Source organism: Georgenia sp. TF02-10 (assembly GCF_022759505.1).
Classification (GTDB): domain Bacteria; phylum Actinomycetota; class Actinomycetes; order Actinomycetales; family Actinomycetaceae; genus TF02-10.
In genome coordinates, this window is record NZ_CP094289.1 from 1143456 (window position 1) to 1200423 (window position 56968).

Consider the following 56968-nt stretch of genomic DNA (forward strand, 5'->3'; position numbering starts at 1 on the left):
TCCTCGGCGGCGTCGACATCGTCGGGCACGAGGCACGTGATGACGTCAAGTCCTTCGCGCCTCAAGGCGGCTTCGGCCTTGGCGATGCGCGCTCGAAGTTTGTCCACGTCCTGACCTCGCCACGGCGAGAAGTCGATGACCGACGGGTCCATCCCGATCTGGAGAACGCGTGGCTTATCCATGCTGGCACGCTACTCCGCGGGCGGTCGGAGCTAGCCTGAGCAGGCCTCGGCTCCCTTCGTCCGCTGACAACCCGACCCCGGCCGTGGTCGATCTGTCGCGCGGCTTTGACGATCCGACAGGGAGGCAGGGTGTTTCCGTCCCGTGACCCGGCGGCGGTCGCAGCCGTGAATCTGCACGGAGAGTTCGCCACCGTTCTGACCGTCAGGGACGGGTCGTCCACGGCGTCGTCGTTTGGGGCACGCCTGCCTCAGCAACGTTGTAGCACGCGTGCGACAATCGGGACATGGGCATCATCGAGCCACAGATGGAGAGCCTGTCGCAGCGCGAACTGCGCAACGAGTCCGGTCGAGTGTTTCGTGCTGTCAGCGAGGGGCACTCGTTCGTCCTGACCAACGGTGGGGTGCCCGTGGGCAAGATCGTGCCGATGGATGCTCCCGCTCCTGGCCTGACCATCGCGCGCCCGGCGCGTCGTGAGGGGGGATGGAGTGCGCTCGCCATCGAGCGAAAGACCGGGGGGCAGAGTGTCGTCGGGATCGTCGACGATCTACGCGAGGACCGGGTGTGACCTCAACTCCGGTTATCTACGTCGACACGTCTGCACTCAGAGCTCTGCTGATTGACCAGCCTGAGAGTCCGGCGCTCATGGACTGGCTGGACCAGACGTCTGCAACCCTCGTCGCCAGCGATCTGTTTGAGACCGAGTTGCGCCGCGCAGCAGTCGGGGAAGGCCTCGACCAGTCCGACGCGGCTCGCGTCCTCGACGGTGTTGCGCTCGCGGCCCTCGACCGAGCTGTGTGCCTCAGTGCCGGGTTCTACCCCATGCCGCATCTGCACCTTGGACGCGCTGCACCTTCAGGCCGCCATGCGACTCGATGCCTCGGCCATCCTCACCTACGACCGTAGCCTCGGCGAGGCGGCAGAGTCTGCAGGAATTGATGTGGTCGCGCCCGGGGTGGCGATCCTGCCCTGAACCAGATGGCCCTATCCGCCGGAACGTGGTTGAGTTTCGCTTCAACGTCCGGATGGTCCGACCTCTGGTGATGGGAATGAGCGAAGTAGCGAACCTGCTCGGGCAACACCACTATGCCGTGCGCCTGGACTGGGGTCCTGCTGGCGCCCGAGCCACCGCGGCTGACGTCTCCGTTGTCGTGGATGTGCTGAGCTTCTCGACCTCGGTCTGCATCGCCGTCGAGCGAGGGATGCGGGTCTACCCCTACCCATGGGAGGGCGCACGAGCAGAGGCCTTCGCACGGGAGCACGACGCCGTCCTCGCTGTCGGCCGCCTCGAGGCGACCACGTCGCCCACGGTCCCCGCCCCTTCGCTGTCGCCCGCTTGTCTTCTCCAGTGTGCACCGGCCTCCCGCCTGGTCCTGCCCTCGCCCAATGGATCAACGATCGCGGCGGCGCTGGGCGAGTCCGGGTCCAGGGTGGCAGCCGGGTGCCTGCGCAACGCAGGTGCCGTAGCCGAGTGGCTAGCGGTACGGCTCGACCGCGGCGATTCCGTCTCGGTCATCGCGGCGGGCGAACGGTGGGACGACGACGACTCGTTGCGGCCCGCCCTCGAAGACCACCTCGGCGCCGGAGCCATTCTCGCTTCCCTGGCTCGTCGAGGGTACCGGCGGAGCATGAGCCCGGAGGCGTTGGCAGCCGTTGACCTATTCCAAGCGGTGCAGGGGAGCCTCGTCGAGCGCATGAGCGAGTGCGTCAGTGCGCGCGAGCTCGCCGGCAAGGACTTCCGGTCGGACGTCGAGGCAGCGGTTGCACTCAACGCGTCAAAAGCCGTGCCGGTGCTGATCGACGGATCCTTCGGCCCCGCTGGGCGTCACGGTGACGTCGCGACGCCGCACCGCAACGTCTGAGCTTGCGTTTAAACCTGTGAGGTCTGCTGGTCCTTGGCGTCGTTGAGGATGAGTGCGGTGGCCTTGGCGGCTACCTGGCGCATCTGGGCGACGATGTGGCGGAGCTGGCGGTCGTTGTCGATCCACTCCTGGTAGAGGCCCGCCTCGGTCGGGGTGAGCCGTCGGGTGACGGTCTTGCCGTCGACCTTGGCGGTCCACTGCCAGTAGGGCCCGTGCATCTGTGGCGGGTCGGCCCGGCAGCGGCAGCCCGGGGTGGCGCACCTGGTGTAGCGGCGGGTGATGCTGCCCGCGCTGATCAGGCCGAGGTCGGCGATGCGGGCGGCGAGCTCGCGGTAGCGGTCTTGGTGGGCAGCGAGCTCCTGGGCTGTCGATGAGTTCATCGTGGTTCCTCCGGCGTGTCGGACGAGGTCTCCATCCTCTGCCAGACAGTATGGCTACTGTCTGGCGAAGGAGGCAGCATGGTCCACGACGACAGATCGCTCAGCGTCCCGGGCGGGGCCGGGCTGGTCGGTTTCCGGGAGGGCTTCTACCAGGCCTGGACCGGCTGGGCGGACGCCGCCTTCGAGCTGACCGAGGCGGTGCTGTGCACGCCCGGCCCGGTGACCTCGGTGCCGGCGCTGTCCCTGGAGCCGGTGTTCCGCCGCTCGCACGGCAGCCTGTACAAGGCCCTGGCCCGGGGGCGGGTCGACGCCGGCGCGGTGCGTGACCTGCTCGCGGCCCACCGTCCCGGCGGCTGGCCGCTGGTCTTCGCGATGGACGCCACGACCTGGCCGCGGTGCGATGCCGAGACCAGCCCGGGGCGCGGGTTCTACTACTCCGCCTCCACCCACTCCGCCGGGCAGCCCATCGTGGCCGGCTGGTCCTACCAGCACCTGGTCCAGCTCAGCTGGGCCAAGGACTCCTGGACCGCGCCGGTGGACGTGGTCCGCCTGGACCCCACCGCCGATGCCACCACCGTCACCGCCGCCCAGGTCACCGGCCTGGTCGCCCGGCTGGGGGCCACCGAGCAGGTCCCGGTCGTGGCCTTCGACGCCGGCTACGACGCCCCCGGCCTGACCCACGCCCTGGCCGGGGTCCGCGCCGGGATCGTGGTCCGGATCCGGGACGACCGGGTGTTCTACGCCGACCCCGAGCCGGCCCCGGCCGGGCGGGCCGGGCGGCCCCGCCGGCACGGGGCCCGCCGCGCCCTGCGCGAGGTCGCCTCCTGGCCCACCCCCGACCACAGCATCACCGCCACCGACGACCGGTACGGCACCGTGCGGGTGGACGCCTGGCACGACCTGCACCCCAAGCTCGGCCGCCGCGGCCCCTGGAAGGACAGCGACGTCGTCCCGATCGTGCGCGGGACGATCATGCGGGTGGACGTCGAGCACCTGCCCAAGCCCACAAGCCGCACCAAGAAGGTCCTGTGGCTGTGGGTCACAGGCCCCCACGGCACCGACCTGGACGTCTGCTGGCGGGCCTACCTGCGCCGCTTCGACATCGAGCACACCTTCCGCTTCTACAAGAACACCCTGGGCTGGACCGCGCCCTCGCTGCGCACCCCCGAGCAGGCCGACCGGTGGACCTGGATCATCACCGCCGCCTACACCCAGCTCCGCCTGGCCCGCACCCTCGTCGAGGACTGCCGCCGCCCCTGGGAACGACCCCGACCACGCCCCAAGCTCTCCCCGGCCCGGGTCCGGCGAGGATTTCGCCAGCTCCAGCCCCACCTACCCCCCATGGCCAGGGCACCGAAATCCCGCACCCCCGGACCCGGACGACCCCCCGGCACCCGAACCGGCCCACGAACCCGACACCCAGCCATCAAGAAGGCCGCGTAGAGGTTAAAACGCAAGCTGAGGTGCGGAGGCTTCGCTACTGGTTCGCCGGGCGGCGGTTCCGCCGTCATCCGGCCGAGCTGGTCGAGCTGGAGCCGGACGCGGCGGCGGAGATGCTCGCCGCGACCGGGCAGTGCGAGTCGGGCCTGGACCAGCTAGCCCGGGTCGGCTTCCGCACCCTGGGGCTGCAGACCTTCCTCACCGCCGGGCCCAAGGAGGCCCGGGCGTGGACGATCCACCAGGGCTGGACCGCCCCGCAGGCGGCCGGGGTGATCCATACCGACTTCCAGCGTGGCTTCATCAAGGCCGAGGTGGTCTCCTTCGACGACCTCCTCGCGCTCGGTTCGATGCAGGAGGCCCGCGCGCACGGCAAGGTCCGCGTCGAGGGCAAGGACTACGTCATGCGCGACGGCGACGTGGTGGAGTTCAGGTTTAACGTCTAGCGTTAATGACGGTGCTCGTTATAGGCTGGTCTCGTGATCAGATCGTTCGGGAGCAAGGAGACCGAACGGCTGTGGCGTCGTGAACGGGTGCGCTCGATCGAGGGTCCAGCGTGTCGCGTTGCGCAAGCTTCGTCAGGCGGGATCCGCGGAGTCACTCGACGACCTCCGAGTCCCACCTGGGAAACCGGCTCGAAGCGCTCAAGGGCGACCGAGCCGGCCAGCACAGCATCAGGATCAACGACCAGTGGCGGATCTGCTCTGTGTGGACCGACGCAGGACCAGATGAGGTGGAAATCGTTGACTACCACTGACAAGATCGCTCCGATCCATCCCGGGGAGGTCCTGATGAAGGACTTCATCGAGGGCTTCGGCATCACGCAGAACAAGCTCGCAGTGTCGATCGGTGTGCCGCCCCGGCGGATCAACGAGATCGTGCTCGGCAAGCGAGGGATCACGGCGGACACCGCGCTGCGCCTCGCTCAGTACTTCGGCACCTCGGCTGAGTTCTGGATCAACCTGCAGAGTCGCTACGAGCTCGACCGCGCAGAGGACGCCGCGGGGGAGCAGATCGCGTCGATCACCCCGTTGACGGCCGCATGACCGTGACATGCGTGCTTGGATGCTGCGCCAGCCGTCTCCCGTTTTTCGGAGATTGGACACCGCATGGCGCTGCCTGATGCGGTGCCGCGTCTGCGCCACGGACCGGTCGTGCTCAGGGCCTTCGAGGAGCGAGATGCGGATCTCGTCATCTCGGCTGCTTCTGATGACTTGATCCCCTCGATCACCACAGTGCCCACAAGCGGGTCTCGACGCGACGCGGTGGAGTACATCGCGAGGCAGCACTCACGCCTTCGTTCAGGTGCCGGCTATTCCTTCGCCATCGCAAAATCTGAGACCGATGTGGCCGTCGGTCAGATCGGACTCTGGCTGCGTGATATCGACGAGGCTCGCGCGACCACTGGTTACTGGATCGGCCCCGGGCACCGACGGCGCGGCTACCTCACAGCTGCTCTACGAGCGTTGACGGACTGGGCGCTGGCATTGGACGAGGTCGAGCGACTTCAATTGTTCGTCGAGCCCTGGAACGAGGGGTCGTGGCGAGCTGCCGATAGATGCGGATATCAGCGAGAAGGGCTGTTGCGCGCGTGGCAGCAGGTGGGTCGGCAGCGAAAGGACATGTTCGTCTACAGCATTCTGTCCGGCACGCCTGTGCCAGGGGACTCGTGAGCTCGCTGGTCCGATCACCGTGATGGCTCTACGCGCCGGAACTCGGTCGAGTTCCGCTTCAACGTGTAGTCCCTGCGTCAGTACGACCTCAAACGTGGCCAACGTGGCCATGCTCGTGGTGCGAGAGCGGGCGGCTGGACCACCTGATGATATCGCGATATCCTCCGCATCGGAGGTGGTCGTCATGACGAACGTCCTCATCCGAGGGCTCAGTGACGCAGCGATCGAACGTATCGATGCAGAGGCGTCAGAGTTGGGTCTGTCACGCAATGAGTTCTTGCGCCGGAAGCTCGAAGGGGCGGCAGCTTTCGCGAACGCCGAAACCGCGCTGACGGCCGCGGACTGGGACCGCTCTGCTGCGGCGTTCGGCGACCTGGTGGACGACGATATGATGGACGCCGCGTGGCGGTGACAACCTGGCTAGTCGACAAGTCGGCGTACGCCCGGATGCAGTCAGGACAACCGCTCGGGTCTCCGAGCAAGTTGGACGGTAGGATCGCCGCGTGTGGGGCGACCCGCGTCCTGCAGGTGGCCCGGCCGGCCGGAATGCGCGGAGCGCGGATTAAATGTTGCTGCAGTTCCTGTTGGTGGTGCTAAGGATGGCCTAAGGATGGATCGATGCCTCAGTGGCTGAGTCTCCGCCATCTAACGGAGGCGGACGCAGGGGTCATGGCAGGAGTGCTGTCAGACGTCTCCCTATACCGCTTTACGGGCGGTGAACCTCCCAGTGAAGAAGAGCTTGTCCGGCGATACTCTTCCCAGGTCCGCGGGTTCTCCCCCGACGGCAGTGATGTGTGGATCAATTATATCGTGGTGCTCGATGCCGAGCCTATTGGCTATGTGCAGGCAGCCATCCCCGTCGGTGGAGATGTCGCAGAAGTTGCGTGGGTGATCGGGAGGCCCTGGCAAGGGAATGGCTATGCGCGCCGTGCCGCTCAGATTCTGGTCGAAGAGCTTGATCGCCGAGGCGTGCGCGTTGTAATGGCGCATATTCATCCGAACCATACGGCCTCACAGTGCATTGCCGAGGGTCTTGGTATGGCTCCGACTGGGGACATTGTCGACGGTGAGATGCGCTGGGTGGGTGACGTGCGGGCGCCGCGTTGAGGCTTGCCCAGACGGCGAAAGAAAGCACATCTGAGCGTGTCCGACCTGCAGCACGAGTAAGCCGCGCCGTCGTCCTGAGCCTGGTCGGTGCCTGAACGCGGTCCAATCTCGGCTCGAAGGTAAATGGAGTATGCTCGTTGATATGCTGCTGGGTATACTCAGCCTGGATCCGCCGAGGGGGTGGCGCGTCGTAACGGCCGGATGCCCCTGTGACCAGCGATGATGGGACTTGCAAGGGTTCCATGACGCTGAGAAACAGGGGCACCGGTAGTGCGAGTCTCCCACAACTTCCAGACGATGTTCGACGACGAGAACCTGGTCGCGGACGCGGGGTTGGTGCCGGTGATGGAGCTGGCCGAGTCGGCCGGGCTGCACGACCTGGTTCAGGAGCACGTGGCTGTGCCGGGCACGGCGGGGGCGAACGCGGCGGTGAAGGTCCCGGCCCTGGTGGCCGGGATGGTGGCCGGGGCGGACACCATCGAGGGCCTGGGCCTGCTGCGTCACGGCGGGATGGGCAAGGCCTTCACGGGCCCGCGGGCCCCGACGACGCTGGGCACGCACCTGCGGGCCTACACCCACGGGCACGTGCGCCAGCTCGACGCGGTGGCCTCCCGCCTGCTGGCGGCCCTGGCCCGCCGGGTCCCGGCCCTGCTGTCCGGGGCGCAGGAGGTGGCCTACCTGGACGTGGACGACACGATCCGGCGGACCTACGGCTACGCCAAGCAGGGCGCCGGGTACGGGTACTCGAAGGTGAAGGGCCTGAACGCGATCCTCGCCACCGTGTCGGCGCCGACGGCGGCGCCGGTGGTCGCCGGGATCCGGCTGCGCAAGGGAGCGGTGGCCTCGGCGCACGGGGCCGGGCGGTTCGTCGCCGAGGCCCTGGCCACCACCCGGCGGGCGGGGGTGAGCGGGCAGGTCACGGTGCGCGCGGACAGCGCCTACTACAACCACGACGTCGTCGCTGCTGTCCGGCGGGGCGGGGCCCGGTTCTCCATCACCGCCCGGATGGACCAGGCCGTCACCGCGGCGATCAGCCGGATCCCGGAGGAGGCGTGGGTGCCGATCGAGTACCCCCACGCCATCTACGACGAAGAAGAGCAGCGGTGGGTCTCCGACGCCGAGACCACCTACACCGCCTTCACCTCGAGGCGGAAGGACGAGCGCGTCGACGCCCGGCTCATCGTCCGCCGGGTCAAGCGCCTCAACCCCAGCACCGGTGACGGGGAGCAGGGTGGGTTGTTCACCGCCTACCGCCACCACGCCGTCTTCACCGACTCCCGTCAACCCATGCTGGAGGCGGAGGCCGCCCACCGCGACCACGCGATCGTCGAGCAGGTCATCGCCGACCTGAAGAACGGGCCGCTGGCGCACTGCCCGTCGGGGGTGTTCACGGCCAACAGCGCCTGGGCGGTGCTGACCGCGATGGCGTTCAACCTCACCCGGGCCGCCGGGGTGCTGGCCTCGAGGTTCCACGCCAGGGCCCGCCCGGCCACCATCCGGGCCCAGCTGATCAAGGTCCCGGCCCGGATCGCCAACCGCGCCCGGACCTGGGGCCTGCACCTGCCCCACGGCTGGCTCTGGGAGGACGCCTGGAACAGGCTCAACGCCGCCGTCCGCGGCCGCCCCCGTCCCGCCCCGGCCTGACGGCCGGATCCCTGTCCCGACGAGAAGGAACCCAGGTGGAAAGGCCGGGCAGACCGGCAGGTCCCGCACGCCCTTCACCCAAATGCCGGGCCCGCTTCCCCTCGAAAACCGCCGAGAGCCCGCCAGGGAACAGCGTCGGCGCTTCCAGGCTCAGGCCATGGCGACGACGATCAAGGTGAGCGTCGAACTGTGCGATCGGATCAACCGTGCCGCACAGGAGCGACGTCTCGCTGCGGCAGGTCTGATCGAGCGACTGCTCGATGCGCATGAGCGGCGTCAGCGCATGGAGGGGTTCGGGCGTGCGTTCAGGGGCGCAGACGCGGCGTACTGGGATGAGTTCCGGTCATGGGACGTGACGCTCGACGACGGCCTACCCGGTGAGTGAGCTCGTCGCGGAGACGTCGTCTGGGCGGACCTTGGTCCAGCTCGCGGACGTGAGCCGCCTCGTTGCTGGCCGGCGCATGTGGTCGCGAGCGATCTGTAGCTTGAGCAGGCGGACCCGCTCGCGATCGTCCTCCCCGCGACGACGGCCGGTCGTGTGGCTCAACCACGTACTCCTGCGTGGTCCGCGGCTCAGCCCGCCGAAGCCGACGTTCGCGATGACAGAACAACCGCGCACCGTTGGTCCGGGACCGCTTCATCGGCCACATCGGAACGGTCGACGCCGCAACGATGCGCGACGTGGACGGCTGGTTGCGGGACGTCCTCGCATTGCCCTGAAGCATGCGAGGACGGTCAGCGTCGGAAGCGGAACGGGATCGGGATGCCGCCGCAGCAGCACACTCCCTGCACGTCGGAGCTCGCGAGCATGATCGCCGCTTGGTAGCAGGCGACGAAGCGGACCACGGTCGGCACGACACTCCGGGCGAGGCCCCGATTGACGAGGACATGGCGCACGGCGGCGGAGCACGACTGGCCGCCGTGCGCGACGAGGTGCGCGCACGTCCACCGCTTCCGGGAGGACAGGTGCTCCTGGTACAGGCGGATCAGTGCGTCCGCAGAGCGGGTGACGGGGCCCATCAGGTCACGCTAGCGGCGGCTCCGCTCATCGGCGCGACGACGCGCAGGGCGTGCGCCGCCGTCGCCGGTGCGCGAAGCCGATACGCAGTTCGCCACGACACGGGACCTCAACGGCACGGTCCGCCCGACCTACCTGCCGCCGGCACCGCGGCAGCGGAGAGTCGGCGGGGTCCCGATGAACATGCGGACGATCGGCATGGAAGGAGCGGAGGCCGAGGGCCAGCTGCAGAGCAATCTCGACGACCCCGAGCTCATGCAGGCCCTCGTCGACGCCTACGCCTAGCTCAAGCCGGACCGGGACCCGTCGAGACGCCCATCCGTATGTGCGCGTGCAGCAGCTGGAGAACGGCGACGTCGTGGGCGAGCCCGAGCAGGTCGAACTTCGTGTCGGGGCGGCCGCGTCCTCACCTCTGGAGCTCGACGGGGTCCGTCACGAGCAGTCCCAGGTGCTCGGCGACGTCCTTCATCGTGGAGTCGTGCGTCGCTACCGTGACCGGCTCGCCGATCAGAAGCGCGGTCGCCAGGTGCAGGGCGTCGAGGGTCCTGACATGCCGTTCGATGGATTCGGCGATCGTGTGGGTCTCACGTCCGATCTCCAGCAGGCCGACGCGGTCGAGGAGCGGCGTTGCGTCCACGAGCGGCCGGCCGTCGCGCCGCAGGACGCGGATCACCTCCGTACGAAGGAGGCGGGAGGAGACGAAGGTCGTGCCCGCCGCCTGCATCCAGGACTGCAGACGTTCGCGTTCGGGGACGTCCAGGATCGTGCGGAGCGCCACCGAGGAGTCGAGATAGACGAGGTCTGCCACCACGGATCAGTGGTCCCCGCGCATCTCGTCGAGCAGCGCGTCGGCCTGGGTCCCGGTGTACGGCGGGCCGCCCGGGCGGCTGGGCCACGGCGCGGGCTCCGAGGCGGGCGGCGTGTACCGTCCCTCGCGCTCCAGCCGCACCAGCGCCGTATCCAGGTCCCGGACCGCGCTGACCCGCCAGCGCGGCTTCCCCCGCTCGGTCACGACGACGTCGTCCGTGTCGGTGACCTGGTCGAGCACCGCCGCGGTGCGCTGGTTGAGCTCGCGCTTGGTGACCGTCAGCATGGCTCCGATCGTACTACCTCTGTCAGACATTCCGTTGCTCGCCTCACTGGGGTTCAGATGAGGTCGACCGTGGCCGCCGGGACGACGCAGCGTGGTCTGTCCCGCTGTCGGTCCCGTGCCGGATCATGTTCAGGTGCGGGTGCGGTCACCCGTCCAGCAGAATGGGGACCTGCCACATCCGTGGAGCCCTCTCCACGGCGGCACGAGGAGGTGAGGTCCATGACGAGGGACCTGGAGCTTCGGCTCGTCGGCGCATCGGTGCCCGACGGCGAGATCGTGGTCAAGGACCTCGCCGCGCTCACTCTCGCCCTTCAAGAGCTCTCCACCCGAATCGGCAGGGATATCGTCAACACCCCCGGTCCGGGTCGCACCAAGCAGTTCATGGAGGAGTTCGTGCAGCTCCGCCTCTGCGCCCTGGAGCCGGGCAGCACCGTCCTCAAGTTCAGCAGAGGACCGATCGGCAAGCTCGATGTCGACCTGCCCCAGCAGAAAGCAGCCGATGACCGGTTTTGGGAGATCGTCGAGGCCATCCGAGAGGATCGGCGTCCGGATTGGGTCACCGATCGTGTTGCCGAGAGTGCCGCCAGGTTGGTGAGCGCCCTGCGCGAGACGGCTCCTCGTGCGACCCTGAGGGACTCTACCCACGCCGCAGTCCAGATCGACTCGAGCCGCATCCGTGTGGAGACCTGGACATCCAAGCGCGTGCAGACCGGCACCCAGATGGAAGCCCGCGGTCGCCTGGAGAAGATCGACCTTCACTCTCACGAGTTCCGAGTACGCGACGACATCGGCCAGGCCGTGGACCTCAAGCACGTCAAAGACGACAAGGATGCGGCGAAGCTTGTCGGTCGATGGGTGATCGCAACCGGTAGGGGTATCCGGGCCTCCGATCGGATCGTTGCTCTTGACAACGCCTCCATTTCGCCGGTCGATGATCCCGCCCTGGACTTTGAGAACCACGAGGTCCTCACGATCGACGAGATCCTTGCCTCGACCCCAGGCCCAGATCCGGCCGGCGGGATCGAGCTGACAGACGACGAGTTCGTCGCCTTCCTTGAGGCGGCTCGTGGGTGAGCGGGGTGTCCGGCTGCAAGCCACCGTGGTGGACACCGACGTGTTCAGCCACGTCTACGTCTGGGTCAGCTCAACCGACCGACGAGTGCCAGGTTGGCGCAAGCTTCTCACCGGCACGCGTGTGGTGATCTCCTTCCAGACCCGCACCGAGCTCCTCGCCGGTGCGCTCGCCAACAGCTGGGGCAGGCGCCGCTTGTCCGAGCTGCGCGCCGTCCTCGACCGGACGCCAACGATCCGAGCAGACGACGAGGTCATCGACGCCCACGCGACGCTTTTCGCCGAGTGCCGCCGCCGTGGGCATGCACTGCAGGACAAGCAGCACACCGCCGACCGGTGGATTGCAGCGTCCGCAATCGCCAAAGGGATCGCCCTGCTGGCCGGCGACGGTATCTACCAGGACGCACCCGGCCTGACCGTCCTCACCTGACCGGCTCCCCTGCCGCTGACCCGCCAGAGCCAGCGAGGTAGTCCGCAAATCTCTTGCCGCGTGAGTACTGGCCCTGGACCCTGGTGATCGTGCCGGATCCCACCAGCCTCCTCGCGGCCTACGACGAGCAGCTGCGTACCGACGCCGAGACCCCGAGCGCGGTCTCGGTCATCCGGTGGGGCCCGCTGCGCCTGGTGACCTTCCCGGGCGGACGGGGCTTCGTCACCTACCGGGACCTGGGCGGGGCCGACGCCGGCAGGCTCCGCCGGCTCGTCCCGCAGGTGCTCGCCCAGTACCGGGCGGACCCCGAGATCGACCGGGTGGAGTGGAAGACCCGTGGTCACGACCACGCGCCTGGCCTGCACGAGGCGCTGCTGGCCAACGGGTTCGTGCCGGGGGAGCCGGAGTCGATCATGATCGGCGAGGCGCGGGCGCTCGCCGTCGACGTCGCCCTGCCCGCGGGGGTGACGCTCCGCCGGGTCACCGCGGAGGCCGACGTCCGGGCGATGAGCGCGATGCAGGATGAGGTCTTCGGCGAGCCGGTCTCCGAGGAGATGGCCCAGGCGCTCCTGCGACGCCTCGCGCGGGCGGACGGGATGGAGCTGTGGGTCGCCGAGGCGGCGGGCCGGGTGGTCAGCGCCGGGCGGCTGGAGCCGGTGGAGGGCACCGACTTCGCGGGCATCTGGGGCGGTGCCACCCGGCCGGAGTGGCGCGGCCGCGGCATCTACCGGGCGCTGACCGCAGCCCGGGCCCGGTCTGCCCTGCGCCTGGGCAAGACGCTCATCACCAGCGACTCGACCGAGTACTCCCGCCCGACCCTCCAGCGCTCGGGCCTCGTCCGGGTCTCGACGACGACGCCGTACCTCTGGCGCCGGTAGCGCCGCGCCTGCCGGCGCGGACGAGAAGCGCGGTGCTGGCCGCGCGGCGCTGGTGGGCCGCCTCGCACCCGCCCGGTCCGTACCCTTGGCAGCATGAGGCCCGCTGATCCCCGCTCCACCGCCGACGGCGACACCACCGGCGACCGCGCCGACGGCGCCGCCAGTGCCGCAGCCCAGCAGGACTGGACCTGGGTGCTCGAGCGCCGGTGCCCCGACTGCGGCCTGGACGCCGGCACCGTGCCGGCCGACGAGCTCGGCAACCGCGTGCGGGAGGTGCTGCCGCGGTGGGCCCCCGTGCTCCAGCGCCCCGACGTCGCCCACCGCCCCGCTGCTGAGACATGGTCCGCGCTGGAGTACGCCTGCCACGTGCGGGACATGTTCCGCGTGATCGTCGGCCGGCTGCAGATGGTGCTCGCGGAGGAGGACCCCGTCTTCCCGAACTGGGACCAGGACGCCGCCGCAGCTGCGGGCCGCTACGCCGAGGCGGACCCGGAGCAGGTCACCACCGAGCTGACCCAGGCCGGCCTGGCGCTGGCGGCCGCCCTCGACGGGGTCGGCCCGGACGAGCGGGACCGGCCCGGCCGGCGCTCGGACGGTGCCGCGTTCACCGCCACCACCCTCGGCCAGTACGCCCTGCACGAGCTCGTCCACCACACCTGGGACGTACGGGGATGACCCGCGAGCCGGCCGGGACGACCCGCGCTGCGGCCGGGACGAACCCCACGGCCACGGCAACGACCCGCGCACCGTCCGGCACGACCCGCGCGGCGCTCGCCCAGCTCGCCGCCGGCCCGGACAAGGCCGCCAACCTCACCGCGGCCGCCGCGCTGGTGGCCGAGGCGGGCGCGGCCGGCGCCCGGCTGGTCGTGCTGCCCGAGTACGCGATGGCCCACCTGGAGCGGCCCGACGCCGCCGGGCTGGCCGCCGTCGCCGAGCCCCTCGACGGGCAGTTCGTCACTGCCCTGGCGGACCTCGCCCGCGCGCACCGCCTGACCCTCCTGGCCGGGATGGTCGAGGACCTCGCCGACGGCGGCCGGCCGGCCAACACCGTCGTCGCCGTCGGGCCGGACGGGGCGCTGCTCGGCGCCTACCGGAAGGTCCACCTCTACGACGCCTTCGGCGACCGGGAGTCCGACCGGCTCCGCGCCGGCCCGCCCGAGCCTCTCGTCCTGGCCGTGGACGGCCTCCGGGTGGGCGTGCTGACCTGCTACGACCTGCGGTTCCCGGAGATGGCCCGCCTCCTCCTCGACGCCGGCGCCGAGGTCCTCGCCGTCCCGGCGGCCTGGGTGGCCGGGCCGGGGAAGGCCGACCACTGGCTCACCCTGGCCAAGGCCCGGGCGATCGAGAACACCGCCTACGTGCTCGGCTGCGGGATGACCGGGCCGCGGTGCACCGGCCGCAGCGTGGTGGTGGACCCGGCCGGGGCGATCCTAGCCGACGCCGGGGAGGACCCGGGCGTCGTCGTGGCGGACCTGGACCCCGCGGTCCTGGCGGAGGTGCGCGCCGCCAACCCGAGCCTGCGCAACCGCAGGTTCACCGTCCGCCCACGCTGATCCCGGTGCCCGGTGCCCGGTGCCCGGTGCCCGCTGTGCGACGCCAGACGCCAGACCAGACGCGGCCGTCCCGACGCCCGGCGGCCGGCGCCCGGGTGCCGCGCCGTCCATCTCCGGGCGAGGGCCAACTCCCGCTCCGGACGCATCCTGGACCGGAATTCCTGGGCGGAAGGCTCAGCCTGCCGTCACGATCTCGTAACGATCCGTCCATCGGTTTCTTGCTTCCGCTGAGCGCGTCCTAAGGTTTCGGCAACCCGCGCCACACATGGGCGGCACGCCGGACCTCGGCCCTGCCGTCCCCGGGGCGGAAAGAGCAGGACTGCTCACCCACCAGGAGGAACATTGAAGACCAGGCGTATGGCTGGTGCGGCCGCGTCGATCCTCGCCGGATCGCTCGTGCTCGCCGCGTGCTCGAACGGGGGAGGTGGCGGCGGCGACGAGGCCGGTGCCACCGGCGAGGGCGAGGAGACGACCGGGGCAAGCACCGGCGTCGTGCTCGCCAACGGCAACGAGCCGCAGAACCCGCTCGTCCCGACCAACACCAACGAGGTGGGTGGCGGGAAGATCCTCGACCTCATCTTCGCCGGCCTCGTCTCCTACGACGCCGACGGCGCCATGCACAACGAGGTCGCCGAGTCCATCGAGACCGAGGACAGCCAGAACTACACGATCACCCTCAAGGACGGCTGGACCTTCTCCGACGGCTCGCCGGTCACGGCCAACAGCTTCGTCGACGCCTGGAACCAGGGTGCGCTGCTGAGCAACGGCCACCTCTCCAGCTACTTCTTCGAGCCGATCGAGGGCTTCTCCCTCGAGGAGGACTCCGAGCTCACCGGCCTGGAGGTGGTCGACGACCTCACCTTCACCGTCAAGCTGAAGCAGCCCGAGGCCGACTTCCCGATGCGGCTGGGCTACTCCGCGTTCTACCCGCTGCCGGAGTCGGCGTTCGAGGACCTGGAGGCCTTCGGGGAGAACCCGATCGGGAACGGCCCCTACAAGCTAGCCGGTGAGGGAGCCTGGGAGCACAACACGGGCATCGAGCTCGTCCCGAACGAGGAGTACGCCGGCGACCGCACGGCCCAGAACGGCGGCGTGAACATCAAGTTCTACGAGACGCAGGACGCCGCGTACAACGACCTGCTCGCCGGCAACCTGGACGTGCTCGACGCCGTCCCGGACTCGGCGTTCGGGACCTTCGAGGACGAGCTGGGCGAGCGCGCGGTCAACCAGCCCTCCGGGGTCTTCCAGTCCTTCACCATCCCCGAGTACCTCCCGCACTTCTCGGGGGAGGAGGGCAACCTGCGCCGCCAGGCCCTGTCCCACGCGATCAACCGCGAGGAGATCACGGAGACGATCTTCCAGGGCACCCGGACCCCCGCCCAGGACTTCACCTCCCCGGCTATCGAGGGCTGGGACCCGGAGAGCATCGAGGGCTCCGAGGTGCTCGAGTACGACCCGGACAAGGCCAAGGACCTGTGGGCCCAGGCGGACGCCATCGCGCCCTGGGAGGGCACGTTCACCATCGCCTACAACACCGACGGCGGGCACCAGGCGTGGGTCGACGCCACGGTCAACTCCATCCGGAACGTGCTCGGCATCGAGGCGGAGGGCAACCCCTACGCCATCTTCGCCGACCTGCGCGAGGACGTCACGGCCAACACCATGACCGGCGCCTTCCGCACCGGCTGGCAGCCGGACTACCCCGCCCTGGGCAACTACCTCGGCCCGCTCTATGGGACCGGTGCCGGGTCCAACGACGGGGAGTACTCCAACCCGGAGTTCGACGCGGCGATCGACAAGGCCGCGGCCGCGGCCACCCCGGAGGAGGCCAACGAGCTGTACAACCAGGCGCAGGCCATCCTGTTCCAGGACCTGCCGGCCATCCCGCTGTGGTACTCCAACACCACCGGCGGCTCCGCCGACACGGTGGACAACGTGACCTTCGCGGGCTGGAACGGCGTGCCGCTCTACTACGAGATCACCAAGTCGGAGTGACCTCCGAGGCACGTCGCTGACGGCGACCGACCACCGCTGACGGACCGGGGGCGGGACCATCAGGTCCCGCCCCCGGTCTGGTGGCGCGGCCGGCGTCGGCGGCTCCGGCCCCTGGCCTCACCGCCGGCGGCGGCTCCCGGGCCCCGACCCGCAGCGTCGGCGCCGGCCTCCGATCCGCGGCCTCCCGGCCCCGCCGCCCAAACCCCCGGCCGCCCGATCCCCGGCCGCCCGGCCCCGGCGTCCACCCGGACCCCCACCTCCGCGCGGCGTCCCCCGCGGCGTCGGCGTCAGCCCCGCCGTCGGTGGGAGATAATTCACCGACAGCAGGGTCCGGATTCATCGCGGCCCGTGTACGGCGTATCGTGCGTCCCGCGCCGGGCTCCCGGACCGGGACCGCCAGCACCCCCGACAGGACGAGGAGACGACCTGATGCTCTGGTACATCGGGCGCAGGATCCTGCAGGTGATCCCCGTGTTCCTCGGGGCCACCCTGCTCATCTACTTCATGGTCTTCGCCCTCCCCGGCGACCCGGTCGCCGCCCTCGGCGGGGACCGCGGGCTCCCGGAGGCCGTGCAGGAGCAGATCCGCGAGCGGTACAACCTCAACGAGCCCTTCCTCGTGCAGTACCTGCTCTACCTCCAGGGCATCTTCACCTTCGACTTCGGCATCACCTTCTCCGGCCGGGAGGTCATCGACGTCATCCAGGAGGCGCTGCCGGTCACCTTCAAGCTCGCCATCATGGCCCTGATCTTCGAGGGCGTCCTGGGCGTCGGCGCGGGCCTCCTCGCCGGGCTGCGCCGGGGCGGCATCTTCGACGCCACGGCCCTGGTGACCTCCCTCCTCGTCATCGCCGTGCCGACCTTCGTCATCGGCTTCGTCCTGCAGTTCGTCGTCGGCGTCCAGCTCGGCTGGCTACCGACGACCGTGGGCGGGGACACGACGATCCGCAGCCTCCTCATGCCGGCGATCGTGCTCGGCGCGGTGTCCTTCGCGTACGTGCTGCGGCTGACCCGCACCTCGGTCGCGGAGAACCTCACCGCCGACTACGTCCGGACCGCCACCGCCAAGGGCCTGCCCCGCGGCCGGGTGATCAGCGTGCACGTGCTGCGCAACTCCCTCATCCCGGTGGTGACCTTCCTCGGCGCCGACCTCGGCGCCCTGATGGGCGGGGCCATCGTCACCGAGGGCATCTTCAACATCAACGGCGTCGGCGGCACGCTGTACCGGGCGATCCTGCAGGGGGAGTCCGCCACCGTCGTCTCGCTGACCACCGTGCTCGTCCTCATCTACATCTTCGCCAACCTCCTGGTCGACCTGCTCTACGCGGCCCTGGACCCGAGGATCCGTTATGCCTGACATCACCCACAGCGGGCCGGGCGCTGCGCCCGAGCCGGTGACCGCACGGCGGCACCAGGAGCACTTCTTCGCCGAGCTCGACGAGACCGGCCTGGGCGCCGTCGACGCAGTGAAGGACACCGGCGCCCCGTCGAGCCTGTGGAGCGAGGCGTGGCAGAAGCTGCGCCGGCGTCCCATCTTCTGGATCTCGGCGGTCCTCATCGTCCTGGTCTGCGCCGTCGCCGCCGTGCCCCAGCTGTTCACCTCTCAGGACCCCCGGTTCTGCGAGCTGGGCAACTCCCTCGCGCTGCCGCAGGAGGGGCACCCGTTCGGGTTCGACCGGCAGGGCTGCGACATCTACGCGCGCACCGTCTACGGCGCCCGGGCGTCGGTGAGCGTGGGCGTGCTGACCACGATCGCCGTCGTCATCATCGGCACCGCGGTGGGCGCGATCGCCGGGTACTTCGGCGGCTGGTTCGACACCCTGCTGTCCCGGCTGACCGACATCTTCTTCGCCATCCCGCTGGTGCTGGCCGCCATCGTCGTCATGCAGGTCTTCAGCGACCGGCGCTCCACCACCACCGTCGTCGCCGTGCTCGCCGTCTTCGGCTGGACCCAGATCGCCCGGATCACCCGCGGGGCGGTGATGGGCGTGAAGAACAACGACTACGTCACCGCCGCGAAGTCCCTCGGGGTGGGCCGCGTCGCCGCCCTCCTCCGGCACATCCTGCCCAACGCGGCGGCGCCGATCATCGTCTACGCCACCGTGGCGCTGGGCACCTTCATCGTCGCCGAGGCCACCCTGAGCTTCCTCGGGATCGGCCTGCCGCCGTCGATCACGTCCTGGGGCGGGGACATCTCCAAGGCGCAGGCCTCGCTGCGGTCCAACGCCGCCGTCCTGTTCTACCCCGCCGGCGCCCTCGCCCTGACGGTGCTGGCCTTCATCATGATGGGCGACGCCGTCCGGGACGCCCTCGACCCGAAGGTGCGTGACCGATGAGCGCCACCGAGCTGACCGAGGTGACGGCGATCCCGGACACCGTCGACCCCACCGTGCCGCTGCTGGAGATCCGCGACCTGGAGGTCGCTTTCCGCTCCTCCACCGGGCTGGTGCCGGCCGTCCGCGGCGCCAACATCACCGTCTACCCCGGCCAGGCCGTGGCCATCGTGGGGGAGTCGGGCTCCGGGAAGTCCACGACGGCGCACGCGATCATCGACCTGCTGCCCGGCACCGGGCGGATCACCGGCGGGTCGATCAAGTTCGCCGGCAAGGAGCTGACCAAGGCCTCCCGCAAGGAGGTCGAGCACCTCCGCGGCCGGGAGATCGGCCTGGTGCCGCAGGACCCGATGACCAACCTCAACCCGGTGTGGAAGATCGGGTTCCAGGTCAAGGAAGCCCTGGAGGCCAACGGCGTCGCCAAGGGGGCCGCCGCCAAGGCCAAGGTGCCCGAGGTGCTCGCCCAGGCCGGGCTGCCCGACGCCGAGCGCCGCGCCAGGCAGTACCCGCACGAGTTCTCCGGCGGCATGCGCCAGCGCGCGCTGATCGGGATCGGGCTGGCCGGGGAGCCGAAGCTGCTGATCGCCGACGAGCTCACCTCGGCCCTGGACGTCACCGTGCAGAAGACGATCCTGGACCACCTCGAGCGGCTCACCCAGGAGCGGCACGTCGCCGTCCTGTTCATCACCCACGACCTGGGCCTGGCCGCCGAGCGGGCCGAGCACCTGGTGGTCATGCACCGCGGGCGGGTGGTGGAGGCCGGGCCGTCCCGGCAGATCCTCGCCGACCCGCAGCACCCCTACACCCAGCGGCTGGTGTCCTCCGCGCCGTCGCTGGCGTCCCGGCGCATCCAGAGCGCCAAGGAGCGCGGGGTGGAGAGCGCGGAACTCCTCGCCAAGGACGAGGAGACCGTCCAGGCCGCCCCGGACATCGTCGAGGTGCAGAACCTGACGAAGGTGTTCCACCTGCGCGGGGCCCGCCCCGGCTCCGGCGGGGAGTTCAAGGCCGTCGACGACGTCTCCTTCGCCATCCCCCGGGGCAGCACGACCGCGCTCGTGGGGGAGTCCGGCTCGGGCAAGTCCACCGTCGCCAACATCATGCTCAACCTCCTCGAGCCCACCGAGGGCCGGGTCATCTTCGAGGGCACCGAGGTCGGGTCCCTCGGCCGGCGCGAGCTCTTCGACTTCCGCCGCCAGGTCCAGCCGGTCTTCCAGAACCCGTACGGCTCGCTGGACCCGATGTACTCCATCTTCCGGACCATCGAGGAGCCGCTGCGGGTGCACGGGGTGGGCGACAAGAAGGCCCGGGCGGCGCGGGTCGCCGAGCTCCTCGAGCTGGTGGCCCTGCCCACCTCCACCATGCGGCGCTACCCCAACGAACTCTCCGGCGGGCAGCGCCAGCGGGTGGCGGTGGCCCGGGCGCTGGCCCTGCAGCCCAAGCTCGTGGTGTGCGACGAGGCCGTCTCCGCCCTCGACGTCCTCGTCCAGGCCCAGGTGCTCACCCTGCTCAACGACCTGCAGGCCGAGCTGGGCCTGACCTACCTGTTCATCACCCACGACCTGGCGGTCGTCCGGCAGATCGCCGACCAGGTGGCCGTGATGGAGAAGGGCCGGATCGTGGAGATGGCCAGCACCGACGAGGTCTTCGAGAACCCGCGCCAGCAGTACACCCGGGACCTGCTCGCCGCGATCCCGGGCTCCAGCCTGCAGCTCTGAGGCGGCCCGGGCGACGGCGCCCGGCCGCGCCGCCGTGCACGGCGCCGGTCCGGCTCCGGCCGGCGCCGCCGCGCCGGGTTGAGCATCAGCGCGCCGTCGCATTCCCAGACCCGGGCCGGCTGGTTACCGACACGCGCAAAACGCGCGGACGCCGTCGGAAACATTCCGGTCATCTGCACCGGGTAACCTGCGGGAAACGCCGACGACGCGGGCCACGCGCCAGCGGCAAGGCCCCACGGTGAGGGGGCCCGGGCGGGGCGACGGTGCTCCCGCCCGGACCGTCTCCTGACGCAGGAAGCCGGCAGATGCTCCTCTACCTGGCACGACGGCTGGCGAACTACGCCGTGCTGCTCGTCGTCGCCGTGTCCCTGGTGTACCTGCTGGCCGCGACCCAGCTCGACCCGCGGTCGCTGTACGAGGCCCGCAACCCGCCGATCGACCCCGCCGTCGTCGAGGCGTCGCTGAGCGCGTACAACCTCAGCGACCGGGTCCCGCTGCTGGAGCGGTACTGGACCTGGCTGACCGGGGTGGTGACCGACTGGGACTGGGGCCGGACCCCGTTCGGGGAGAGCATCAACGAGACGATCAGCACCCGGGTGTGGGTCTCGCTGCGGCTGGTGACGATCGGTTCCCTGCTCGGCATCACCCTCGGGGTGGCGCTGGGCGCGTGGACCGCGACCCGGCAGTACCGGGCCAGCGACCGGCTGATCACCCTGGCCTCGCTGGTGGTGCTCTCCACCCCCACCCTGGTCATCGCCGTCGTGCTGCAGATCCTCGCCGTGAAGGTCAACCAGGCCACCGGCACGCAGTTCTTCGAGTTCCTCGGGGAGACCGGCCGGCACGGCGACGGCGCCCTCGCCCCGGTGTGGGACCGGCTCCAGCACCTGCTCCTGCCCACCATCACGCTCACCGTGGGCGGGGTCGCGTCCTACAGCCGGATCCAGCGCAACCTCATGCTGGACACCCTCGGCGCCGACTACGTCCGCACCGCCCGGGCCAAGGGCCTGCGGGAGGGCACGGCGCTGCGCCGCCACGCGCTGCGCACCGCGCTCATCCCGACCGGCACCTACTTCGCGTTCACGATCGCCACCCTGGTGCTCGGGGCCACCTTCACCGAGCTGGTCTACGGCTGGCACGGCATGGGCATCTACGGCGTGCAGGCCATCAGCGCCCAGGACGTCAACGGGTCGGTGGCGGTGGCCGCGTTCGGCGGGGTGTGCGTGCTGGTCGGGGCGATGCTCTCCGACGTGCTCGTCGCCGCCCTCGACCCCCGGGTCCGGGTGAGCTGAGATGACCACGACCAGCAACCCGCCCGGCGACCGGGACGCCCAGGTCCCCGGCCGGGACGCGCAGGTCCCCGACCGGGACGCCCAGGTCCCGGACCGGGACGGCCAGGTCCCGCTGACGCACGAGATCGGGGAGGACCGCAACACCCCGCTGCTCGCCCAGTTGCCCGAGGTCGCCGTCGAGGAGGTGCCCGCCGGCTCCCGGCGGCTGTCCCGCCGGCGGATCGTCGGCCGGCGGTTCCTGCGCAACCGCACCGCCGTCGTCGGGCTCGTCGGGTACCTCCTGCTCGCGCTCTTCGCCGTCCTCGGGCCCCGGATCGGGGCGTGGAGCTACACCGAGGTCGACCAGGACGCCTTCCTCAAGCCGCCTTCCGGGGAGCACTGGCTCGGCACCACCCAGGCCGGGCGGGACGTCTTCGCGCTCACCGTCGAGGGCCTGCGCAAGTCGATGATCATCGGGCTCGGCGTGGCCGCCGTGCAGACCTTCATCGCCGCCGCCGTCGGCGCCTTCGCCGCCTACCACGGGCGGTGGTTCGACCGGGTCGCCCTGTGGGTCATCGACCTGCTGCTGGTGGTGCCCTCGTTCTTCATCATCGCGATCCTGTCGGTGCAGACCGGCGGCAGCCGCGGGTCGGTGCTGGTGCTGATCCTGCTGCTGGCCGGGCTGGGCTGGATGCTCTCCGCCCGGGTGGTGCGCTCGATGACCCTGGGCATCAAGAACCTGGAGTACGTCACCGCGGCGCGGTACATGTCCGTGCCGACCCCGCGGATCATCGTCCGGCACATCCTGCCCAACATCTCCTCGCTGCTGATCATCGACGCCACCCTGGCGGTGGCGTCGGCCGTGCTCGCGGAGACCTCGCTGTCCTTCTTCGGGTTCGGCGTCCAGGCCCCCGAGACCTCGCTCGGCACGCTCATCGCCGAGGGCCAGCGCACCGCCGCCACCTACCCGTGGATCTTCCTGGCCCCGGCCACCGCGCTGACCCTGATGCTGGTGTTCATCAACTTCATCGGGGACGGGCTGCGCGACGCCCTCGACCCCTCGTCCAGGTCCGGAGGACGCGCGTGAGGATCACCAGCCGCAGCCGGGCGACGGCGGCCGGGCCGGGGCGGCGGTCGTCCGGCGCCACGGCGGCCGCTACCGGGAGCGCCGGCGCGACGGCGGCCGGCACCGGCTCCGCCGTCGCCGCCACGGCCGCTACCACCGCTACCACCGCCGCCACCGGCGCGGCCAGCGCCCCTACCGACACCGTCACCGGCGCCGGCGGCGGCCCCGTCCTGCAGGTCGAGGACCTGAACGTCCGCTTCCCGTCCGAGGACGGCACCGTCCACGCCGTCCGCGGGGTGAGCTTCGCGGTCCACCCCGGCGAGGTGCTCGGCATCGTCGGGGAGTCCGGCTCCGGCAAGTCGGTCACGTCGATGGCGGTCATGGGGCTGCTGCCGGCGTCGGCCGCGGTGTCCGGGTCCGTCCGGCTGCACGGCGAGGAGCTCCTCGGCCGCTCCGACGCCTACCTCTCCGGCATCCGGGGCCGGCAGATGGGCATGGTCTTCCAGGACCCGCTCTCCGCGCTCACGCCCGTCTACACCGTCGGGGACCAGATCGTCGAGGCGCTGCAGACCCACCAGCGGATGGACGACCGCGCCGCCCGGGACCGTGCCGTCGAGCTCCTCGACCTCGTCGGGATCCCCAACGCCCGGGAGCGGGTGCGGTCCTTCCCGCACGAGTTCTCCGGCGGCATGCGCCAGCGGGCGATGATCGCCATGGCCATCGCCAACGACCCGGACCTGATCATCGCCGACGAGCCGACGACGGCGCTGGACGTGACTATCCAGGCCCAGATCCTCGAGGTGCTCCGCACCGCGCAGCGGGAGACGGGCGCCGCCGTCGTGATGATCACCCACGACCTGGGCGTCGTCGCCGGGATGGCGGACAGGGTCGCCGTCATGTACGCCGGGCGGGTGGTCGAGCACGGCGACGTCGACGACATCTTCTACCGCTCCACCATGCCCTACACGATCGGCCTGCTCGGCTCCCTGCCCCGGCCGGACGCCGAGAAGCGGACGGCGCTGGCACCCGTGGAGGGCAGCCCGCCCTCCCTGCTGGACCTGCCGCCCGGGTGCCCGTTCGTGCCCCGGTGCCCGCTGGCCGTGCAGACCTGCCGGGAGATCGAGCCGCCGCTCGCGCCCACCCGGGGCGCCGCCGGGCACACCAGCGCCTGCCACCGCTCCAGCGAGATCGAGCAGGGCGACCTGGGGTACACCGACATCTACCCGGTGCCCCGGGTGATCGACCGGCCGCTGGCCACCGTGCCCCGTGTGGAGCGCCCGCAGGTCCTGGAGGTCACCGACCTCAAGCGGCACTTCCCGCTCATGCAGGGCGCCGTCATCAAGCGCCGGGTCGGCACCGTGCACGCCGTCGACGGCATCAGCCTGGAGGTCCGGGCCGGGGAGACCCTCGGCCTGGTCGGGGAGTCCGGGTGCGGCAAGACCACCACCCTGCTGCAGATCCTCGACCTCAAGGCCCCCGCGGACGGGCGGATCGTCGTCCTCGGCCAGGACGTCGGCCAGCTGCGCGGGCGCCGGGACCGCACGGCGGTGCGCCGAGACCTGCAGGTGGTCTTCCAGGACCCGATGGCCTCGCTCGACCCGCGGATGCCGGTCTTCGACATCATCGCCGAGCCGCTGCAGGCCAACGGCTTCGCCAAGGGCCGCACCGAGGAGAGGGTCGCCGAGCTCCTGGCGCTGGTCGGGCTGGAGCCCTCGCACGCCAACCGCTACCCCCAGCACTTCTCCGGCGGGCAGCGGCAGCGGATCAGCATCGCCCGGGCCCTGGCGCTGGAGCCGAAGCTCCTCGTCCTGGACGAGCCGGTCTCCGCCCTCGACGTGTCCATCCGGGCCGGGGTGATCAACCTGCTGGACGAGCTGCGCGGCAAGCTCGACCTCAGCTACCTGTTCGTCGCCCACGACCTGTCGGTGGTCCGGCACATCGCCGACCGGGTGGCCGTGATGTACCTCGGCAAGATCGTCGAGGTGGGCGAGGTGGACCGGGTCTTCGACCACCCGACCCACCCCTACACCCAGGCGCTGCTCTCGGCCATCCCGGTGCCCGACCCCGTCCGGGAGCGCCAGCGCGAGCGGATCCTGCTCACCGGTGACCTCCCGTCCCCGGCCAACCCGCCGTCGGGCTGCCGGTTCCGGACCCGCTGCCCGAAGTTCGCCCGGGAGCTGACCGACGCCGAGCGGCGGCGGTGCGTGGACGAGCTGCCGCCCCTGTACCCGATGGGCGGGGACCAGCACTCCGCCTGCCACTACGCCGAGCCGGTGGAGATCTTCTAGGCCGCTCAGCCAAGCCACCGTCGTCGCCCGGTCTCGATACGGTCACGAATCCGCCGCCGCGCCCGGCGATGGTGCCGCGCCTCACACCGGGCGTGGTTCAGTACAGACGGCCAGGACGTGCCGCCGCAGCCGTGCGCTGCGCGGTCCGCCGGCGCCGTCCGTGACATTTGGAGGTCAGATCGTGCGCACGACGAAGGGGTCCGCGGTCCTCGCGACCGGTGCGGCCCTCGCGCTGGTCCTCGGGGCCTGCAGCACCGACGGCGGGGGAGACGGCGACGACGACGGCGGCGGGCAGTCCGGCGCCGGCGGTGCCGAGGGGTCGGCCGGCGTCATCACGGAGGGCGACGGCGACCTCTTCGACGTCAACGCCACCCCGCGGGAGGAGCTCGAGCAGGGCGGACAGCTGCGCCGCGCCGTCGCCGAGCTACCCCCGCAGTGGAACCCGATGCAGGTCAACGGCAACCAGTCCGAGTACACCGAGGTCCGGGACGCCATCACTACCCACCTGTTTGACTACGACGGCGCGGCCCAGCCGACCCCGAACGAGAACTACCTCCGGGACTTCGAGGACGAGATGGACGGGGACCAGCAGGTCATCACCCTCCACCTCAACCCCGAGGCCGTGTGGAACAGCGGGGACCCGATCACCTGGGAGGACTACGAGGCGTCGCTGACCGTCTGCAACGCCGAGGACCCCGAGTACCAGTGCGTCCAGACCGGACCGTACGAGCAGGTCGAGTCCGTGACCCAGGGCGAGACCGAGTTCGACGTCGTCATCCGGTTCAAGAGCACCTACCCGGACTGGAGCTCCATCGTCGATCAGGTGTATCCCGCCGAGGGGCTCGTCGACGCCACCACCTTCAACGAGGGCTGGCTGGAGTTCCGCGACGAGTGGTTCACCGGCCCGTACAGGGTCGACAACATCGACCAGGCGCAGCAGGTCCTCACCCTCGTGCCGAACGAGAACTGGTGGGGCCCGGAGCCGATGCTGGACGAGATCCAGTTCCGGGTGGTGGCCGCGGAGGCCACCGGCACCGCCTTCCAGAACGGTGAGATCGACGTGTTCGACGTCGGCGCGGACCCCAACGCCTATCAGCTCGCCCAGACGGTGGGCGGGGCGGAGCTCCGGCAGACGCTCGGGCCGGACTGGCGCCACTTCACCTTCAACTCCACCGCCGGCCTGCTCCAGGACCTCACCGTCCGCCAGGCGATCGCCCGGTCCATCGACCGCCAGGCCATCGCGGAGTCGGACCTGGCCGGCATGCCGGAGGAGCTCATCGGCACCCTCAACAACCACATCTTCATGGAGGGCCAGGAGGGCTACCAGGACAACGCCCAGGGCTTCGAGCACGACCCGGACCGGGCCGCGGCGGACCTGGAGGAGGCGGGCTGGGTGCTCAACGAGTCCACCGGTATCCGGGAGAAGGACGGCCAGCCGCTCACCGTGAAGTTCGCCGTCCTCACCGGCGTCCCGGTCTCGGAGAACGAGGGCCAGCTCGCCCAGGCCCAGCTCAAGGAGGTCGGCATCAACCTCGAGCTGCAGCAGGTGGCGATCGACGACTTCAGCCGCACCCTCGACGAGGGCGACTTCGAGATCATCGGCTTCTCCTGGATCGGCACGCCGTACCCCATGGCGAACCTCGACCAGATCTATGGCGACCCGGCCACAAACTCCTCCAACTACGCCAAGCTCAATAACCCCGAGCTCAACGAGTTGTTCGACCAGATCGCCACCGAGACCGACCACGACCGGCGCATCGAGCTCGCGAACGAGGCGGACACGATGATCTGGGAGTCCGTCCACACCCTGCCGCTCTACCAGCGGCCCGACATCGCGGCCACGGTGAGCAACCTCGCCAACTTCGGCGCGATGGGCTTCAGCACGACCCGCGCCGAGAACTGGGGCTTCACCGCCCAGTGACGTCGGCGGCACGATCCTGGGCGTGACACCGCCGGGCAGTGACACCGCCCTGGCGGCGACACCACCCGGACCGTGCCCGAACGGACGCGGACGAGGGGCCGGTGGGCGACCACCGGCCCCTCTGCCGCGCTCGAGGGTAGTGCCCGCCCCGGCTTCGTGGTGTCATCGGTCATGTCGCCAAGGAGGTGGTCCCGATCGCATCCATCGTCGTCCGTGGCCTGGAGGAGTCCGTGAAGAAGCGGCTCGCCGCCCAGGCGAAGGAGCACGGCCGCTCCATGGAGGCCGAGGTCCGCGACATCCTCACGAAGGCCGTGCGTCAGCCCCACATCGGCCTGGCGCTCATGCATGCGGCTCAGGAGGCCGGCGGGATCGAGGCTCTCCCCGTGCCCGAACGCGTGGACGTCGCGCGATCGGCGGAACTCGGCTGAGCGTCCTCTGCACGGACGTCGTCCTGGAGGTCCTTCGGCTCAGGAGGTCTTCCGGCTACGCCCGGACGCCCGCGTCGTCATGCGTCACTTGCTTCGGCGTCGGCGAGGTGTGCCGGTCCGCCGGCGAGATGCCGCCGAACCTGCCGCCTATATCGCCGGTGGGGCCGAGGTTCCTCCGAACCGGAGGCGCACATCGGTGGGCGATACGGCGCGGGGGCGCATGTGGCGGAGGGCTTCCTGCTCGGCGGTTCTGCTCCAGCCAGGCGGCGCGAAAACCCGCTGAGCGGCCCCGGCCACAAGGAGGGTGCGGATGACCGGTCTGGCGGACGTTGGCGTCGAGGAAGGCGCGGATGAGGCTGTCAGCCACCAAGAAGGTCAGTTCGGATGTCGTCGCGCGTGAGCTCGATGACATCGCCCATCGTCTGCTGCCAGAACCGCCGGAACTCCTCGTACGGGATCCGGTTCCGGTTGCCGACCCTCACAGCGCGCAGCTCCCCGGCCGTGATCTTCCGCGAGATCGTCGAACGGGACACCCCCATCGCCTCGGCGACCTGCGCGGGTGTCATCATCCGCCGCTTCGCGGTCAGCGTCACCTGCTCGCCCTCCGAGGCGGCGCGTCGCACGTAGTCGGCGATCTCGTCCAGCCAACCCGGGCGGGCACCCGCCCGCCCGGCGGAGGCGTGAACGTCTTCCGGGGTGATGGTGATGCTGTGCGATGGCATGCCCCCAGGCGACTGGGCGATGCACACTCTGATCGGTCTAGGTGTGCAACCTTGCCTGACGGGATCGTGCAGATGGCGAGGTGGTCGCTCACCGCCTCAGAGCCGGCCGGCCGGTCCACCAGTGCCTTCTCGAGCGCAGCACGGCCCGTCATCACCTACCAGTGCGGCTGCTCTATGAGCCGTGCGCCCGCCCGCCTGGTCAGCCGAGCAGCCGGGCGGTCACCACCGCGAGCAGCCCCGAGCCCGCGACGCCGGCGATGGGGACAACGTCCAGCCGGCGACGGACACGCCCGGTCTCCAGGGGCTGGTCCGGGGGAGCCCCGGCGGTTGGGCCGGCGGCGCCGTTGCTGCCGTTGCCGGCGCGGACGGCCGCGAGCCGGGCCTCGATCACCTGCCCGGCCACCTCCGCGCTCCCGGTGATGTGGAACTCGCCGGCGACGTCCAGGTCCAGCAGGTGCGTGGGGACCTCCTCGACGCGGCGGTGCGCCATACCGCCCCGGGCCGGCGTGGCCCACGCCCGCACCCGCCCACCGGTGGTGTGCAGCCGCAACCCCCACCGGGTCTCCACCTCCTCGAGCGCGGACCAGGGCACCTCGATCGTGCGGAACACGTTCACCACCCGCACCCCCGCCGGGGAGACCAGCACCGCCGGCCGCCAGAACACGGCCCACCCGAGGACGGCCAGCACCAGGGGGACGGCGCCGTACTCCGCGACCTCCCGGCCGCCGCCGTTGCCGAAGAACATGACGAGGAGGACGGCGGCGACCACCCAGGAGAGGACGGCATAGCCCCGGCTGCCGGCAGCGCGGAGGACGACGGTCGGACCCACCCCCGCATCCTCCCAGGTGCCGCCCGACCCCGGCCTGCGAGGCCGCCCACCCGACCGCCGTCGGGAAGCCCCGCCGTGTCGCTCCGCACAGCCGGCGGGGGTGCCGCCGGCCAGGACCCGGCGAGTAGAATCGTTCGTTGGCACCCGTAGCGGTGCCCGGCCCGGAGGCGCCCGCTCGCTCCCCCGCAGCGACTCGTCCCGCCCGCCGTCGGCCGCCCTCTCATCCTGGAGAACCCCGCATGCCTGTGCGCTCGGACCTGCGCAACGTCGCCATCGTCGCCCACGTCGACCACGGCAAGACCACCCTGGTCGACGCCATGCTCTGGCAGTCCGGCGCCTTCGGCGAGCACCAGCACGTGGACGAGCGCGCCATGGACTCCGGCGACCTCGAGCGCGAGAAGGGCATCACCATCCTCGCCAAGAACACCGCGGTGCACTACCGCGGGCCGGCCGCGCAGGCCGCCGGGCTGACTGACGGGGTGGTCATCAACGTCATCGACACCCCCGGCCACGCCGACTTCGGCGGTGAGGTCGAGCGCGGGCTGAGCATGGTCGACGGCGTCGTCCTGCTCGTGGACGCCTCCGAGGGCCCGCTGCCGCAGACCCGGTTCGTGCTCGGCAAGGCGCTGGCCGCCCGGCTGCCCGTCGTGCTCGTCGTCAACAAGGTCGACCGGCCCGACTCCCGCATTAGCGAGGTCGTCGCCGAGTCCACCGACCTGCTCCTCGGGCTGGCCTCCGACCTCGCCGAGGAGGGCACCGACCTCGACCTCGACGCCGTCCTCGACGTGCCCGTCGTCTACGCCTCGGCCAAGGCCGGCCGGGCCAGCCTCACCCAGCCCGCCGACGGCGCCCTGCCGGACAGCCCGGACCTGGACCCGCTGTTCGCGACCATCCTGGACAAGATCCCCGCGCCGAGCTACGAGGACGGCGCGCCGCTCCAGGCGCACGTGACCAACCTCGACGCCTCCCCGTTCCTGGGCCGGCTGGCGCTGCTGCGCATCCGGGGCGGGGAGCTCCGCAAGGGCCAGACCGTGGCCTGGGCCAGGCACGACGGCACGATCAAGAACGTGCGGGTCTCCGAGCTCCTCCGCACCGAGGCCCTCGAGCGGGTCCCCGCCGAGAGCGCCCGGGCCGGCGACATCGTCGCCGTCGCCGGGATCGAGGACATCACGATCGGGGAGTCGCTCGTCGACCCCGACGACCCCCGCCCGCTGCCGCTGATCACGGTGGACGACCCCGCCATCGCGATGACCATCGGCATCAACACCTCCCCCCTCGCCGGGCGGGTCAAGGGCGCCAAGGTCACCGCCCGGCAGGTCAAGGACCGGCTCGACCGCGAGCTCGTCGGCAACGTTTCCCTCCGGGTGCTGCCCACCGACCGGCCGGACGCCTGGGAGGTGCAGGGCCGCGGCGAGCTGGCCCTGGCCATCCTGGTGGAGCAGATGCGGCGGGAAGGCTTCGAGCTCACCGTCGGCAAGCCGCAGGTGGTCACTCGGGTCATCGACGGGCGCCGGCACGAGCCGATGGAGCGGATGACCATCGACGTGCCCGAGGAGCACCTGGGCACCGTCACCCAGCTGATGGCCGCCCGCAAGGGCCGGATGGAGACGATGGCGAACCACGGCACCGGGTGGGTGCGGATGGAGTTCGTCGTGCCCGCCCGCGGGCTGATCGGGTTCCGCACGAAGTTCCTCACCGAGACCCGCGGCACCGGGATCGCGTCCTCGATCGCCGCCGGCTACGAGCCGTGGCAGGGGCCGATCGCGCAGCGCAGCACCGGCTCGCTGGTCGCCGACCGGGCCGGCTCGGTGACGCCGTTCGCGATGATCAACCTCCAGGAGCGGGGGTCCTTCTTCGTCGAGCCCACGGCCGAGGTGTACGAGGGCCAGGTCGTCGGGGAGAGCTCGCGCAACGAGGACATGGACGTCAACATCACCAAGGAGAAGAAGCTGACGAACATGCGCTCCTCCACGGCGGACACGTTCGAGAACCTCGTGCCGCCGCGCCGGCTCACCCTCGAGGAGTCCCTCGAGTTCGCCGCCGAGGACGAGTGCGTGGAGGTCACCCCGGAGGCGGTCCGGATCCGCAAGGTCATCCTCGACGCCCAGGAGCGGTACAAGGCCGCCTCCCGGAACCGGCGGGCCGCCGCGGCGAGCTGACCCGGCCTGGTCCTGGGCACGGCCGACGGCGGCCCAGCCGTTTGCCGGTCCGGTGCCCGACGGCGGCCCAGCCGTTTGCCGGTCCGGTGCCCGACGGCGGCCCAGCCGTTTGCCGGTCCGGTGCCCGACGGCGGCCCAGCCGTTTGCCGGTCCGGTGGCCGACGGCGGCCGAACCGGTTCCCGGCCAGCCCGGTACGGGCGATGATGGGCCCATGGCCCGCACGCCCCCGCCCGACCAGGCACCGCTGCCCACCGGCGGCCTGCTCGGCGTCTTCGCCCACCCGGACGACGAGACCCTCGGGGCCGGCGGCCTGCTGGCCATGGCCGCCCGCGCGGGGGTCGGCGTCGCCGTGGTCACCGGCACCCGCGGCGAGCGCGGGCAGGTGATCCCCGCCGACCTCGCCCACCTCGCCGGTAACGGCCTGGCGCTGGCGCGCCGGCGGGAGCGGGAGCTTGCCCACGCCCTCCACGCCCTCGGGGTCACCGCGCACCGCTTCCTCGACGCCCTGCCCGGGCTGACCGGGCAGCGCCCCGCCCGGTTCACCGACTCCGGGATGGTCGGGGCACGGATGGGCATGGCCGAGCCCGCCGCGGACGCCGGACCCAGCGCCCTGGCCGCCGTGCCGCTGGACGTGCCCGCGCGGCTGCTCGCCGCCGTCGTCCGCAGCAGCCGCCCGCAGGTCGTGATCACCGAGGAGCCCGGCGGCGGCTACGGCCACCCCGACCACGTCCGCATCCACGAGATCACGATGGCCGCCGTCGCGCTCGCCGCCGACGCCCCGCCCCAGCCGGACGACGCCGAGGACCCGCTGACCGGCCTGGCGCCGTGGCGGGTGCCGGTGGTCGGCTGGCTGGTGGAGAGCGAGCCCCGGTACCGCGACGCGCTGCACTGGCTGGAGACCACGGTCCGCGAGCACCCCCAGTTCGGCGTCCGGGGCGACGCGCTCGCCACCTTCCCGGCCGACGCCGACCTGCCGTCCCTGGTCCGCGACCCGGCGGAGGTCGACCTCACGGTCGACGTCACCCCGGCCCTGGCCCAGATTGCGACGGCGATGCGCGCCCACCGCACCCAGGTCCAGAGCGTGCGGGTGCTGGACCTGGGCCTGGCGGAGAACCGCGGCCTCCCGGCCTGCGGCTGGTTCGCCGTCAGCAACGGGCTGCTGCTGCCGGTGCTGGACACCACCAGCCTGCAGCTCGCGCCGGGGCACGACCGCACCGACGAGCTGCAGGCCACCCGAGAGGTCGACGGGCTCGCCCGGGACCGGCTCGGTGCGCGCCGGGGCACCGACCGGCTCGCCGCGTTCCTCGGGGCCGAGGTGGCGGCATGAGAGACACGAGAAGGGCGGTGCCCGCCCCGGACCGCGCGGCGGTGCTGGTCAACGGCGTCGTCGCCGTCATCACCGGGGTCGTCGTGGGTGCCTGCGGGACCCTGGTCCACCGCTGGGAGACGCCGGCCGGTCTGGTGCTCGCGCTCCTCCTGGTGCTCAGCGGCGGCGTCTTCGCCCGGGCTGCCGGCGGCGGCGCGCTGCTGCTCCTGCACGGCTTCGTGGCCGTGGCCACCACGCTCGCCCTGACGTTCGCGGGACCGGGCGGCGACGTCCTGGTCACCGACCAGCCGCTCGGCTACGCCTGGCTCCTCGGCCTGGTGGTCGCCCTGGTCGCCGTCGCCCCGACCCCCCGGTCCTGGTACGCCGAGACCCCGCTGGGCAGACGCGGTGCCTGACCAGTCGGACCTGATCGACCGCTTCCGGGCCACGATGGCCCGTCGCCCCGCCGGCGTCACCGTGGTCAGCGTGCGCCACGCCGGCCTCGACCTGGCGATGACGGCCACCGACGTCGCGTCGGTGTCCCTGCGCCCGCCGATGGTGCTCTTCTGCGTCTACACCGATGCGCGGCTGCGGGAGGCCCTGGACGAGGTCGACACCTGGGCGCTCAGCGTCCTGGACCGCAACGGTGCGGTGGCCGCCGACCGGCTGGCCATGCCCGGCCGTCCCGCCTTCGGCCAGCTCGTCGGGATCGCGCACCACCGCGGCGCGGCCTCCGGTGCCGCGCTGCTCGACGACGCCCAGGGCTGGGTGGAGTGCCGCACCGCCTGGATCCGTAACGCCGGTGACCACGACGTGGTCGTCGGCGAGGTGCTCGACGCCCGGCTCGGCGCCACGGGCACCGGCGGGCTCGTGCACCACCTCGGCCGGGTGCGGCCCCTGCCGTGACCGCTGGCTGGGCCGGCGCTGCGGCATCCAAGCCGTACGCCGGACCGGTCGCCATTCACACCGACGCCATGGCACGCGAAGATCTACCGGTACCTGTGAGGAGGTGAGACCTGGTGCCACGAGCGCGAGAGGACTGGTGCCACGAGCGCGAGAGGAGCTGGAGCAGGCGGCCGCCGAGGCCGAGGCCTGGCTCGACTCCCTGGACCCAGCCACCGCACCGGCGGAGGACCCGGCGGACCTGCGGCGCCTCGGCGTGGCACTGCGGACCGTCGCCGAGCAGCGGGGCGAGCTCGAGGACGCCGTCGCCGCCGCGCGCGCCCACGGCCGCAGCTGGGCCGAGATCGGCCTCGTCCTCGGCGTCTCCAGCCACGCAGTTCGTGAACGCTTCGGAGGGACGGCCTGACGCTGCCGCGGCTCGCGGGTGCCGAGCAGGTGTGGTGGTCACAACTGTGTGACGTCGGCCTCGCCTGCCGGCCGTGAGGCTGCCTCCTGGCTACCATGCCTAGGTCCCGCAGGGTAATGCAGGGGGAAGAAGGTACTCGCTGGTGGCAACGGACACGCCGGGCGACGGCATCGCGCGCGAGCGCGCACGCGCGACAGACGGCTCGGCGCACGAGGGGGAGTCCCGGCGGCTGAGCGACCTCGACGCCGTGCTCGCCGCGCGCCGCCAGGAGGACGCCGCGACCGAGGAGATCTCCGGGGCGGCGGGCTCCGGCGGGACCGAGCGCGCCACAGAGCCTGGCCGGACCGAGGAGATCGGCCGCACCGAGGACATCGGCGGGACCGAGGAGACCGCCGGGACCGAGCGCCCTGCAGGGTCTCGTGCGGGCGAGGACACCGCCGGGACCACCCAGGGCACCGCGGAGGTCGCCGAGACCAACCGGATCGCGGAGACCGGCGTGACCGAGGACACCGCCCGGACCGAGCAGCTCGCCGCGGAGCCCGCCGGGACCGGGGCCCCCACCACGGCCGCACCCGCGCCCACCGACGCCGACACCTGGCGCAGCTGGCGCCGCGTCGACGACCGCGCCCGGGTCCCCGCCGGCGCCCCCGGCTCGCACCCCGAGCAGACCCAGGTCCTGCCGGCGGCGGCCCCGCCGCCGGCGAGCCGCGGCTGGGGCGACGCCCCGGAGACTGAGGAGATGAACCGGTCCCCGCTCGCGGGCTTCCCAGCCGAGGAGCCCAAGCGGCGGTCGCACCGCGGCCTGGTCCTCACCCTGGTCATCCTCGCCGTCCTGGTCGTGGGATACGGCGCCGCCGCCTGGTTCCTCGGCGACCGCACGCCCAACGGCACCACCGTCGCCGGCGTCGGCATCGGTGGCCTGCCCCGCGCCGAGGCCACCGAGCGGCTGGAGACCGAGCTCGGGCCGCTGGCCAGCGAGCCCATCCCGGTCGCCGTCGGCGAGCGGGCCGCCACCATCGACCCCGCCACCGCCGGCCTGGGCTTCGACGCGGCGGCCACGGTGCACGACCTCACCGGCTTCACGCTCGACCCCCGCGTCCTGTGGGGCCGGCTGACCGACCTCGGCGATGTCGAGCCGGTCACCACCGTCGACGAGGCGGCGCTGGAGCAGGCCGTCGCGGCCGCCGCCACCGAGCTCGACGTCGCCCCGGTCGAGGGCTTCATCACCTTCGCCGGCGCCGCCCCGGAGGTCACCGAGCCGGTCCCGGGCAGCGCGGTCGCCGTCGACGACGCCGCCACCGTGGTCCGCCGGGAGTGGCTGACCGCCGCCCGGCCGCTGCAGCTGCCCGCCGAGGAGGTCCCGCCGACGATCGGGCCGGACGCGGTGCAGACGGCGCTGACCACCCTGGCCGAGCCGCTGGTCTCCGGGCCGGTGGCGGTCGACGTCGGCGGCACGCTCGCCGAGCTCAGCCCCGAGCAGCTCGCCGCCAACGCCGCGTTCGTCCCCGAGGGCGGGGCGCTGCACCTCCAGCTCGACGGCGAGGGCCTCGCCGCCGCCGTCAGCGAGGGCAACCCCGGCATCGTCGTCGCTGGGGAGGACGCCAAGATCGTCCTTCAGGGCGGGGCGCCGACCATCGTGCCCTCCACCACCGGCAAGGGGCTCGCGCCGGACGCCGTCGCCGAGGCCGTGCTGAAGGCCGGCACCTCCACCGACCGCACCGCCGAGGTGCCGCTGGTGGAGTCCGAGCCGGACTTCACCACCGCCGAGGCCGAGGCGCTGGGGGTCAAGGAGGTCATCGGCGAGTTCAGCACCCCGATGCCGTACGACCCGGTCCGCACCTCCAACCTCAAGCTCGGGACGCAGCGGGTGAGCAACGTCCTCGTCCTGCCCGGCAAGGAGTTCTCCCTGCTCGACGCCATCGCGCCGATCACCGCGGCCAACGGGTACGTCTCCTCCGGCGTCGTGGAGGAGGGCTTCGCGACCACCGCGCTGGGCGGGGGGCTGTCCCAGCTCTCCACCACGCTGTACAACGCGGCCTTCTTCGCCGGGATGGACGACGTCGCCCACACCCCGCACTCGCGGTGGTTCTCCCGCTACCCGCAGGGCCGGGAGGCCACCGTCTGGGAGCCGGCGAAGGACATGGTGTGGCGCAACAACACCGACTTCGGGGTGCTGGTCGAGGCGTGGGTCAGCGCCGACCAGGTGCACGCGCGGCTGTGGGGCACCGACGTGTGGGACGTGCAGACGTCGACCTCGGACCGGTACAACATCGTCCCGCCGAAGACGGTCACCAACCCGTCGCCTGAGTGCAAGCCCGAGTCGGCGGGAGAGCCGGGCTTCACCGTCACGGTGACCCGGCAGCGCTCCCGCGACGGCGTGGCGGTGGACCCGGAGAAGTGGACCTGGACCTACAGCCCGTGGAACAAGGTCGTCTGCCAGTAGCGGGTGGAACGAGGTCGTCTGCCAGTAGCGGGGGGAACGTGGTCGGCTGCCAGTAGCGGATAGAACGAGGATGCGCTGGCTGCAGCGGGACCGGTCGGCTGCTGCCGCGTGTCGAGAAGTAACACAATCGCCGCCGGCGGGACCGGCGGCGCCTGACCTTTCCGCGAGATCCCGGTCGGGCTGCCCGCCCGCCGACCGAGATTGTGTTACTTCCTGCGCACTCCGCCCGTCCGCCGGCGCGGCGGCGGCGGCACCCGCTTGCCGATGACCATCGCCGCGCCGGGGACCGGCACGTCGCCCCGGCGGGTGCGCACCACGACCCCGTCCGGCGTCACCGCGAGGAGGTCGCCGAGGGCGTCGTGCACGCCGTCCGCCGCCCGGTAGCGCACCACCACCCGCTCCCCGACCTGCCACCGGAGCCAGGGCGGCGCCGGCTGGCCGCCGGTCGCCGCCGCGGCCTGACCCGGCACGCCCCCACGCGCCGCGGCCTGACCCGGCGCGCCCGCACCCGCCTCGCCCGCCGGCCCCGCCCCGGGCGCCGCGGCGCCGTCGTCAGTGCTCATGCCGCCCACCCTGCCACCGCCGGCGTCGCCGGTCGTGCCCCCCGACGCGGGTGGGAGATACTGGGCCGGAGTGGCCGCCGCTGCCGCGTGCCGCCGCCCGTGGAGGAGAGGAAGGACCCGTGACCTACGTCATCGCCCAGCCGTGCGTGGACATCAAGGACAGGGCGTGCGTCGACGAGTGCCCGGTCGACTGCATCTACGAGGGCAAGCGCTCGCTGTACATCCACCCGGACGAGTGCGTGGACTGCGGGGCGTGCGAGCCGGTGTGCCCGGTCGAGGCCATCTACTACGAGGACGACGTGCCGGCCGAGTGGTCGGACTACTACCGCGCGAACGTGGAGTTCTTCAACGACCTCGGCTCCCCGGGCGGCGCGGCCAAGATGGGCGTCATCGACAAGGACGACCCCATGATCGCGGCCCTGCCCCCGCAGGCCTGAGGTGCCGCGGCCCGGCAGTGCGCTGCCCGACTTCCCCTGGGACTCCCTGGCCGGCGCCAAGACCCGCGCGGCCGCCCACCCCGACGGGATCGTCGACCTCTCGGTCGGCACGCCCGTGGACCCCACCCCCGCCGTCGCCCAGGACGCCCTGCGCGCCGCCGCTAACGCCCCCGGCTACCCCCAGACGGTGGGCACGCTCGCGCTCCGCGAGGCCATCACCGGCTGGTTCGCCCGGCGCCGGCGCGTGCCCGGCCTCGGCGTCGACGCGGTGCTGCCGACCATCGGCTCCAAGGAGCTCGTCGCGCTCCTGCCGACGCTGCTCGGGCTGGGTCCGGGGGACCTCGTGCTGCACCCGGCGACGGCGTACCCCACCTACGACGTCGGCGCCCGGCTCGCCGGCGCCACCCCCGTCCCCGTCGGCCCCGACCCCGCCGAGTGGCCGGACGACGTCGTGGGGCTGGTCTGGCTGAACTCCCCGGGCAACCCGGACGGGCACGTGCTCTCCGCCGCCCAGCTGGCCGCGGTGGTGTCCTGGGCGCGGGACCGCGGCGCCGTCGTCGCCGCCGACGAGTGCTACGCCGAGCTGCCCTGGGCCGAGCCTTGGACCGGCACCGCGGTGCCCTCGCTGCTGGACCCCGCGGTGTGCGGCGGCTCCCACGAGCGGCTGCTCGTGCTGTACTCCCTGTCCAAGCAGTCCAACCTCGCCGGGTACCGGGCGGCGTTCGCGGCGGGGGACCGGGCGCTCGTCGGGTCGCTCACCGAGGTGCGCCGGCACGCCGGGATGATGGTGCCCGCCCCGGTCCAGGCGGCGATGGTCGCGGCGCTGGGCGACGACGCGCACGTCACCGCCCAGCGGGAGCGCTACCGCTCCCGCCGCGCGCTGCTGCTCGACGCCGTCCACGCCGCCGGGCTGCGGCTGGACCCGGAGTCCGTCGCCGGGCTGTACCTGTGGGTGCGCGCCGCCGACGGCGCCGCCACCTCCTGGCAGCTCGTGGACGCCCTGGCCCACCGCGGCATCCTCGTCGCGCCCGGCACCTTCTACGGGGCCCAGGGGGAGGGGTACGTCCGGGTGGCGCTGACCGCCACCGACGAGCGCGTCGCAGCCGCCGCCGGCCGGCTGCGGGACGGCGGCCCGCTGGTGTAGTCGGCGGCTGCACGACGGCGGCCCGCTGGTGCAGCCGGCCGGGCGCCGTCGGGAGGCACCGGCCGCTGGCGTAGCGGGCGCCTGCGCGACGGTGGGCCGCTGGTGCAGCCGGCCGGGCGCCGTCGGGACAACTGCCAGCCGCCGCAGCCCGATCCCTCTCCGACGCCCGCGATGGCATATCTTGGGGAGGCCGATCACCGCCCGGGGCGACGCCGTCCCGGGCGGTCACGATGAGCGCTCATGGCGAGCGCCGACGGAGAGAGGAACCACAGATGTCGAATGCTGAGCTCAGCCCGGCGACGTTCGAGGTAGACGGGAAGACGCTCCGGTTCGACCGAGTCCGCGCCGTCGACGGCAACGACGGGGTGGACATCTCCAGCCTCCTCAAGCAGACCGGCCTGGTCACCCTCGACCCGGGCTTCATGAACACCGCCTCGACCACCTCTGCGATCACCTACATCGACGGCGACGCCGGCATCCTGCGCTACCGCGGCTACCCGATCGACCAGCTCGCCAAGGAGTCGAACTTCCTCGAGGTCGCCTACCTGCTGATCTACGGCGAGCTGCCCGACGCCGAGACCCTGGAGGCGGTCGAGCGGCGGATCAAGCGGCACACGATCCTGCACGAGGACTTCAAGGCCTTCTTCACCGCCTTCCCGCACAACGGCCACCCGATGGCCATCCTGCAGGCCGGGATCTCCGCCCTGGCCACCTACTACCAGCACACCCTGGACCCGATGGACCCCTACCAGCGCGAGCTGTCCACGGTGCTGCTGATGGCCAAGGTGCCCACGATGATCGCCTCGATCGCCAAGCGCGCCACCGGCCTGCCGCTGCTGTACCCGGACGCGTCGAAGTCCTACATCGAGGACTTCCTGCGGATGACGTTCGGCCTGCCCTACCAGCGCCACGACATCGACCCGGTCCTCGTGCGGGCCCTGGACATGCTCCTCATCCTGCACGCCGACCACGAGCAGAACTGCTCCACCTCCACCGTCCGGATGGTCGGCTCGGCGCACGCGAACATCTACGCCTCCATCGCGGCCGGCGTCGGCGCCCTCTCCGGCCCGCTGCACGGCGGCGCGAACGAGGCGGTGCTGGAGATGCTCGGCCGGATCCAGAACGCCGACTACTCGGTCGAGCAGTTCATGCAGAAGGTCAAGAACAAGGAGGACGGGGTCCGGCTGATGGGCTTCGGGCACCGGGTCTACAAGAACTACGACCCGCGCGCCGCCATCGTCAAGGACGCCGCGCACGACGTCCTGCAGCGCCTGGGCAAGGACGACGAGCTGCTCGACATCGCCCTCGGCCTGGAGGAGATCGCGCTCCACGACGAGTACTTCATCGAGCGCAAGCTCTACCCGAACGTGGACTTCTACACCGGGCTCATCTACAAGGCGATGGGCTTCCCCACCCAGATGTTCACCCCGCTCTTCGCGCTCGGCCGGCTGCCCGGCTGGATCGCCCAGTACCGCGAGATGATCGCCGACCCGACCACCAAGATCGGCCGCCCGCGGCAGGTGTACACCGGCGCCGCGGAGCGGCAGTACGTGCCGATCGAGCAGCGCTGAGCCGCCAGCGCTGAGCCGCCTCAGCCGATGACGACGGCGCCCGGCCCGGCGGTGGCCGCGGCCGTCGCCACCGCCTCGGGCGCCCGGTCCAGCGGCACCCAGCCGGCGTCGTCGCCGTCGGCGCGGAGCCAGGCCCGGCCGTCGACGGCGACGACGCTCGCGCCGGTCTCGCTCGCCGTCGCCACCGCCCAGTGCGCCACCGCCCACCCCAGGCGCCCGGCGTCGGTGCCGCCGGGCAGCGACGTGGCGTCCACGGTGAGCAGGCCGCCCGGGGCGACGGCGGTCGTGACGTCGACGAAGTCTCGCGCGAGCCGGTCCTGTACCACCTGCAGCCGCTGGGTCGGAGTGGATGCCTCGGCGTCGGCGTCGGCGGGGCCGTTCGCGGCCGCGGCCGCGGCTCCGTCGGCGGGTGCGCCGTCCTCGCCGGCCGTGCCCCCGCCCGTGGCCGTGCCGGCGCCCGCGGCCGTACCCGTGCCGGCCGCACCGCCGGCCGCTCCCGCGGCGGGCGACTGATCGTCGACCGGGTCGAGGTGGCAGGCCAGGGCGGCCGGGGAGTGGCCGGTCAGCGCCGAGGCGAAGGCCCGCGCCGGGCCCTCGTGCTGGGCGTAGGCGTCAGGGAAGGCCGAGCGCTGCACGCGCTGGGCGGCGTCGGTGATCTCCTGCCCCTGCCACCCCTCGACGGTTACGAGGACGTCGTAGAAGGCGTTGGTGGAGTACACCGGGTCCATGATCTGCTCCACCGTCCCCCAGCCCTGGGAGGGGCGCTGCTGGAACAGGCCGACCGAGTCCCGGTCGCCGTAGTCGATGTTGCGCAGCCGTGACTCCTGCATGGCGGTGGCGACGGCGATGCTCACCGCCCGCGCGGGCAGCTCGCGGTGCGTCGCGACGGCGGCGAACAGGGCGGCGTTGGCCGCCTGGTCGGCGTCCAGCTCGGCGGCCGTGCCGTCCTCGAGGGTGACGGTGCAGGTGCCCGCCGCGGCCGGCCGGACGAAGAGGTGCAGCGCGAGCAGCACGGCGCCGACCGCCAGGGCCAGCAGGACCACGAGCAGCGCGACGACGGTGGCACAGCCACGTCCGGCCGAGCGGCCCCGGCGCCGGGCCGGCGCGACGCGGCCGGCAGCTCCGCGAGCGGCAGCGCCGCGGGCGGCAGCCCTTCGGGGTTGACCGCTCGCAGCCGCGCCGCCAACCCTCCCGCTACCAGTCCCGCCGGCCGCCATCCGGCCCGTAGCCCGGCCGCCCGCAGCCCGGCCGGCCGCCGTCCGGCCAGCAGCCTGGCCGCCTCGCCCAGCCGGTCCCCGGCGCGCCGCTCCGCTGCTCATCGAGCGCCGGCCGTGGGTCAGGCGTGCAGCGCGGCGTTGAGCTCGATCCCGGCGCCGGCCCGGGGGATCGCCTCGACGGCGCCGGAGACGGAGTTGCGCCGGAAGAGCAGGTTGTCCCGGCCGGAGAGCTCGCGGGCGGCCACCACCGGCGGCTCGGTGAGCTGGCCGCCGTCGGGCCGGGTGCCGCCGCCGGCCAGCAGGGAGACCTTGGTGCCGGCGGTGAGGTAGAGCCCGGCCTCGACCACGCAGTCCGCGCCCAGCGAGATCCCCAGGCCGGCGTTGGCGCCGAGCAGCGAGCGCGGCCCGATGGAGATGACCTGCTGCCCGCCGCCCGACAGGGTGCCCATGACCGACGCCCCGCCGCCGACGTCGGCGCCGTCGTGCACCACGACCCCCTGCGAGATGCGGCCCTCGACCATGGACCGGCCCAGGGTGCCGGCGTTGAAGTTGACGAACCCCTCGTGCATCACGGTGGTGCCGGGGGCCAGGTGGGCGCCGAGCCGGACCCGGTCGGCGTCGGCGATGCGCACGCCCGTCGGCAGCACGTAGTCCACCATCCGGGGGAACTTGTCCACGCCGTAGACGGTGACGGTGCCGTGCGCGGCCCGCAGCCGGGCCCGGGTGGCCTCGAAGCCGGCGGTGGCGGACGGGCCCCGGTTGGTCCAGACGACGTTTGCGAGCCGGGCGAAGATGCCGTCGAGGTTGACGGTGTTCGGCCGGACGAGGGTGTGGGAGAGCAGGTGCAGGCGCAGGTAGGCGTCCACGGCCGAGGCGGGGGCGTCGTCGAGGTCGACCTGGGCGTTCACGACGGCGGTGCGCACCCCGCGGGCCGGGTCGGCGGCCTCCAGCGCGGTGAGCTCTTCGGGGACGGCGGCGTCGGCCGGCGGCTCGCCGAGGGCGGGGCTGGGGTACCAGACGTCCAGGGTCTCGCCGGCGTCGGTGATGGTGGCGAGGCCGAAGCCCCAGGCGGTGCGGTCGGTCATGCGGTCAGCCTACGGCCGCCGGGCCGGGGTCTCGCCGCCGTCCCGCGACCGGGTCAGTTCCGGACGAGCCGGGGCGGCACCGGGTGGGCGCCGACGGCGCGGACCCGGCCCTGAAGCTCGCGGTCGGCGGTGGCGACGGCGACCACGGTGCCGTCCTGCGCCGCGGCCCGGGCGGCCCGGACGATGGCGTCGTCCCCGGCGCCGTCGGCGGCCCGCACCTGCACCCCGCCGGCCGGCTGGACCGTACGGGCGGCGCCCTCGGTGACCAGGACGATCTCGGGGTACCAGCGCCGGCCCGGCAGGCCCAGGTCCTCGGCCGCCAGCCCCGCGGTGGCCAGGCCCGCGAGGTGGTCCCGGAGCCGGGCCGTCGCCCCGGCCCGGTCCTTCCACCAGCCGTCCGGCCGGGACCCGACCACGTTGGCGGCGTCGACGACGAGGACCAGGCGGCGGAGCATCTGCCGCAGCTCGGGCAGGGCGTCGGCGAAGGCGGGCAGGAGCTGGTAGGAGCCAAGGTCGCGCAGCGGAACCCAGCGCACCTGCAGGCTCTCCCGGTCCGTCACCCGCGGCTCCCAGGGCGCGACCGCCTCGGCGAGCACCGTGGTGTAGGACCAGTCCGGGTGGACCAGCGCCCGGTCGGCCCGCACCCGGATCGTCTCCGGCTCGACGCCGGCCTCCTCCATCGCCTCGCGGACCGCGCCGTCCGTCGGCCGTTCGCCCAGGTGCAGCGCCCCGCCCGGCAGTCCCCAGGTGCCGCCGTGGTGGGACCACAGGGCGCGGTGCTGCAGCACCAGCTCCACGCCGTCGTCACCCCGCCGCCGCAGCAGCAGCCCGGCCGCGCCGACCAGGCCCCAGTGCTGCTCCCCGCACGCGCAGGCCACCCAGCCGTCGCCGGGCTCGCGCTGCGGTCGGGCGTCGGGCGGGCGGTCGGCGGTCACCGCGCCAGCCTGGCACACCGGGTCGGCCGCGCGGGCCGTCGTCGGCGCTACCGGGCGCCGTCGTCCACCGGCTCGATCTCGCAGATGACCGCGCCGGTCGCCACGTTCTGGCCCACCGCCGCCCGGATCGCGGTGACCCGGCCCGCGCGGTGCGCGAGGAGCGGCTGCTCCATCTTCATCGCCTCCAGGACCACGACGAGGTCCCCGGCGGCCACGACGGCGCCGTCGTCCACCGCGACCTTCACGATTGTGCCCTGCATGGGGGAGGTGAGGGCCTTGCCGTTGGCCGAGCCGGCGGCCACCGCCCGGCCCCCCGCGCGGCGCAGCGGCCGGCGCCCGCCGCCGCGCAGGCCCGCCCCGATGCCCAGGCCGGCCGGCAGCACGACCTCCAGCCGCTTGCCGCCGACCTCCACGACCACGCGCTCGGTGGCCTCGGCCGGCTTCGGCGCCGCCGGCGCGGGCGCGGGCGTGGCCGGCCGGGTGCTGGGCAGCGTGCGCAGCCGCTCGGCGTAGTCGGTCTCGATCCAGGTGGTGTGCACGCGGAAGGAGCCGGCGCCGTCGGCCGCGACGAAGTCGGGCTCCTCGAGCACCGCGGCGTGGAACGGCAGCACGGTGGGCAGCCCGGCGACCTGGGTCTCGCGCAGGGCGCGGCGGGCCCGCTGGATCGCCTCGGCGCGGGTGGCGCCGGTGACGACGAGCTTGGCCAGCAGGGAGTCGAAGGCGCCGGAGACGGTGTCGCCGGCGACGACGCCGGAGTCGACCCGGACGCCTGGCCCGGACGGCCAGGTCAGCGCGGTGATGGTGCCGGGCGCGGGCAGGAAGCCGGCCGCCGGGTCCTCCCCGTTGATCCGCAGCTCCAGGGAGTGCCCGCGGGGGGTGACGGTGTCGTAGCCGAGCTCCTCCCCGGCGGCCAGCCGGAGCTGCTCGCGGACGAGATCGATCCCGGAGACCTCCTCGCTGACCGGGTGCTCCACCTGGAGCCGGGTGTTGACCTCGAGGAAGGAGATGGTGCCGTCCGCGCCGATGAGGAACTCGCAGGTCCCGGCCCCCACGTACCCGGCCGCGGCCAGGATCGCCTTGGAGGCGGTGACCAGCTGCTCCTCCTGGTCGGCGGTGAGGAAGGGGGCGGGGGCCTCCTCGACCAGCTTCTGGTGGCGGCGCTGGAGGGAGCAGTCCCGGGTGGAGACGACGACGACCGTGCCGGCGGCGTCGGCCAGGCACTGGGTCTCTACGTGCCGGGGGTGGTCGAGGAACCGCTCGACGAAGCACTCCCCGCGGCCGAACGCGGCGGTGGCCTCGCGGACCGCCGAGTCGAACAGGTCCGGGATCTCCGCCCGGCTGCGGGCGACCTTCAGGCCGCGGCCCCCGCCGCCGTAGGCGGCCTTGATCGCGACCGGCAGGCCGTAGGTGTCGGCGAAGTCGAGGATCTCGGCGACGCCGGTCACTGGCTCGGCGGTGCCGGGCACCAGCGGGGCGCCGACCTGCTGGGCGATGTGCCGGGCGGTGACCTTGTCGCCGAGGGCCTCGATCGCCGACGGCGGCGGCCCGACCCACACTAGGCCCGCCTCGATGACGGCGCGGGCGAACCCGGCGTCCTCGGAGAGGAAGCCGTAGCCGGGGTGGACGGCGTCGGCGCCCGAGCGGCGGGCGACGTCGAGGATCTTGCCGACGTCGAGGTAGGTCTCCGCCGCCCGCACGCCGTGCAGGGCGTAGGCCTCGTCGCAGAGCTTGACGTGCAGGGCGTCGCGGTCGGGGTCGGCGTAGACGGCGACGCTGCGCAGGCCGGCGTCGGCGCAGGCGCGGGCGACCCGGACGGCGATCTCGCCGCGGTTGGCGATGAGCACCGTGCTGAGCCGGCGGGGCGCCGGGGTCGGCGCCGGGTGGCTCGCGGTGCTCCTCATGTGCCCTCCTGATGGGGTCCGCCCGACCGGTGTGCTGCTGTGGCCGACGCCCGACCCCGAGGTCCGGGCGGGGCGCCGCGCAGCTGACCGGCCCACGTTAGCCGTGGCAGCGGCGCCGGTCCCACTTCCGCGCCGGGTGCGCCGGCAAGTTCGACCAACCCGCCAACGGTGGGTGGCGAGGGTTGTGCGATGCCCACATATCTGTCGGGACGATCTCGCCGCCTCTCCGCGATCGGGTGGTAGCAGGTCCACAAAGTGATCTGGCTGGTCGACGGGGGTCGACACACCGAGGGCCGGCGCCGCGCCGGTCACCGGCAGGCCGACCTCGCGGCGGAGCGGTGGAGCCGGGACATCTCGATCGGTCGGCGGACCGAGAGACGGCCACGCCATCGGCGCGCGCGGCCCATCCGTCGGCCCTCCGGCCCCGCCCGGCGTGCAAGAAGTAACACAATCCCCGGCCGGCCGGCGGTTGCACAAGCGGATTTCCGCGAGATCCCGTCGCATCCGACCGAGCTCACCGAGCGATTGTGTTACTTCTTGCACAGCCAGCACCGTGAGCAGCTGGCCGGCGGTGATCCGGCACGATGGGCGGGTGCGCACGCCTCCCGCTCCCCGCGACCCCGGCTCGCCAGGGAGCGGCCGGCCTGTGCCGGGCGCCGACCAGGCGGGTGGCAGCCGGCCGTCGCAGGGCGCAGAGTCCGGGCCGGGCGGCCGGCCGTCAGCGAGCGTCGCGCCGGCTCCGCCAAGCAGCGCCGCCGCCCCGGCCCCGCACCCGATCACCGGCCAGCTCTTCTCCTCCCCGGTCCCGCCCGGCACCGGCTGGCCCGGTGACCCGGCCACCCCGGCCACCCCGGTCGCCACCACGGAGGCGGCGGTCGACGCACTCGCCGCCGACGCGCCGGACATCCCCGAGCTCGACGCCCGGGTCTCGGTCTGCCGGGCCTGCCCCCGGCTGGTCGCCTGGCGCGAGCAGGTGGCGGTCACCGGACGGCGGGCGGCCTTCGCCGACCAGCCCTACTGGGGGCGCCCCGGCCCGGGCTTCGGCGACCCGCACCCCGCGGTGCTCGTCGTCGGGCTCGCCCCGGCGGCCAACGGCACCAACCGCACCGGGCGGATGTTCACCGGAGACCGCAGCGGGGACTGGATCTACGCGGCCCTGCACCGGGCCGGCTACGCCAGCCAGCCGGAGAGCTGGGCCAGCGGCGACGGGCTCGAGCTGACCGGGGCGCGGATCGTGGCCGCGGTCCGGTGCGCCCCGCCGGCGAACAAGCCCAGCCCGGACGAACGCCGCACCTGCGGCCACTGGCTGGACCGGGACCTGGAGCTGGCCGCGCCGAGCCTGCGGTCGATGCTCGCCCTCGGTGCCATCGGCTGGGACGCCGCGCTGGCCGCGGCCCGGCGTCTGGGCTGGGCCGTGCCACGGCCCAAGCCCCGCTTCGGGCACGGCGCGGAGACCGTGCTGACCACCGGTGCGGAGCGCACCGTCCGCCTGGTGGGGAGCTACCACGTCAGCCAGCAGAACACCTTCACCGGCAAGCTCACCGAGGAGATGCTCGACGCGGTGATCGCCCGCCTGTGAGGACGCCGGCCGCCGGTGGCCAGTCCTGCCCCCGGGCAGCCGTCAGCGGCGCGGCGCCCAGAGGTCGGTGATGGCGACGGCGAGCCGGGCGAGCAGCTCGCGCAGCAGCGGCAGGCTCAGGCCGACGACGCCGTGGTAGTCGCCCTCGATGCCGGTGACGAAGGGGCCGCCGAGCCCGTCCACGGTGAACGCGCCGGCGACCGCCAGCGGCTCGCCGGTGGCGACGTAGTCGGCGATCTCGGCGTCGCTGAGGTCGGCGAAGTGGACGACGGTGGAGGAGGTGGCGCCCACTTCTGTCGCGGCGGTGCGGTCCGCCTCCGTGGAGGAGGTGGAGTCCACGTCGCTCGAGGCACCCCCGTCGTCGGCGCCGCCGGGCAGCGGGCCCGCCGCCCCGCCGGGCCGCTCGAGGGCACCCTCACCAGCGCCGTCCCCACCGGCCCGGAGCAGCCAGTGGCCGGTGTGCAGCACCCCGGACCGGCCGCGCATGGCCCGCCACCGGGCGACGGCGTCGGCGGCGTCCCGGGGCTTGCCGACGACGACCGGCCCCGTCCCCGGGTCGATCTCGAGCATCGAGTCGCAGCCCAGGACCAGGTCGGCGGTGGCCGCGAGCGGGGCGTGGGCGGCGACGTCGCGGGCCTTGGCCCGGGCCAGGAGGAGCACCTGCTCCGCCGCGGGCACCGGGCCGCGCCCAGCGGCGGCGGCGTCGGCGGCCGCGGCCGCCAGCACGGCCGGCTCGTCCACGGCCGAGACGGCGACGAGCGGCTCGATCCCGGCCGCGCGGAGCGTGCCGAGCCGGGCGGGGGAGGCGGACGCGAGCAGCAGGGTCGGCACAGCCGCAAGGCTATGCGCGCCCGCCCGGGCCGCCAGTCATCCCGCCGCCCCCGTCAGGCCAGCGCCTCCCGCAGCACATCGAGCCCGACCGACCCGACGTCCAGGGCACGCCGGTGGAAGGCCCGCAGGTCCAGGTCCGTCCCGCGGGCCCGGGCCTGGGCGGCGGCGTCGGTGCGGATCTCCTCCCACAGCCGCTGGCCCACCTTGTAGCTGGGCGCCTGCGCCGGCCAGCCCAGGTACCGGTCGAGCTCGAAGGCGAGGAAGCCCTCGGCCATGTTGGCGTTGGCCCGCAGGAAGTCCCACGCCCTGGCGGCGTCCCAGGTCCCCCCGCCCCACCGCTCCGGGGCCGGCTTGTCCAGGTGCACCCCGATGTCCAGCACGACCCGTGCGGCGCGCATCCGCTGCCCGTCGAGCATGCCCATCCGGTCGCCCGGGTCGGCGAGGTACCCCAGGTCGGCCATCAGCCGCTCGGCGTACAGCGCCCAGCCCTCGCCGTGCCCGCTCACCCAGGACGCCATGCGCCGCCACAGGTTGAGCAGGTTCGACCGGTACGTCGTCTGCCCGACCTGCAGGTGGTGGCCGGGCACGCCCTCGTGGTAGACGGTGGTCCGCTCCCGCCAGGTGGCGAACTCGGTCACCCCCGCCGGCACCGACCACCACATCCGGCCCGGCCGGGAGAAGTCGGCGGACGGCCCGGTGTAGTAGATCCCGCCGGACTGGGTGGGAGCGATGAGGCACTCCAGGCGCCGCACCGGCTCGGGGATGTCGAACTGGTCGGCCAGCCCGGCGACGGCGGCGTCGGAGGTGGCCTGCATCCACTCCCGCAGCGCCTCGGTGCCGTGCAGCATCCGGTCGGTGTCCGCGTCCAGCCGGGCCATCGCCTCGGTCGGGTCCGTGCCCGGCCCGTACAGCTCCGCGGCGACCTCCTCCTGCTCGGCGATGACCCGGTCGAGCTCGGCCAGGCCCCACTCGTAGGTCTCGTCCAGGTCGACGGCGGCGCCCAGGAAGTACCGCGACCACAGCGCGTAGCGGTCCCGGCCGACGGCGTCCACCTGCGGGGCGTGCGGGGCGAGCTCGGCGCCGAGCATGCCGGCCAGGTTCGCGTAGGCCTCTCGGGCCGCCCGGGCGCCGGCCTCGAGGGAGGACGCGAGCGCCGCCGGCGGGGCCGCGCCGTCCGGCCGGGCTCCGGTGACGAAGGTGGTGAAGAAGGACGACCCGGCGTCGGCCAGCTCGGTGGCCTGCCGGATGCACGCCTCGACCTGCCGCAGCGCCGCCACCTGGCCGGCGTCCCGGGCGGCGCGCAGGGACTCCTGGTAGCCGGCCAGTGCGGCGGGGACCGCGGCCAGGCGCCGGGCGATCGTCGCCCAGTCCGCCGTGGTGGCGGTGGGCATCAGGTCGAAGACCTCCCGGACGGCCTGCACCGGGGAGGAGATGACGTTGAGCTCGCGCTGCAGCTCCCCGGCCTCGGCCAGCTCGAGCTGCACGCCCAGGCGCTCGCGCATGGCCGCGTGGGTGACCCGGTCGACGTCGTCGGCCGGGGCGACGGCGCCCAGCTCGGCCAGGGTGGCGCGGTCGAGGTCGGCGCGGGCGGCGTGCCCGGCGGGGGAGAGGTCGGGCATCTGGTCGTCGTGGCCGGGCAGGCCGAGGGCCGTGGCCTCCAGCGGGTCCAGCGCGATGCTGCGGTAGACGTGGGCGTCGGCGACGGCGTCGGTGGGTGTGGGGGTCCGGTCCTGGGTCACCCGCCCGAGGGTAGCCCGGCGGCCACCAGGTCGAGCACGAGGGCGGCGGTCCAGCTGAAGCTCCGGGTGCCGTGCGGCGCCCCGGTCCACGGTTGGCAGTACTCCGGGAAGCCGTGGGCCAGCGCCAGCCGGCGCATCTGCCCGGCCAGGGCGTCGGCGGTGGCCCGCTGCCCGCGCCGGAGCAGGGCCTGGACCAGCAGCCAGGTGGTGTTGAACCAGCCCGGCCCGCGCCAGTACCGGTCGGCGTCCAGGTCCGCGGCGGTGGCGTCGTAGCTGGGCACGAGGCGGGCGCCGCTGCCGAGGAACCGGGGCCCGAGGGCGGCGGCCAGCACCTCCTCCCCGTGCGGCGCCGCGGGCAGGACCAGCGGCACCAGCCCGGCGACCGTGGCCCGCGGCACCAGCTCCCCGGTCCGCACGTCGCGGGCGGTGTACAGGCCCAGGCCGGGGTGGAACAGGCCGGCGAGGGAGGCGGTGAGCTCGGCGGCCCGGCGCCGGTGCGGGCCGGGTTCGGCGCCCAGCGCGTCGGCCATCTCGGCCAGCGCCTCCTCCGACCAGGCCCACAGCGCGTTCACCCCGGGGTCCTCCATCAGGAAGGGGTAGCCGGGGTCGCGGTCGTCGCAGCCGTGGTCGCGGTAGCGCTCGGCGAGCCAGAAGTACCGCCCGTAGTCCTTGTCGGTGGGCCGCTCGGCGGCGTGGGCGTGCGCCAGGTCCGGCCGGGGCACCCGCCCGGCCGGCGTCGCCGGCACCCGGGCCAGGGCCGCGTCCCACAGCGGGGAGTTGTCCATGCCGGTCTCCCAGGGGTGGACGACGGCGGCCAGGCCCCGCCCGCCGCGGTCCCGCCGCCCGCGGAGGTACTCGTGCCAGGCGAGCAGACGCGGGTAGGCCCGCTCGAGGAAGCCGCGCCGGGCCGACAGCGCCGGGTCGGCCTGGTGGACCCGCCAGACCGCGAGCGCGTGCACCGGGGGCTGGACGAACCCGGCGGTGGGCACCGGCGGGGTGCCGGGCACGTCGGCGGAGCGCCAGAAGGCCGCCCCGGGGGAGTACCCGTCGGGCGGTCCGGTGTAGACGATCTGCGGGACCCGCCCGTCCGCCCACTGCGCCGCGAGCAGGTGCTCGAGCTCGGTCTGGGCCCGCAGCGGCCGGTGGTGGCGCAGCCCGAGCGCGATGAACGCCGAGTCCCAGCTCCACTGGTGCGGGTAGAGGCCGGTGGCCGGCACCGTGTGGGTGCCCACCCAGTTGCGGTCCAGCACCGCCACGGCCGCCGCCCGGGTCTGCGCGGCGTCCGGCAGCGGGCCGCCGTCGGGCAGCGGGCCGCCGTGGGGCAGCGGCCCGCCCTCGGGCGACGCGTCGGGGCCCGCGGCTGCGACCACGTCCCGGCCCCGGCCCGCCGCGCCCACGCCCACGCCGTGGCCCGGACGGCGTCCCGCCCCCGCCCCGCGGCCCAGGGGCGCGGCCCCGCCGCTCATCGCATGTCCAGGACGACCTGGAGGGCGTCACCGCCCGCCGTGTCGAGCATCTCGTAGGCCCGGGCCGCCTCGGCGAGGGGGAACCGGTGGGTCACCAGGGCGGAGACGTCCGGGTCGCCGGCGGCGAGCAGCCGGACCACCGTCCGCTGCAGGCGGGCGACGTCCCACCGCGCGCGCAGCGCGGTGGGCACCGAGCCGATCTGGGAGGCCAGGACCTGGACGCGGTTGTGGTGGAACTCCTCGCCGAGGCGCAGCGAGCCCGCGCCCTGGTAGAAGCCGGCGGCCACGACGATCCCGTCCGGACCCACCAGCCGGGTGGCGGACTGCAGGCCCGGGTAGGTCCCGCTCAGCTCGATCGCGGCGTCGGCGCCGGTGGTGGCGGTGCGGTCGCGGACCTGCACCGGCAGGTCGGGGTGCGGGGACAGGACGTGGTGGGCGCCCAGGGCGGCGGCCTCCTCCCGGCGGCGGGGCAGGGCGTCGACGGCGACGACGGTGGCGCCGCTGAGCACGGCGAGCCGGGTGGCGAGCAGCCCGATGACGCCCTGCCCGACGACGACGACAGTGGTCCCGAGCGCGGCGTGCGCGGCCAGCACGGCGTTGAGCGCGATGGCCCCGACCCGCACGAAGCACCCGACCACCGGGTCCAGCCCGGGCGGCAGCTGGTGCCCGGCGAGGGCGGCGGCGTCGAGCACGGCCTCGGTGCGGTGCCCCCAGATGCCCCAGACGACGTCGCCGACGGCGACCGGCTGCGGCGGTCCCGGCACCTGCCCGTCGGCGCCCCCTCCGCCGGTCGCCTGCGCACCGGCCGCGCGCCCGGCGAGCCCGTCCGGCGCGGGCTCCCCGGGCACCCGGCCGGCCCGCGCGGCCGCCTCGGCCACGTCGTCGGCGACCTCGACCACCTCGCCGACCTCGGAGTAGCCCCAGCCGTCCAGGGGGTAGCCGGGCGGGGCGTCCCCGCGCTCGCGGAACAGGCGCAGCCGCGGGTCCCAGGTGGCGTTGAGGTAGGGGTTGGTGCCGCGGTAGGCGGTGAGCTCGGTGCCTGCGGAGATCCCCGAGACGATGGTCCGCACCCGGACGGTGCCGGGCCGCAGCGGCTCCGGCGGCGGCTGCACCACCTCCACCTCGCGCGGGCGTGCGAACCGCAGGACGCCTACCATGACCCTCCTCAGCCGTGGCCCCGGCGCCGGAGTTGCCGAAGCGTTACCCTTATGTATACCACTTAGACGGATCGTGCCTTACGCTTGGGCCAAAGATCCGCTCAGAGAGGAGCTCCACATGTCTCATCGTCGCGGCCGCACCCTCGTGCTGCCCGCCGCGGTCGCGGGGGTCGCCGTCGTCCTGGCCGCCTGCTCCGGCGGCGGCGAGGGGGACGACGGCGGCACAGCCGACGGCGGCGGCGAGGCGGGCGGCACCATCACCGTCTGGACCATGGAGTCCCTGCCGGACCGCTTCCAGGCCACCCAGGAGATCGCCGCGGCGTTCACCGAGGAGACCGGGGTCAAGGTCGACCTGGTCGGGATCGAGGATGCGCAGGCGCCCCAGCTGATCCAGTCCAACGCATTGTCCGGGGACCTGCCCGACGTGATGGCGTCCTTCCCGCTGGCCCTGGTGCACCAGATGGCCTCCCTGGACATGGTCGACACCGAGACCACCCAGGCGGTCCTGGACACCCTCGGCGAGGACACCTTCGACCCGGCGGCGCTGGAGCTGACCCGCCAGGGCGAGGACCAGCTCTCCATCCCCTCCGACGGCTGGAGCCAGATCCTGGTCTACCGCAAGGACCTCTTCGAGGCCGCCGGGCTCGAGCCGCCGACCACCTACGCGGCGCTGGAGGAGGCGGCGCAGGCGCTGACCACCGGCGGGCAGTTCGGGATCACCATCGCCACCGACGCCTCCGACGTGTTCACCCAGCAGTCCTTCGAGGCCCTCGCCCTGGGCAACGGCTGCCAGCTCGTGGACGACACCCCGGAGGTCACCCTCGCCGACGACGCCTGCCAGGAGACCTTCCGGCTCTACGACGCCCTCGGCTCCGACCTCTCCCCGGCCGGCACCCAGACGGTGGACTCCACCCGCGCGGCGTACTTCGCCGGCCAGGCAGCGATGGTCATGTGGTCCACCTACATCCTCGACGAGATGGCCGGGCTGCGGAACGACGCACTGCCCACCTGCCCCGAGTGCGCCGCCGACCCGGCCTGGCTCGCCCAGAACAGCGGCGTCGTCACCACGATCGAGGGCCCGGACGGCGAGGACGCCGGCAGCTACGGGGAGATCGCCAACTGGGTGGCCATCAACGGCGACAACCCCGAGGGCGCCCAGGCGTTCATCGAGTACATGATGTCCACCGGCTACACCGACTGGCTGGCGATGGCCCCGGAGGGGAAGTTCCCGATGCGGACCGGGGACCAGGACAACCCGTCCGCCTTCACCGACGCCTGGGCCGACCTGGACGCCGGGGTGGACACCCGGGCCCCGCTCAGCGACTTCTACGACGAGCAGACCCTGGACATCCTCACCTCCGTGGGGGAGACCATCGACCGCTGGGCGCTGCCCCAGGGCCAGGGCCCGCTGCTCGGCTCCTTCACCGCCGAGCTGCCGCTGGCCGGCGCGATCAGCGACATGACGGCCGGCAGCCTGAGCCCGGACCAGGCCGCCGAGCAGGCCGCCGACGCCGCCACCGAGATGCTGCAGAGGCAGCAGTGACCGCCACCTCGGCGCCCGCGGGCACCACCCGCCGCGGGCGCCCCGAGCCGCGCCGCTCCTCCGCCAGCCGGGCCCAGGAGGCGCGGGAGGGGTGGATCCTCGTCGGGCCGACGACGATCATCGTCGTCGCGCTCATCATCGTGCCGGTGGTCTGGAACGTCGTGCTGGCCTTCCAGGACAAGTCCTTCACCTCCATCGCCCGGGAAGGACCGTTCGGCGGGGAGCTGAGCCTGCAGAACATCGCCGACGTCCTCACCGGCGCCGGGTTCTGGTCCTCCCTGCGCACCACGGTGATCTACTCGGTGGTCTCCACCGTGGGGTCCATCGTCGTCGGGCTGGTCGCCGCCCTCGCGTTCCGCAACCCGTTCCGCGGGCGCGGCCCGATGCGGGCGCTGATGCTGCTGCCCTACGTCGCCCCGGTGGTGGCCGTGGCATTCGTCTGGCAGGTGATGCTCAACCCGCAGTACGGGATCCTCAACCACTACGGGGTCCGGCTCCTCGGCCTGGACCAGCCGGTGGACTTCCTCGGCCGGGCGCCCTACGCGCTGGCCACGGTGATCGCCTTCGAGATCTGGCGGTACTTCCCGTTCGCGTTCCTGTTCCTCGCCGCCCGGCTGGTCGCGCTGCCACGGGACATCGAGGAGGCCGCGCTGGTCGACGGCGTCACCCCCACCCAGAACTTCCGGCACATCGTGCTGCCCCAGCTGATGTCCACCATCGCGCTGCTGACCGTGCTCAGGCTGATCATGACGTTCAACAAGTTCGACGACATCTACCTCCTCACCGGCGGTGCCGCGGGCACCGAGGTGGCGGCGGTGCGCGTGTACAACCAGCTCATGGGCAGCTTCGACATCTCCGGCGCCGCGGCGACGGCGGTGGTGCTGGCCGTGGTGCTGGCCGTCTTCCTGGGCTTCTACCTCAGGATGACCAACCGGGCGGAGGCGCGGTCATGAGCCGGGCGGACCAGACCGAGACCGTGCGGCGCGAGGCGCCGGCGGACGTCCTGCGCGAGCCCCCGAGCCGGGACCGCGGGGCCGGGACCAGGGGCATGCGCCGCCTCGTCGTCGAGCAGCGGGTGCTGCGGGTGCTCCGGTGGGTGACCATCGCGGTGCTCGTGGTGATCACCCTGTTCCCCTTCTACTACATGCTCATGATGAGCTTCGTGCCCATCCAGGAGCTCCTGCTCGACCCGGGCATGCTGCTGCCGCCGCTGGAGAGCCTGACCCTGGGCACCTACCAGAACGTGCTGCGGCCGCTGAGCCAGGGCGGTCAGGGCTTCGCCCGGTTCATGGCCAACTCCTTCCTGGTCTCCGCCGCCGCCACGATCCTGACCCTGATCCTGGTGATCCCCGGCGCCTACGCCGTCTCCCGGCTGCGCTTCCCCGGCCGGGCCCAGCTCGGCGCGGTCTTCCTCGCCGTCTACCTCTTCCCGGCGATCATCATCGCCATCCCGCTGTTCGTCGGGTTCTCCGCGCTGGGGATCCGGGAGTCGCTGGTCGGGCTGGTCCTGGTCTACATCGCCCTGACCATCCCGGTGTCCATCTACCTGCTGCGGTCCTACTTCGACACCATCCCGGCCTCGATCGACGAGGCCGCCCGGATCGACGGCGCGTCGCGGATGCAGATCATGCGGCACATCACCATCCCGCTCGCGCGGCCGACGATCATCTCCACCGCGCTGTGGATCTTCATGATCGCCTGGAACGAGTTCCTCTTCGCCCTGCTCTTCCTCGTCACCCAGCGCGACCTGTGGACCGTCTCCCTCGGCCTGTCCCAGCTGGCCGACGGCATCGAGGTCTCCAAGACCGTCCTGATGGCCGGCTCCGTCCTGCTGACCGTCCCGGTGGTCGTCCTCTACGCGCTCGCCGAGCGCGGCCTGACCGAGGGGCTGACCAGCGGGGCCGACAAGGGATGACCGCCGTGGCCCCGCGGCCGCCCGCCGGGCCCGGTGAGCTGCTGGACCTCATCCGGCGCCAGGGCGGCCGCACCCGCGCCGAGATCCAGGCCGCCACCGGCCTGTCCCGGATGACCGTCGGCCAGCGGCTGGCGCCGCTGCTGGCCGAGGGCCTGGTCCGGGAGACCGACCCCCAGGACAGCACCGGCGGCCGCCGGCCCCGGGGGCTGGAGTTCAACCCCGGCAACGGCGTCGTCGTCGTCGGTGCGCTGGAGACCACCGGCAGCCGGACCGCGGTGACCGACCTGGCCGGCCGGGTGCTCGCCCGGGCCGAGCCGGCGGTGAGCGTGCAGGCCGGGCCGCGGGACACCCTGGACGCGATCGTCGCCTCCGCCCGCCAGCTCCTCGCCGCCGACGCCGTCGCCGGGCTGCCGCTGCACGGGGCGGGGCTGTCCCTGCCCGGGCCGGTCGACCCGGCCACCGGCCGGCCCAGCGAGCCGCCGATCATGCCCGGCTGGGACGCCTACCCGGTGGCCGACCACCTGGCCGACGCCCTCGGCGTGCCGGCCGTCGCGGAGAACGACGCGAACGCGATGGCGGTGGGAGAGTTCTCCGCCCACCATCCGGAGAGCGCCGCCCTGGCCCTGCTGAAGGTCTCCACCGGCATCGGCGCCGGCCTGGTCCTGGACGGCCGGCTCTTCCGCGGCGTCGACGGCGGCGCGGGGGACATCGGGCACGTCCGGCTGGCGGACCACCCCGACGCGCTGTGCCGGTGCGGGGCCCGCGGCTGCCTGGCAGCGGTGGCCAGCGGGTGGGCGGTGGCCCGCGAGCTCACCGCCCGCGGGCTGCCGGCCACCTCCGGGCGGGACGTGCGCGCCCTGCTCGCCGACGGCAACCCCGACGCCGAGCGCCTGACCCGCGCGGCCGGCCGGCTCATCGGGGAGGTCGCCGCCACCGTGGTGAGCGTGGTCAACCCCGACCTCCTCGTCCTGGGCGGCGACCTGGCCTCCACCGCGCTGCTCGGCGGGGTGCGGGAGACCCTCTACGCCCGCTCGCTGCCCCGGGCCACCCGCCACCTCCACGTCGTCCTGTCCGGGCTCGGCCAGGACGCGGCCCTGATCGGGATGACCCGCACCGTGGTGGACCTGGTCTTCGACCCCGCCGCCGTCAACGAACGGCTGGCGCAGAGCCGGACCGGCGCGTGAGGTGGCCGACGCCGAGCGACCGCCCGGTCGGCGGCCCGGCGCGCCGGGAAACGAGCGCCCGGCAGCGTACTCCCGGGAAGCACACCACCTGCGCAGCGACCAGAACCAGCCCAGAGAGCAGGAGCAGCGGATGACCTTCGGCCCCGTGGACGCCGTCGACGTCGACCCGGACCGGGCGCGCGTGTACGAGGAGGGGTGGCAGAGCTGGAGCCCGACCGGCTGGTACCCCGCCGCCCAGACCTCGCCCCGGCCGCGGGAGCGGTGGCAGCACCTCATGCGGTTCCGCCCGGGCAGCGAGCTGCCGCCCCACGGGTTCCAGGGCTCCGGGCTGCTGGTGGTCGACCCCGGCACCGGCGTCCCGGCGCGGATCTACGGCGCCGAGACGGCGACCACCGAGGTGCCCACGATCCGCGCCGAGCTGCGGGGGAGCCGCCTGGTGGTGAGCAGCGACGGCCCGGTCCTCACCGATGAGGCCGCCGACGGCGCCGCCGGGCTGGCCGGGTTCGGCGACCGGTTCGCCGCGGCCGCCGGGGTCGGGGCCCTGCGGCCCGCACCCACCGTGTGGTGCTCCTGGTACCGCTACTTCCTCGACG

The 56968-nt window shown here is 73.1% G+C and carries 55 protein-coding genes and 2 pseudogenes (2 of these 57 only partly in view); 42 read left to right on the forward strand and 15 right to left on the reverse strand.

Features of this window, described 5'->3' with window-relative positions:
* From MF406_RS05160 to MF406_RS05170, 4 genes are all read left to right on the forward strand, one after another.
* On the forward strand, positions 1 to 221 hold the 3' portion of the coding sequence (locus MF406_RS05160) for a hypothetical protein (RefSeq protein ID WP_242896907.1). It extends 124 nt beyond the left edge of the window; 221 of the gene's 345 nt are visible here — the last part of the coding sequence; its start codon lies off the left edge, out of view; its stop codon occupies positions 219 to 221.
* 245 nt (positions 222 to 466) lie between these two features.
* Entirely contained in the window at positions 467 to 748 is a 282-nt protein-coding gene (locus MF406_RS05165) for a type II toxin-antitoxin system Phd/YefM family antitoxin (RefSeq protein WP_242896908.1), read from the forward strand.
* A 270-nt stretch (positions 749 to 1018) separates the two neighbouring features.
* Positions 1019 to 1153, forward strand: coding sequence for a hypothetical protein (locus tag MF406_RS18695; RefSeq protein WP_256463937.1), 135 nt, complete (start codon positions 1019 to 1021; stop codon positions 1151 to 1153).
* 25 nt (positions 1154 to 1178) lie between these two features.
* Positions 1179 to 2042, forward strand: coding sequence for a 2-phosphosulfolactate phosphatase (locus tag MF406_RS05170; RefSeq protein ID WP_242896909.1), 864 nt, complete (start codon positions 1179 to 1181; stop codon positions 2040 to 2042).
* 8 nt (positions 2043 to 2050) lie between these two features.
* Here the strand turns inward: MF406_RS05170 and MF406_RS05175 are convergent, their stop codons facing one another.
* Complete coding sequence (locus MF406_RS05175; RefSeq protein WP_242893078.1) at positions 2051 to 2422, reverse strand: DUF6788 family protein; 372 nt, start codon at positions 2420 to 2422, stop codon at positions 2051 to 2053.
* Positions 2423 to 2500: 78 nt separating this feature from the next.
* Between MF406_RS05175 and MF406_RS05180 the strand changes: the two genes are divergently transcribed.
* The 9 genes and pseudogenes from MF406_RS05180 (at position 2501) to MF406_RS05220 (ending at position 8668) form a co-directional block, all read left to right on the forward strand.
* Entirely contained in the window at positions 2501 to 3865 is a 1365-nt protein-coding gene (locus MF406_RS05180) for an NF041680 family putative transposase (RefSeq protein ID WP_242893081.1), read from the forward strand.
* Between the two features lie 71 nt (positions 3866 to 3936).
* Positions 3937 to 4305: pseudogene (locus MF406_RS05185) on the forward strand (DUF933 domain-containing protein); the annotation flags it as partial.
* A 33-nt stretch (positions 4306 to 4338) separates the two neighbouring features.
* Positions 4339 to 4616 (forward strand): annotated as a pseudogene (locus tag MF406_RS05190) (type II toxin-antitoxin system RelE/ParE family toxin).
* Positions 4603 to 4905: a HigA family addiction module antitoxin gene (locus MF406_RS05195; protein WP_242896910.1), complete on the forward strand. Its 303-nt coding sequence runs from the start codon at positions 4603 to 4605 to the stop codon at positions 4903 to 4905. Before MF406_RS05190 ends, MF406_RS05195 begins: the two are co-directional and overlap by 14 nt.
* Positions 4906 to 4968: 63 nt before the next feature.
* Positions 4969 to 5532, forward strand: a complete 564-nt coding sequence (locus tag MF406_RS05200) for a GNAT family N-acetyltransferase (protein WP_242896911.1) — start codon at positions 4969 to 4971, stop codon at positions 5530 to 5532.
* A gap of 184 nt (positions 5533 to 5716) precedes the next feature.
* Entirely contained in the window at positions 5717 to 5944 is a 228-nt protein-coding gene (locus MF406_RS05205; protein WP_242896912.1) for a hypothetical protein, read from the forward strand.
* Between the two features lie 206 nt (positions 5945 to 6150).
* A complete protein-coding gene (locus MF406_RS05210; protein ID WP_256463938.1) occupies positions 6151 to 6639 on the forward strand; it encodes a GNAT family N-acetyltransferase in 489 nt (162 codons plus the stop codon).
* Between the two features lie 297 nt (positions 6640 to 6936).
* On the forward strand, positions 6937 to 8283 hold the full coding sequence (locus MF406_RS05215; RefSeq protein ID WP_242897693.1) for an IS1380 family transposase: 1347 nt from the start codon (positions 6937 to 6939) through the stop codon (positions 8281 to 8283).
* A 157-nt stretch (positions 8284 to 8440) separates the two neighbouring features.
* Positions 8441 to 8668 (forward strand): hypothetical protein, encoded by a 228-nt coding sequence (locus MF406_RS05220; RefSeq protein ID WP_242896914.1) that lies wholly within the window; start codon positions 8441 to 8443, stop codon positions 8666 to 8668.
* Positions 8669 to 9018: 350 nt separating this feature from the next.
* Here the strand turns inward: MF406_RS05220 and yidD are convergent, their stop codons facing one another.
* From yidD to MF406_RS05235, 3 genes are all read right to left on the reverse strand, one after another.
* Positions 9019 to 9303 (reverse strand): membrane protein insertion efficiency factor YidD, encoded by a 285-nt coding sequence (yidD, locus tag MF406_RS05225; RefSeq protein ID WP_242896915.1) that lies wholly within the window; start codon positions 9301 to 9303, stop codon positions 9019 to 9021.
* Between the two features lie 404 nt (positions 9304 to 9707).
* Positions 9708 to 10109, reverse strand: a complete 402-nt coding sequence (locus MF406_RS05230; RefSeq protein ID WP_242896916.1) for a type II toxin-antitoxin system VapC family toxin — start codon at positions 10107 to 10109, stop codon at positions 9708 to 9710.
* A 6-nt stretch (positions 10110 to 10115) separates the two neighbouring features.
* On the reverse strand, positions 10116 to 10394 hold the full coding sequence (locus tag MF406_RS05235; protein WP_242896917.1) for a type II toxin-antitoxin system prevent-host-death family antitoxin: 279 nt from the start codon (positions 10392 to 10394) through the stop codon (positions 10116 to 10118).
* 219 nt (positions 10395 to 10613) lie between these two features.
* Between MF406_RS05235 and MF406_RS05240 the strand changes: the two genes are divergently transcribed.
* The 14 genes from MF406_RS05240 (at position 10614) to MF406_RS05305 (ending at position 27339) form a co-directional block, all read left to right on the forward strand.
* Positions 10614 to 11468, forward strand: a complete 855-nt coding sequence (locus tag MF406_RS05240) for a hypothetical protein (protein WP_242896918.1) — start codon at positions 10614 to 10616, stop codon at positions 11466 to 11468.
* Between the two features lie 28 nt (positions 11469 to 11496).
* On the forward strand, positions 11497 to 11895 hold the full coding sequence (locus tag MF406_RS05245) for a PIN domain-containing protein (RefSeq protein ID WP_242896919.1): 399 nt from the start codon (positions 11497 to 11499) through the stop codon (positions 11893 to 11895).
* An 89-nt stretch (positions 11896 to 11984) separates the two neighbouring features.
* The gene (locus MF406_RS05250; protein ID WP_242896920.1) at positions 11985 to 12773 is read left to right on the forward strand and encodes a GNAT family N-acetyltransferase; all 789 of its coding nucleotides are present in this window, start codon (positions 11985 to 11987) and stop codon (positions 12771 to 12773) included.
* A 93-nt stretch (positions 12774 to 12866) separates the two neighbouring features.
* Positions 12867 to 13448, forward strand: a complete 582-nt coding sequence (locus tag MF406_RS05255) for a DinB family protein (RefSeq protein ID WP_242896921.1) — start codon at positions 12867 to 12869, stop codon at positions 13446 to 13448.
* Positions 13445 to 14326 (forward strand): carbon-nitrogen hydrolase family protein, encoded by an 882-nt coding sequence (locus tag MF406_RS05260; protein WP_242896922.1) that lies wholly within the window; start codon positions 13445 to 13447, stop codon positions 14324 to 14326. The genes MF406_RS05255 and MF406_RS05260 overlap by 4 nt, the downstream gene beginning before the upstream one ends.
* A 342-nt stretch (positions 14327 to 14668) precedes the next feature.
* On the forward strand, positions 14669 to 16321 hold the full coding sequence (locus MF406_RS05265; RefSeq protein ID WP_242896923.1) for an ABC transporter substrate-binding protein: 1653 nt from the start codon (positions 14669 to 14671) through the stop codon (positions 16319 to 16321).
* Positions 16322 to 16750: 429 nt separating this feature from the next.
* Positions 16751 to 17677 (forward strand): ABC transporter permease, encoded by a 927-nt coding sequence (locus MF406_RS05270; protein ID WP_242896924.1) that lies wholly within the window; start codon positions 16751 to 16753, stop codon positions 17675 to 17677.
* A complete protein-coding gene (locus tag MF406_RS05275) occupies positions 17670 to 18656 on the forward strand; it encodes an ABC transporter permease (protein WP_242896925.1) in 987 nt (328 codons plus the stop codon). The genes MF406_RS05270 and MF406_RS05275 overlap by 8 nt, the downstream gene beginning before the upstream one ends.
* The gene (locus tag MF406_RS05280; protein ID WP_242896926.1) at positions 18653 to 20368 is read left to right on the forward strand and encodes an ABC transporter ATP-binding protein; all 1716 of its coding nucleotides are present in this window, start codon (positions 18653 to 18655) and stop codon (positions 20366 to 20368) included. The genes MF406_RS05275 and MF406_RS05280 overlap by 4 nt, the downstream gene beginning before the upstream one ends.
* A 305-nt stretch (positions 20369 to 20673) precedes the next feature.
* Positions 20674 to 21657 (forward strand): ABC transporter permease, encoded by a 984-nt coding sequence (locus tag MF406_RS05285; RefSeq protein ID WP_242896927.1) that lies wholly within the window; start codon positions 20674 to 20676, stop codon positions 21655 to 21657.
* A gap of 1 nt (position 21658) precedes the next feature.
* Entirely contained in the window at positions 21659 to 22723 is a 1065-nt protein-coding gene (locus MF406_RS05290) for an ABC transporter permease (RefSeq protein WP_242896928.1), read from the forward strand.
* Positions 22720 to 24990 (forward strand): dipeptide ABC transporter ATP-binding protein, encoded by a 2271-nt coding sequence (locus MF406_RS05295; RefSeq protein ID WP_371744606.1) that lies wholly within the window; start codon positions 22720 to 22722, stop codon positions 24988 to 24990. The genes MF406_RS05290 and MF406_RS05295 overlap by 4 nt, the downstream gene beginning before the upstream one ends.
* A gap of 181 nt (positions 24991 to 25171) precedes the next feature.
* Positions 25172 to 26911, forward strand: coding sequence for an ABC transporter family substrate-binding protein (locus MF406_RS05300; RefSeq protein WP_242896929.1), 1740 nt, complete (start codon positions 25172 to 25174; stop codon positions 26909 to 26911).
* A gap of 185 nt (positions 26912 to 27096) precedes the next feature.
* Positions 27097 to 27339, forward strand: a complete 243-nt coding sequence (locus tag MF406_RS05305; RefSeq protein WP_371744607.1) for an Arc family DNA-binding protein — start codon at positions 27097 to 27099, stop codon at positions 27337 to 27339.
* 359 nt (positions 27340 to 27698) lie between these two features.
* Here the strand turns inward: MF406_RS05305 and MF406_RS05310 are convergent, their stop codons facing one another.
* Both MF406_RS05310 and MF406_RS05315 read right to left on the reverse strand, forming a co-directional pair.
* Positions 27699 to 28088 carry an excisionase family DNA-binding protein gene (locus tag MF406_RS05310; protein ID WP_242896931.1) on the reverse strand — a complete coding sequence of 130 codons (390 nt, stop codon included), beginning with the start codon at positions 28086 to 28088 and terminating at the stop codon, positions 27699 to 27701.
* A 172-nt stretch (positions 28089 to 28260) separates the two neighbouring features.
* On the reverse strand, positions 28261 to 28890 hold the full coding sequence (locus MF406_RS05315) for a PH domain-containing protein (protein ID WP_242896932.1): 630 nt from the start codon (positions 28888 to 28890) through the stop codon (positions 28261 to 28263).
* A 239-nt stretch (positions 28891 to 29129) separates the two neighbouring features.
* Between MF406_RS05315 and typA the strand changes: the two genes are divergently transcribed.
* The 6 genes from typA to MF406_RS05345 all read left to right on the forward strand — a co-directional run bounded on the left by typA (position 29130) and on the right by MF406_RS05345 (position 36108).
* Positions 29130 to 31049 carry a translational GTPase TypA gene (typA, locus tag MF406_RS05320; RefSeq protein WP_242896933.1) on the forward strand — a complete coding sequence of 640 codons (1920 nt, stop codon included), beginning with the start codon at positions 29130 to 29132 and terminating at the stop codon, positions 31047 to 31049.
* A gap of 212 nt (positions 31050 to 31261) precedes the next feature.
* Positions 31262 to 32377, forward strand: a complete 1116-nt coding sequence (locus MF406_RS05325) for a PIG-L family deacetylase (protein WP_242896934.1) — start codon at positions 31262 to 31264, stop codon at positions 32375 to 32377.
* A complete protein-coding gene (locus MF406_RS05330; RefSeq protein ID WP_242896935.1) occupies positions 32374 to 32772 on the forward strand; it encodes a DUF6113 family protein in 399 nt (132 codons plus the stop codon). The genes MF406_RS05325 and MF406_RS05330 overlap by 4 nt, the downstream gene beginning before the upstream one ends.
* Entirely contained in the window at positions 32765 to 33262 is a 498-nt protein-coding gene (locus tag MF406_RS05335; RefSeq protein ID WP_242896936.1) for a flavin reductase family protein, read from the forward strand. The genes MF406_RS05330 and MF406_RS05335 overlap by 8 nt, the downstream gene beginning before the upstream one ends.
* Positions 33263 to 33398: 136 nt before the next feature.
* Positions 33399 to 33665: a hypothetical protein gene (locus MF406_RS05340; RefSeq protein WP_242896937.1), complete on the forward strand. Its 267-nt coding sequence runs from the start codon at positions 33399 to 33401 to the stop codon at positions 33663 to 33665.
* Positions 33666 to 33807: 142 nt separating this feature from the next.
* The gene (locus tag MF406_RS05345) at positions 33808 to 36108 is read left to right on the forward strand and encodes a VanW family protein (protein ID WP_242896938.1); all 2301 of its coding nucleotides are present in this window, start codon (positions 33808 to 33810) and stop codon (positions 36106 to 36108) included.
* Positions 36109 to 36314: 206 nt separating this feature from the next.
* Here MF406_RS05345 and MF406_RS05350 read toward each other — a convergent pair whose 3' ends face one another.
* Positions 36315 to 36671 carry a 2-hydroxymuconic semialdehyde dehydrogenase gene (locus MF406_RS05350; RefSeq protein ID WP_242896939.1) on the reverse strand — a complete coding sequence of 119 codons (357 nt, stop codon included), beginning with the start codon at positions 36669 to 36671 and terminating at the stop codon, positions 36315 to 36317.
* Between the two features lie 119 nt (positions 36672 to 36790).
* On the opposite strand from MF406_RS05350, the gene fdxA reads away from it, so the two are divergent.
* From fdxA to MF406_RS05365, 3 genes are all read left to right on the forward strand, one after another.
* Entirely contained in the window at positions 36791 to 37108 is a 318-nt protein-coding gene (fdxA, locus tag MF406_RS05355; RefSeq protein ID WP_242896940.1) for a ferredoxin, read from the forward strand.
* A gap of 1 nt (position 37109) precedes the next feature.
* Positions 37110 to 38252 (forward strand): succinyldiaminopimelate transaminase, encoded by a 1143-nt coding sequence (dapC, locus tag MF406_RS05360; protein ID WP_242896941.1) that lies wholly within the window; start codon positions 37110 to 37112, stop codon positions 38250 to 38252.
* Between the two features lie 272 nt (positions 38253 to 38524).
* On the forward strand, positions 38525 to 39823 hold the full coding sequence (locus MF406_RS05365) for a citrate synthase (RefSeq protein ID WP_242896942.1): 1299 nt from the start codon (positions 38525 to 38527) through the stop codon (positions 39821 to 39823).
* Positions 39824 to 39843: 20 nt separating this feature from the next.
* Here MF406_RS05365 and MF406_RS05370 read toward each other — a convergent pair whose 3' ends face one another.
* The 4 genes from MF406_RS05370 to MF406_RS05385 form a co-directional block, all read right to left on the reverse strand.
* On the reverse strand, positions 39844 to 40866 hold the full coding sequence (locus MF406_RS05370; RefSeq protein ID WP_371744608.1) for a hypothetical protein: 1023 nt from the start codon (positions 40864 to 40866) through the stop codon (positions 39844 to 39846).
* Between the two features lie 293 nt (positions 40867 to 41159).
* Positions 41160 to 42125 (reverse strand): 2,3,4,5-tetrahydropyridine-2,6-dicarboxylate N-succinyltransferase, encoded by a 966-nt coding sequence (dapD, locus tag MF406_RS05375; RefSeq protein WP_242896943.1) that lies wholly within the window; start codon positions 42123 to 42125, stop codon positions 41160 to 41162.
* Positions 42126 to 42178: 53 nt separating this feature from the next.
* Positions 42179 to 43060 (reverse strand): NUDIX domain-containing protein, encoded by an 882-nt coding sequence (locus MF406_RS05380; protein WP_242896944.1) that lies wholly within the window; start codon positions 43058 to 43060, stop codon positions 42179 to 42181.
* 47 nt (positions 43061 to 43107) lie between these two features.
* A complete protein-coding gene (locus MF406_RS05385; RefSeq protein WP_242896945.1) occupies positions 43108 to 44961 on the reverse strand; it encodes a biotin carboxylase N-terminal domain-containing protein in 1854 nt (617 codons plus the stop codon).
* Between the two features lie 775 nt (positions 44962 to 45736).
* Here MF406_RS05385 and MF406_RS05390 point away from each other — a divergent pair.
* On the forward strand, positions 45737 to 46540 hold the full coding sequence (locus tag MF406_RS05390; RefSeq protein WP_305852998.1) for a uracil-DNA glycosylase: 804 nt from the start codon (positions 45737 to 45739) through the stop codon (positions 46538 to 46540).
* A 42-nt stretch (positions 46541 to 46582) separates the two neighbouring features.
* On the opposite strand, the gene MF406_RS05395 is transcribed toward MF406_RS05390, so the two are convergent.
* The 4 genes from MF406_RS05395 to MF406_RS05410 are packed head-to-tail and all read right to left on the reverse strand — an operon-like array spanning position 46583 to position 51733.
* Entirely contained in the window at positions 46583 to 47371 is a 789-nt protein-coding gene (locus tag MF406_RS05395; RefSeq protein ID WP_242896946.1) for a nucleoside triphosphate pyrophosphatase, read from the reverse strand.
* A gap of 53 nt (positions 47372 to 47424) precedes the next feature.
* Positions 47425 to 49110 carry a DUF885 domain-containing protein gene (locus MF406_RS05400; RefSeq protein ID WP_242896947.1) on the reverse strand — a complete coding sequence of 562 codons (1686 nt, stop codon included), beginning with the start codon at positions 49108 to 49110 and terminating at the stop codon, positions 47425 to 47427.
* The gene (locus MF406_RS05405; RefSeq protein WP_242896948.1) at positions 49107 to 50576 is read right to left on the reverse strand and encodes a hypothetical protein; all 1470 of its coding nucleotides are present in this window, start codon (positions 50574 to 50576) and stop codon (positions 49107 to 49109) included. The genes MF406_RS05400 and MF406_RS05405 overlap by 4 nt, the downstream gene beginning before the upstream one ends.
* Entirely contained in the window at positions 50573 to 51733 is a 1161-nt protein-coding gene (locus MF406_RS05410) for a zinc-binding alcohol dehydrogenase (protein ID WP_242896949.1), read from the reverse strand. Before MF406_RS05410 ends, MF406_RS05405 begins: the two co-directional genes overlap by 4 nt.
* A gap of 118 nt (positions 51734 to 51851) precedes the next feature.
* On the opposite strand from MF406_RS05410, the gene MF406_RS05415 reads away from it, so the two are divergent.
* The 5 genes from MF406_RS05415 to MF406_RS05435 all read left to right on the forward strand — a co-directional run.
* On the forward strand, positions 51852 to 53276 hold the full coding sequence (locus MF406_RS05415; RefSeq protein WP_242896950.1) for an extracellular solute-binding protein: 1425 nt from the start codon (positions 51852 to 51854) through the stop codon (positions 53274 to 53276).
* Positions 53273 to 54229: a carbohydrate ABC transporter permease gene (locus MF406_RS05420; RefSeq protein ID WP_242896951.1), complete on the forward strand. Its 957-nt coding sequence runs from the start codon at positions 53273 to 53275 to the stop codon at positions 54227 to 54229. The genes MF406_RS05415 and MF406_RS05420 overlap by 4 nt, the downstream gene beginning before the upstream one ends.
* Positions 54226 to 55191: a carbohydrate ABC transporter permease gene (locus MF406_RS05425; protein ID WP_242896952.1), complete on the forward strand. Its 966-nt coding sequence runs from the start codon at positions 54226 to 54228 to the stop codon at positions 55189 to 55191. The genes MF406_RS05420 and MF406_RS05425 overlap by 4 nt, the downstream gene beginning before the upstream one ends.
* Complete coding sequence (locus tag MF406_RS05430; RefSeq protein ID WP_242896953.1) at positions 55188 to 56375, forward strand: ROK family protein; 1188 nt, start codon at positions 55188 to 55190, stop codon at positions 56373 to 56375. The genes MF406_RS05425 and MF406_RS05430 overlap by 4 nt, the downstream gene beginning before the upstream one ends.
* 130 nt (positions 56376 to 56505) lie before the next feature.
* Positions 56506 to 56968, forward strand: partial view of a glycoside hydrolase family 36 protein gene (locus MF406_RS05435; protein WP_242896954.1) — the start only. 833 nt of this gene lie beyond the right edge of the window; the window shows 463 of its 1296 coding nt (coding positions 1–463); it begins with the start codon at positions 56506 to 56508; its stop codon lies off the right edge, out of view.

What these genes read in the sequence shown, in the direction of transcription:
- dapD (WP_242896943.1), bottom strand. Translation starts at nt 42,125, where the DNA reads ATGACCGACCGCACCGCCTGGGGCTTCGGCCTCGCCACCATCACCGAC.
- MF406_RS05165 (WP_242896908.1), top strand. Translation starts at nt 467, where the DNA reads ATGGGCATCATCGAGCCACAGATGGAGAGCCTGTCGCAGCGCGAACTG.
- MF406_RS05365 (WP_242896942.1), top strand. Translation starts at nt 38,525, where the DNA reads ATGTCGAATGCTGAGCTCAGCCCGGCGACGTTCGAGGTAGACGGGAAG.
- MF406_RS05330 (WP_242896935.1), top strand. Translation starts at nt 32,374, where the DNA reads ATGAGAGACACGAGAAGGGCGGTGCCCGCCCCGGACCGCGCGGCGGTG.
- MF406_RS05240 (WP_242896918.1), top strand. Translation starts at nt 10,614, where the DNA reads ATGACGAGGGACCTGGAGCTTCGGCTCGTCGGCGCATCGGTGCCCGAC.
- MF406_RS05175 (WP_242893078.1), bottom strand. Translation starts at nt 2,422, where the DNA reads ATGAACTCATCGACAGCCCAGGAGCTCGCTGCCCACCAAGACCGCTAC.
- MF406_RS05205 (WP_242896912.1), top strand. Translation starts at nt 5,717, where the DNA reads ATGACGAACGTCCTCATCCGAGGGCTCAGTGACGCAGCGATCGAACGT.
- MF406_RS05200 (WP_242896911.1), top strand. Translation starts at nt 4,969, where the DNA reads ATGGCGCTGCCTGATGCGGTGCCGCGTCTGCGCCACGGACCGGTCGTG.
- MF406_RS05415 (WP_242896950.1), top strand. Translation starts at nt 51,852, where the DNA reads ATGTCTCATCGTCGCGGCCGCACCCTCGTGCTGCCCGCCGCGGTCGCG.
- MF406_RS05405 (WP_242896948.1), bottom strand. Translation starts at nt 50,576, where the DNA reads ATGAGCGGCGGGGCCGCGCCCCTGGGCCGCGGGGCGGGGGCGGGACGC.
- MF406_RS05385 (WP_242896945.1), bottom strand. Translation starts at nt 44,961, where the DNA reads ATGAGGAGCACCGCGAGCCACCCGGCGCCGACCCCGGCGCCCCGCCGG.
- MF406_RS05235 (WP_242896917.1), bottom strand. Translation starts at nt 10,394, where the DNA reads ATGCTGACGGTCACCAAGCGCGAGCTCAACCAGCGCACCGCGGCGGTG.
- MF406_RS05350 (WP_242896939.1), bottom strand. Translation starts at nt 36,671, where the DNA reads ATGAGCACTGACGACGGCGCCGCGGCGCCCGGGGCGGGGCCGGCGGGC.
- MF406_RS05275 (WP_242896925.1), top strand. Translation starts at nt 17,670, where the DNA reads ATGCCTGACATCACCCACAGCGGGCCGGGCGCTGCGCCCGAGCCGGTG.
- MF406_RS05270 (WP_242896924.1), top strand. Translation starts at nt 16,751, where the DNA reads ATGCTCTGGTACATCGGGCGCAGGATCCTGCAGGTGATCCCCGTGTTC.
- MF406_RS05255 (WP_242896921.1), top strand. Translation starts at nt 12,867, where the DNA reads ATGAGGCCCGCTGATCCCCGCTCCACCGCCGACGGCGACACCACCGGC.
- MF406_RS05425 (WP_242896952.1), top strand. Translation starts at nt 54,226, where the DNA reads ATGAGCCGGGCGGACCAGACCGAGACCGTGCGGCGCGAGGCGCCGGCG.
- MF406_RS05220 (WP_242896914.1), top strand. Translation starts at nt 8,441, where the DNA reads ATGGCGACGACGATCAAGGTGAGCGTCGAACTGTGCGATCGGATCAAC.
- MF406_RS05285 (WP_242896927.1), top strand. Translation starts at nt 20,674, where the DNA reads ATGCTCCTCTACCTGGCACGACGGCTGGCGAACTACGCCGTGCTGCTC.
- MF406_RS05430 (WP_242896953.1), top strand. Translation starts at nt 55,188, where the DNA reads ATGACCGCCGTGGCCCCGCGGCCGCCCGCCGGGCCCGGTGAGCTGCTG.
- MF406_RS05180 (WP_242893081.1), top strand. Translation starts at nt 2,501, where the DNA reads ATGGTCCACGACGACAGATCGCTCAGCGTCCCGGGCGGGGCCGGGCTG.
- MF406_RS05210 (WP_256463938.1), top strand. Translation starts at nt 6,151, where the DNA reads ATGCCTCAGTGGCTGAGTCTCCGCCATCTAACGGAGGCGGACGCAGGG.
- MF406_RS05280 (WP_242896926.1), top strand. Translation starts at nt 18,653, where the DNA reads ATGAGCGCCACCGAGCTGACCGAGGTGACGGCGATCCCGGACACCGTC.
- typA (WP_242896933.1), top strand. Translation starts at nt 29,130, where the DNA reads ATGCCTGTGCGCTCGGACCTGCGCAACGTCGCCATCGTCGCCCACGTC.
- MF406_RS05290 (WP_242896928.1), top strand. Translation starts at nt 21,659, where the DNA reads ATGACCACGACCAGCAACCCGCCCGGCGACCGGGACGCCCAGGTCCCC.
- MF406_RS05215 (WP_242897693.1), top strand. Translation starts at nt 6,937, where the DNA reads ATGTTCGACGACGAGAACCTGGTCGCGGACGCGGGGTTGGTGCCGGTG.
- yidD (WP_242896915.1), bottom strand. Translation starts at nt 9,303, where the DNA reads ATGGGCCCCGTCACCCGCTCTGCGGACGCACTGATCCGCCTGTACCAG.
- MF406_RS05260 (WP_242896922.1), top strand. Translation starts at nt 13,445, where the DNA reads ATGACCCGCGAGCCGGCCGGGACGACCCGCGCTGCGGCCGGGACGAAC.
- MF406_RS05325 (WP_242896934.1), top strand. Translation starts at nt 31,262, where the DNA reads ATGGCCCGCACGCCCCCGCCCGACCAGGCACCGCTGCCCACCGGCGGC.
- MF406_RS05410 (WP_242896949.1), bottom strand. Translation starts at nt 51,733, where the DNA reads ATGGTAGGCGTCCTGCGGTTCGCACGCCCGCGCGAGGTGGAGGTGGTG.